The sequence below is a fragment of the Vibrio sp. C8 genome, from assembly GCF_054051265.1.
In genome coordinates this window covers 1-57,671 of the sequence record NZ_JBPAOE010000007.1, presented here as the reverse complement: position 1 = coordinate 57,671, position 57,671 = coordinate 1, and the positions used below count along the sequence as shown (strand labels likewise).

The window sequence follows — 57,671 nt, the reverse complement described above, 5'->3', positions numbered from 1 at the left end:
TATATGATGTATGGATGTCGCAAAAAGCGAAAATGCATCTTACCCAAATGGAAATAACCAAACGTCTTGGTGTAAGCCAAGTGGAGTTTTCAAATCTTTTACGTGGCAGCGAGCCCTTATCTATGTCATTCGTGACAAAGTTCTGTAAACACTTACACGTTGAACCGGAAAACGTATTACCAACGTTGAGACAGAAGAGTGGAAGAGGGGAGTCTGTCGTTTATTTGCAGAACCGAGTCAGTGTGGATGGCGAGATTCAGAAAGTGCACGTGGAAGGCAATCAAGTCATTATTGAATATGTGCACGTCGCGAAGTAAGGAAGAGATTTTCCAAGATCTAAGGTGTAGATTCGTAAAAAAGCCAGTCGAAAAGACTGGCAAGGAGATCTATTTTTCCCTATTTAGAGGGTGTTGTCATATCGTTGTTTTAATAAACTTTTGATCAGGAGATGAAGTCTTTACGCATCGGCGTAAAGTTATCTAGCAAGACGCCTTTTTCTAAACAAACACAACCGTGCCTTACGTTTGGTTCTTTGTAGAGTGCATCTCCTGCTTTTACGATTTTCTTTTCATCACCGATAGTGAATTCGAATTCGCCGGAAAGGACATAAGTTAGCTGTTCGTGCGGATGGTTGTGTAGAGTACCGATCGCACCTTTTTCAAAATAAACTTCTACGCTCATGATGTTCTCGCTGTATGCAAGGATTTTGCGAGATATACCATTGCCCAGATCTTCCAATTTCACGTCTTTGTTGTATACGAACATAGCTTGTCCTTTCTTATATAACTTCTGATGGAATTGCTGCTTTCTTTTCGTCTCTAACCAAGCGATACATGGTCAGCAAGTTAACGCAAATCAAGGTCGCTTCAAGCATGGTTCCACCAATGGAACCGATGATTATATTGTTGATTAACCAGCAGACTCCTCCCACTAAGAAGGCAATGCGCATCGCTATCCCTCTAAGCATAAACACGGCGAATGTCCCGATAACGGTCCCAACAATCGGCCACATGTCCCACCAGTGGTTTGAGATACCTAACCCTAAACTTAGTCCCAAAACTATAAATACAGCGGCAACATATCTTGAGGAAGTATAAATCGATGTCCCGGTTCTTACAGCGGATAGGGCTGCACTTAACGCCGAAGTCATTGAACCGAGCAACAAGTAATGCAACAGATGGTTCATATTAAAAATCAGCATAATGATTTTCAATTTACGGTCATCTTTTTGATAAAACGTTGATATACCCAAAGCAAAACTGACTAACCCTAAAGCCTGAGCCAAAGAAAAATCCATCAAACTCTCACACTCGAAAAGTAATAGACAACAGAGCAAATCATAAAAATTACTCAGAACCCTTTTCAAATGGACTGCGCTTGATGCTTATTAAATGCAATTTTAACAAGTGCTTAGAAACGCTAAGTAAACTACTATTCATCAGTATCTGAGTGTTTTATCGTTGGTACGATATACAAAAAACGCATCAATTACAATTAATATTAAAACACCTTTTCAATAATGTGTGAGTGATTAACTTTTTTAAATCAGCGCTTAGATACAAAGCTACCTATCTTCTTGGATAACATACTATGTTCTGAAATACAGCCTTATCTGTAACCGCTTGATAGCCATGGGGTTGATCTGCCATGAAACGAATGCTCTCTCCTTGACCAATAAGGTGCCATTGCCCCTCAAAGTAGAGATTTAGTTCACCACTTAGAACGTGTACATGCTCTATTACCCCTACATCATGGGCCTCCGACATCTGTTGATGCTGATCGGTTAAGGTTATTTCGAACATTTCAAATCCAGCGTCTTCCTTAAAGGGGAACAACGTATTTACTTTCATTTTTGGATCGTCAGGAAAGGTCAGTTCACTGCTTCGTAGCTCTGGTTCATCAGCAAAGAAAGCTGAAAATGAGGTTTCTAATCCACTGGCAATTTTCCAAAGTGTTGAAATGGTTGGGCTTGATTCGCCTCTTTCGATCTGCCCAAGCATGGCTTTTGAAACTCCAGTTAGCTTTGATGCTGCATCTAAACTCAACCCTTTGTTTGTTCTTAGCGCACGTAAGTAGTTGGCTATTTGAGTTTTGAAAATGGTGTCATCCACAAATAAAATCCTTGTTGTGCGTTATAGCGCACAGTGATATTCTCAGCTACGTACGTTATAACGCACGGCTAAAAGAATTTCTAGGAAAAGGGTATGAAATGCAAAAAGGAATGTTTAATTTAAGTCACGTTTCGGCAGGCTTTACCGCAGTATTAGTGGGTTACACCAGTTCAGTGGTGATAATTATTCAAGCTGCAACAGCCGCAGGCGCAACTTCTTCTCAAATAGAAAGTTGGTTGCTGGCTCTTGGACTTGCAATGGGCCTCACTTCGATTGCCTTTTCCTGGTATTTCAAGAAGCCAGTTTTAACGGCTTGGTCAACGCCGGGAGCGGCTATGCTGGTAGCTGCAGTCGGGCAATATGATATGTCAGTGGTGTTAGGCGCATTTGTCATTTCTGGCTTATTGATTGTATTAACAGGGCTGATATCACCACTAAGTAAAGCTCTGGCTAATATCCCTCCTCAGTTGGCGACTGCGATGTTGGGAGCTATATTGCTTTCGTTTTGTGTGAAAACCTTTAGCCCAGTGATGACCGACCCTATTATCTTCTTCTGTATGTTTGCCGCATTTTTAGCAGGAAAGCGATTTCTGCCTCAGTACACTATGGCGATATTGCTGCTTGTTGGTATTGTTTATTCAGTGATTAGTGGTGCATTCGACAATCAAAGTATTGATCTGACGTTTGCAAAACCGGAGTGGATCACTCCGAGTTTTAGTATCGCTGCGATGATCAACCTGAGTTTTCCGCTTTATATCATTACAATGCTTTCTCAGAACTTACCCGGTATTGCCATGATGAGATCGCACTCTTACGAAGTTCCAGTCAAACCGTTGCTTCTTGGGAGTGGGATAGCCAATATTCTGTTTGCACCTATAGGCGGCTTTAGCGTGAATTTAGCAGCGATATCCGCGGCGATTTGTATGAACAAAGAAGTCGATGAAGATCCTGCACAGAGATATCGTGCTGTGATTTGGGCAGGCATTTTTTATTTGATAGCCGGTGTGTGGGCGACCACTGTGGTGGCAACTTTCCTAGCTCTGCCTAAGGAAGTGACGCAGATTCTTGCAGGTCTCGCTTTGTTAGGTACCTTGCTGATGTGTTTTCAGACGGCTTTTAAAGATGAAAATATTCGTGAATCTGCGCTATATACATTTTTAATTACCTTGTCTGGAGTGACATTCGTTGGGATTGGTTCTGTGGTGTGGGGCTTAGTTGTGGGGCTGTTACATCTACACTTTATAGCCAAGAAAGTGTAGATGATTGCTGCAAAGGTTTTTGTTTTCGAAAGCTTCCAGTGATTTAGGTCTTACAGAACTTCTCCTCAAAATGATCTATCGAGTTTTGCAGTAATGGGTGTGTGATTGTTCCAGATTACTACATTCTTAATATTGCTATTAATTGAATTAATACTAGAAATTTCTAGACGGTACATTATTGAGTTAGCTAGGATTACTACACGAAAAGAATGTGTGTCTGGTTACATATTTAATAGATCTGACTTAACTGATTGAACCAGCATATAGGTGGAGAACCGTAGTGAGTGTGAAGTTAAATCCCAAGTCTATATTTTTGACGTTTCTATTTATAATCGTCCTTCTTATTATTGCTAATTTGGCAGGTGTATATGCTCGGTTCTATCTGCATCTTCCTCATATTAAGAGCTTTATTCGTCTTGTTGATGTGGATACAGAAATGAACATTCCAACCTTGTATTCTTCATTTGCGATGTTTGTTGCAAGTGGTTTACTTGCGTTGGTTGGCTATATGCATCGGGTGAGAAAGGAATCTAGTTTTCCTTGGTTTGGCTTAGCGTTTATCTTTATCTTTTTATCAATAGATGAGTCATCAGAGTTTCATGAAATGCTAGTTGGCCCAGTGAGAGAGACTTTGCATACGTCGGGCGTGTTCTATTTCGCTTGGGTGATCCCATATGGCATTTTGGCGATTGTATTAGGTATCGCTTATTTTAGATTTCTACTGAATCTACCAAGAAACATATTAGGTTTATATGTGCTCTCTGGTGTTGTTTTCTTATCGGGGGCGTTAGGGCTTGAACTGGTGGGTGGTGTGATCGCACAGAAATCGGGAACAGATTCATTCATCTATGCCATGAGTTACACCTGTGAAGAAACGCTGGAAATGTTGGGTATTGCTCTTCTCATCTATACAACGAGCCGCTATATCGTTCAGGTGTTTCCGGGCACCAAACTGGAATTTGTAGAGTCAAAATAATCTAGTATTCATTCGCCTTAAGGCCTCTGGTTTTGGGAGAAATCAGAGGCCTTTTTAAACTCTGCTTCCATTCTCTATTTTTAACTCTATTAACTTCATCCAGAGCCCTACAATTAGTGCTAACTATTCTATTATTAAAGGGTCTTTAGTCATGAGTAGGTACCTAACTATGAACAAACTAAGTGTCGGATTACTAGTGTGTGCGAGCGTATTGTCTGTTAACAGTTTGGCGAGTGAAGAGACAGATACTCGACCAATGCGAATGATGCCATCATTTGAAAGCGTAGACACCGATGGTGACGGTGTGATCAGTATGTCTGAACTGGATACATATCGTTCAAGCATGCCCATGCAAATGAATCAAGGGAACAATTCAACTGCGAATGCAAAACAAATGAATAAGAGAGACTCAGTCAGTGCATTTGCTTCATTCGATAAAAACAAAGATGGCGTAATTACCCAAGAAGAATTTGCGGCCCATAGTCGTTATTCAAACCCTGGTAACGGGACGGGCGAAATGAAGATGTATAAAGAGGAAAAAACTAACCGCAATAAGTCCAAAAATGAAAACGGTGGTGGTAACAACAACAGCAACGGAAAAGGCAATAAAACGAATTAGGTAGTAAACAGTTCCCCTGAACTTGATGGTGCAGGGGAATTAAATATTAGATGAAAAATTATGCGAGGGCTTTTTCAACCGCCATAGATAGAATGTCGTGATCTGGAGTCATATCTGGGGCAAAATGACCAATAACTTTGCCATCCTTGCTTACAAGAAACTTTTCAAAGTTCCATAAAATATCGCCTTCTTTTGCTTCGATACCATACCCTTTTAGTTTTTCTACAAAACCGCTTTCAGGTGCGGTTGTGCGTTCAGGTTGAGCAGAAAATAGGTGTTGGTATAGAGGGTGGCGACCTTCTCCGTTAACTTCGATTTTACTAAACAGAGGAAACGTCACGCCAAAACGCATGCTACAAAATGACTGGATGTCTCCTTCTTGCCCTGGTTCTTGTGCACCAAATTGGTTACACGGGAAACCAAGAATTTCCAATCCATTTTCTTTTTCAGCTTGGTAAAGCTTTTCTAAACCTTCGTACTGAGGTGTTAGACCACATTCAGAAGCCGTGTTAACGATCAGCAGTGCTTTACCTTTAAAGTCAGCTAGTTTCTGTTGTTTACCTTCAATTGTCACCAAATCAATATCATAAATTGAGCTCATTATCCTGTCCTTGTCTTCCGGTTGAAGTACTTTTAGTTTCTTATTTTCTCAATGAAGTTTTAGCGGCAACAGCCGAGACTTCAAGTCTGATTAACTTTTACCACATCAAAGTAACGCACAATTATATTGCGAGCAATGATAAATTGGTTGGCAGGTTAAAGATGAATCGATTTCTATTGTATTTAAGTAGTGCTAAGTGAGAGACAATTGGGAACATTCTCACTGATAAACTAAGAGCCATTTAAATTACTATTTGTTTTAGCTGAATGAAATAAATCTAAATTATCTATTTCAACGCATCCTCAAGTGTTTGCATTTTATCTTTTTTTCGCTGTATCAAACTTTATCTACTTTTTCCCAAGGTATTGGATCTATAAACCAAAGTTTATCGTATACAAGTAGAGGGAGCTGGCAAGTAACACAGGTGTAAATAGTTACCCATTAGTTTTTCATCTACCTAAAAACATAATCGATTCTGTTGGGCCCTATAGATGTATTTGCTGTAGCTTTGACTTTATAAGTTTCAAAGGAGGTTTGATGAGGGAAAAGCTTTTCTGCGAGAAAAATTTGCCAGTTTATTTGTCAGATCAACTTAACTTTGCATATCTAACAATAATGCTTTGCGTTAGTCACAGAATACTATCCGTTTACCCGATATAGTAAATTTTATAGAACTAACACACAGCTCTAATATTCGCTCTTTAAGTAGGCCCTTTAATAACAACTCAAATCACCAATTTTACTTAAATAGTAACCTCAGGAGGTCTCTATGTCCCAAAATTATGATAGACATATCAGTAACTTGACTAAAGACACATATGCTTTGATATTGGCAGGAGGCCGTGGGAGCCGTCTTTTTGAACTCACCGACTCTCGAGCAAAACCTGCTGTTTATTTTGGTGGTAAATTTCGTATCATCGATTTTCCATTATCAAACTGTTTTAACTCTGGCATTCACCGTGTAGGTATTGCAACACAGTATAAGTCACACTCGTTGATCCGTCATATTAGCCGAGGGTGGGGAAGCTTTAGGGCTCAACAATTTGTTGAAATATTACCAGCTTCACAACGAACCGGTGATGATTGGTATGCTGGTACAGCTGATGCGGTATATCAAAATATTGATATCATTCGTTCTCACAATCCTAAGTACATTCTAATTTTGTCTGGTGACCATGTGTATCGCATGGATTACGGTACTCTGCTAGCAGAGCATGTGGCGAATAACGCCGATATGACTGTCTGTTGTCTTGAAGTCGATACTGAAGAAGCAGCGGGTAGCTTTGGTGTTTTGACTGTAGATTCCAAAAGTAAAATAGTCGCCTTTGATGAGAAACCAGCCCAGCCAAATGAAATACCTAATAAACCGGGTAAGTGTTTGGCTTCAATGGGAAATTATCTTTTCAATGTCGATTTTCTTTTCAATCAATTATTAAAAGATGTGGATACTGAAGGATCAACCCATGATTTTGGGCACGACATCATTCCTTCAATCATTAATGAGAGTAATGTTTATGCCTATTCATTCAAAGACCCAGACAGTGTGAACCAGCCATATTGGCGTGATGTGGGTACATTGGACTCATTTTGGGAAGCCAATATGGAGCTCGTTACTCCTAAGCCACAACTTGATCTTTATGATAAAGCTTGGCCAATATGGACATATCAAGAACAGCTTCCACCTGCTAAATTTATTTTTGATAACGATGAACGCCGTGGCATGGCAGTAGATTCAACGGTGTCTGGAGGGTGTATTATTTCTGGCTCTACCATTCGAAAATCATTGTTATATTCAAGTGTTCACGCCCACTCATACAGCCTTATAGAAGAGTCAGTATTGTTGCATGGCAGCCATGTTGGTGAACGTGCAAAACTGAAACGAGTTATTCTAGATAGTTATTGCAGTGTCCCTGCGGGATTAAGTATTGGTTATGATAGAGAACAGGATGAAGCCAACGGTTTCCGCGTTACTGAAAAAGGAGTGACTTTGGTAACCAGAACTATGCTGGAAAACCTTGCTAAATAAACGTACCGAATACATCGTTCTGGGGAAACCTAGTCAAAATCATCGCTTGCCGATAAACACAGCAAGCGAGTTTGATTCGTCGGGGCATGTCGTTCTCCAGTATCAGATCGCGTTATCGCAGATTAACTGACTTGAAAAGAGTACGAGCATTGCTTATGGGAATATCCATAATAGAATTCGGTACAAAGAAAAGGCGAGCTTTAAAGCTCGCCTTTATTGATGCTTATGCACAGATTCAATCGCTACTCGTAGCTTTCAATGCTAGGGCAAGAACAGATTAGATTACGGTCGCCATAAACGTTGTCTACTCGGTTAACTGTTGGCCAGTACTTTGAGTCCTTCATTTGCTTACTTGGGAAGCAAGCAGTTTCACGTGAATATGGGTGTTCCCATTGTGAGCTTGATAGATCAACTTGAGTATGAGGAGCGTTAACTAATGGGTTGTTTTCCAGTGGCCAAACACCTTCATGAACTTGGTTGATTTCTTCACGAATCGCGATCATTGCATCACAGAAACGGTCCAGTTCAGCTAAATCTTCAGATTCAGTTGGCTCCACCATTAACGTGCCAGCGACAGGGAAGGACATGGTAGGTGCATGGAATCCGTAGTCCATTAAACGCTTAGCAATGTCTTCTTCGCTGATACCTGTTTCTTCTTTTAACGGACGAATGTCGATAATACATTCATGTGCTACACGGCCATTTTTACCACGATACAACACAGGGTAGTGTGGGCGTAGGCGTTCCATCACATAGTTAGCGTTTAGAATGGCTACTTTGGTTGCATCAGTTAGGCCTTCTGTTCCCATCATTGCAATATATGCCCATGAAATAGGAAGAATAGAAGCACTACCGATATCGGCTGCTGAAACCGCATAATCATTGCCTTCAACACCATCTTCGATGTGACCTGGAAGGAATGGTGCTAAGTGAGACTTAACGCCAATTGGCCCCATACCCGGACCGCCACCACCGTGTGGAATACAGAACGTTTTGTGTAGGTTCAGGTGAGAAACATCTGAGCCAATGAAGCCTGGAGAAGTTAGGCCAACCTGAGCGTTCATGTTTGCACCGTCTAGGTAAACCTGACCGCCTGCTGCATGTACCATGTCACAAACTTCACGTACTTGCTCTTCGTAAACACCGTGTGTAGAAGGGTAAGTGATCATAATGCTCGATAGATTGTCTTTGTGTTTTTCAATCTTATCGGCTAGGTCGCCTAAATCGATGTTTCCGTTCTCATCACATTTAACCACAACCACTTTCAATGAAACCATTGATGCAGTTGCTGGGTTAGTACCATGAGCCGAGCTTGGGATTAAACATACGTTGCGATGACCTTCGCCACGGCTTTGGTGGTAACGTTGAATTGCAAGTAGGCCAGCATATTCGCCTGAAGCACCCGAGTTTGGTTGAAGAGAAAATGCATCGTAGCCTGTAATCTCACATAGCTTCTCTTTCAGATCATTCGCTAGAGCCGTATAACCAGCAGCTTGTGCTTTTGGTGCAAACGGGTGTAGTGCACCAAACTCAGGCCATGTAACTGGGATCATTTCTGCAGCCGCGTTCAGTTTCATGGTACAGCTGCCAAGTGGAATCATACCGTGAGTCAGAGAGAAGTCTTTGTTTTCAAGCTTCTTCAGGTAACGCATCATCTGTGTTTCACTACGGTGTGTGTTGAACACTGGGTGAGTCAGATACTTAGAAGCACGGCGGCAGTTCTCGGGAATAGCGGCGTATTCATTACTTGCAATTGTGTTTGAAAGTGCAGAGATATCTTCTTTAACGTCGAAGATAGCAAACAAAGCTTCAATATCTGCAAGTGTTGTAGTTTCATCGAAGCTAATACCAAGCTGATTTGGAAGCTTGCGTAAGTTGATATCCGCTTGTTGCGCTTTTAGATAGACAGCTTCAGTGTTGCTACCAGTATTGATAGTAATCGTGTCGAAGAAGCTATTGTGTGCAAGCTCGTAGCCTGACTTAGTTAAACCAGCGGCAAGGATTGCAGTTAAATGATGAGTACGACGAGCAATCTTCAATAAACCTTCTGCGCCATGGTATACCGCGTAGAAAGAGGCCATGTTTGCAAGTAGAGCTTGAGCCGTACAGATGTTCGAAGTCGCTTTCTCACGACGAATATGTTGTTCGCGAGTCTGCATTGCCATACGAAGCGCTTGGTTGCCTTTGCTATCAATGGATACGCCGATAACACGGCCTGGCATTGTACGCTTGTAAGCTTCGCGAGTGGCCATAAACGCAGCGTGCGGACCGCCGTAACCCATAGGTACGCCAAAGCGTTGAGCAGAACCGATCACTACGTCCGCGCCCATTTCACCTGCTGGTTTTAGTAGGGTGCTTGCCAAAAGATCTGTCGCAACCGTTACTAACGTTTTGTTTGCGTGTGCTTTTTCGATGATATCGGTTAAATCACGAACTTCACCAGTAGTGCTAGGGTATTGAACAAGCGCACCGAAAACATCTTGTTTAGCAAGGCAATCGATTGCGCCGATAATAACTTCAAAACCAAAGAACTCTGCACGAGTCTTCACCACTTCGATAGTTTGTGGATGAACATCGTCCGCCACAAAGAAGCTGTTACTCTTGCTCTTACCTGCGCGTTGGCACAGAGTCATTGCTTCGGCAGCCGCTGTTGCTTCATCAAGTAGCGATGCGTTGGCAATGTCCATACCGGTCAGGTCCATAACCATTTGTTGGTAGTTCAACAAAGACTCTAAACGACCTTGAGAGATCTCTGGTTGGTATGGTGTGTATGCGGTGTACCAGCCTGGGTTTTCAAGCACGTTACGTAAGATTACGTTTGGCGTGAAAGTGTTGTAGTAACCCTGACCAATGAATGTTCTTTTGACTTGGTTTTGCTCTGCGAAAACACGCATAGCAGCAAGCATGTCAGCTTCACTTTTAGCTGGAGCAAGATTAAGAGGCGATTCTAGGCGAATGCTTGCTGGAACAGTATCTGCGATAAGTGCGTTTAAGCTCTCAGCTTTGATGGTGGCAAGCATTTTTGCTTGATCGTTATGATTAGGACCATTGTGTCGAGCAACAAATTCATTTTGCGTGCTTAGGCTATGAAGTAGTTCAGTCATTTTCCCTTTACCTTCTAAACCACGAGACAACTCGCTTGCGTGGCTTTGAAAAAAAAGCTGCCACGAGTGGACAGCTTTCCTGTTTTATAAATTAGTCTTCTTCGATTGAGCTCAGATACTCTTCGGCATCTTTAAGGTCGTCTAGCTCTGCAGGATCGGACATTTTTACTTTCACAATCCAGCCGCCTTCATAAGGTTCTTCGTTGATAAGCTCAGGGCTATCTTGTAGCTCTTCATTAACTTCAACTACCACACCAGATACTGGTGCATAGATATCAGAAGCCGCTTTTACAGATTCAACAAGTGAAAAGCTGTCTCCAGCTTCAATTTCTGTATCTGTTTCTGGTAGTTCAACGAAAACCACATCACCCAGCATCTCTTGAGCGTGCTCAGAAATACCGATAGTTACAGTGCCATCACCGTTGTCACGAACCCATTCATGGCTTTCTGTAAACTTCAGTGTATTGTCCATTGCTAATTCTCCAAAAAAGTATCCAAACTGTACTACCGATTGAATGGGGTCTTGAGTATTAACGTTCCATTCAATCTTCAAGTATTATCAAATGTTTTGTTGTCGACAGACTTTTTAAATAGACCTTATCAACAACGATTTCAAATTCTAAACGGCTTAACCCTATCATTACTTTTGATGTGTGAAATCCACATCAAAAGTAATGATAGGCATCTCTGGTGCAAAAAGAGATGATTTATTTGTTAGCGCTTCGCTTCAAAGGTTTTGAGTGGTTCTGCTCATTGCTTGTAATTAGTTGTTGAGCATTACACTGTGAACGCGGTCGATATAGATAAGCATTTTATTAAGTAAAAATGTTAAATTTAGCCGGTTCAGCGATACCATCATTATTGGTATAGCTAACAAGCCAGTAACATACTCTTTGGTGTGACAACAATCAATGAAAAATTTCCTATAGGAAACGTGAGTAGCGTTTTTGTTAGCCAAAGCACGCTTTATTTCCCGATGCGCTCTTTAATGAATCAATAGCTTTGTGCCACAATGATTTTCAAATACAGGAATGCTATTCATTAGAGGGAAAGCATGTCAGAAGACATTTATGATGAGTACCCATCAATGATACTTGCCAAAGAAGCAAGTGAACAAAATATCGAACCATTGAAACTTGGGCAGAGAATAAAAGATATTCGAGCAAAGTTAGGGATCACGTTAGAAGAAGCTAGTAACCGAACGGGTTTGGCTCGCTCGACACTAAGCAAGATAGAGAACGAACAGATTTCGCCAACCTTTCAAGCAATGCAAAAGTTAGCTCATGGTTTGCAAATTGATATGCCACAACTATTTGAACCACCTAAGAAAATTTTAGCAACAGGCCGTAGGGATATTACAAGAAACAATGTGGGTAAACCCCATCCTACACAAACCTATGAGCATGAGCTGTTAGCTACTCAGTTATCAAATAAGAAAATGATGCCGTTTAAAAGTCGCGTTCGAGCTCGTGCTTTTGAAGAGTATAGTGACTGGGTTCGCCATGACGGCGAGGAGTTTCTTCTTATTCTCGAAGGTGTGGTTATGTTTTATAGCGAGTTTTATGAACCTGTTCGCTTGGAAGAGGGCGACAGCGTTTATTATGACGCCACGATGGGACACATGCTGGTTTCATTAAGTGAAGATGACGCACATATTCTCTGGGTAACAGCAAAATAGACTCAAAAACAAAAAGTTTCCTATAGTGAAGGCAAACGTTTGCATTTTGTTTTGAATTGAAGAAAAATACGCCGCATTGATGTTTAGAGACTCAATGCGGCGTTTTTGTCGCCTACAGAGAATGTGATTGAGTTGTTAACTTAGATCTTGGTCACTGTTTGAATCTTGTTAATCAGAGAAAACAGGCGCATTCTTGTTTACTATTGGAAACATGGTTTCCGCTTTATGGAACTTTTGCTTTTTGAGATGGCTGACTCTACGTATAAGAGCTTGGCAAAATGGAGAATAAAATGACTCAAGAACATGCGACTCAGGAACTTCTAGTTACTCCTTTACATGCTTTGCACATTGAAGTTGGTGCAAAGATGGTTCCTTTCGCAGGCTATGATATGCCTGTTCAGTATTCACTAGGCGTAAAAAAAGAGCACTTGCATACCCGCGAGGCTGCGGGACTGTTTGATGTTTCGCATATGGGTCAGCTTCGTCTGCATGGTGAAGGTGCAGCTCAAGCACTAGAAACTTTAGTTCCAGTGGACATCTTGGACTTGCCTCAAGGTAAGCAGCGTTACGCATTTTTCACTAATGAAAAAGGTGGCATTTTAGACGACCTAATGGTTGCTAATTTAGGCGACCATTTGTTTGTCGTTGTTAATGCCGCTTGTAAAGGGCAGGATATCGATCATCTGCATGCGCATTTACCTTCAGGGGTTGAACTTGAAGTGATCGAAGACAGAGCGCTATTAGCACTGCAAGGTCCGAAAGCTGTTGAAGTTCTATCGCGTTTGCAGCCTGCGGTAGCTGACATGCTTTTTATGGATATCCAGCAAGTCAGCATCGATGGTATTGAGTGTATCGTTAGCCGCAGTGGTTACACTGGAGAAGATGGCTATGAAATTTCAGTTCCAGCTGACCAAGCTCAAAAACTGGCTCGTAAGCTAACTTCATTTGAGGAAGTGGAATGGATTGGTCTAGGTGCACGTGACTCTTTACGTTTAGAGTGTGGCTTATGTCTATACGGTCATGATTTAGATACAACAACTACGCCAGTAGAAGCAAGTTTGCTATGGGCGATTCAGCCAGTACGTCGCACAGGCGGTGCTCGTGAGGGTGGCTTCCCAGGGGCTGAGATTATTCTCAACCAGATCGCGACTAAAGATGTGGCTCGCAAACGCGTTGGGTTGGTTGGTCAGACGAAAGCGCCAGTTCGTGAAGGTACAGAGTTGTTTGACGCAGATGGTCAACATATTGGTGCTGTTACAAGTGGTACTGCGGGTCCAACAGCGGAAAAACCAGTTTCTATGGCTTATGTTCGTACTGACTTCTCAGCAGTTGGTACGGAATTATTTGCAGAAGTTCGTGGCAAAATGCTCCCGATGTTGGTAGAAAAAATGCCGTTTGTACCGCAAAGATACTACCGCGGTTAAGTTAATCTAAGTAAATAGGTTAGTCCTAAGAGCCGTAAGTCTAGTCTTACGGCTCTTTTTTATTTACATTAGCCGTCTAAAATTATCTGTAACAGATGTAAGTAACGGATTACTCCTATGAAGAAAAAAAAGGCTGCATTACTTTCAACTCTAATTGGTGTGTGTGGCAATGTATCAGCCGCGGAAGATTATACCGCGTACATAGTAAATGGCTCTTATGCCAATATTACGAACTTTTCTTCCTACGTTGCTTTGTTTGTCGATTTGATTGAATACAACAATACTTACTATGCTGGAAGTTATTGTGGTGGAACAATTTTAGATGCCAATCACATTCTAACGGCTGCTCACTGTGTTTATAGCTCGGATCCAGATAACAACCTGTATTCGCTGTTTAGTGTAGTTGTACCGGAGTTGCAGAAGGAAAGTTATTACCCCTACAGCATCAATGAAAAAAAACGCGTTTCAAAGATCTATTATAGAGATGACTACAATAGCACCACGTTAAATAATGATCTGGCAATACTGCAACTGGAATCTGCATTAACTACTATTAACTCTAGTCATTATGCGAATAGACCTTCGACAGGTACTACTTACCGTAACGCTTCAGAGACTTTTTATGCGGTCGGGCATGGTAATACCAAAACTGGTGTTGATGATAATGATGATTTACAAATGGCCTCATTAACGTATGTGGATAATAGTTCTTGTAACTACAGCAATATGACAGACACCAAACTATGTATGGAGGGAGCGGTTAATCCATCAAATGGCTTAGAGGCCAGCACTTGCCAAGGGGATTCTGGAGGCCCTTTGTATTGGTACTCCGGTGGCAGTTATATTCAAGTGGGATTAACCAGTTTTGGCCCTTCTACATTTTGTGGCGATGCCAGCTCAAAGTTTGGGGCTACTTCAGTTTTTACAGAAGTTTATGACTACCGAACATGGATAGACAGCGTACTAGCCGGCACCTAGACAGCAAAATATATCGCGACCGATGCCAAAAGGCAGTCATACGTCGACCGTATTGGACAAGAATCTTCTAGCTCGGGAGATTCTGGCGGAGGGGCATTTGGTTTTATGTCGCTATTGTTTATGACTCTTTTGGCGTTCGTAAGGCGTAACGCTCAATAAAATATTCAACTACCTTTCAACTATTCCTCCAAGTCGTTGTCATACACCTGCACGACGACTTTTTTTTCACATCGTGTAATGCACAATTCATCCGCTTTCTAATTACTGGGATCTAGTTCTATAGTTTATTAGCTTAAACTTGTTTACATAACGTTTACATGCAAAATGTTATTTAAACTACTGATATAGTTATCTGTATATATGATTAATTATAATGAGAATTTCTTGAATAAATTTAAATCAATATTAGGGCCTATTTATCCCTTAGCAGCAGCTTCCGTTGCGATGATTGTCTTGTTTACTCTTTCACGCATAGGATTGTCCTTATGGCATTTCGACCGTGTATCGGATGTTAATGGGTGGGGAGATATCCTACTGAGTGGATTGCGTGTTGATTTCGCGTCTGTCTCTTATCTTTTTATTCTTCCAGCGTTATTAGCTTCATTTCTATCTGGTGATCACTTTATTGGTCGTGTGTGGAACTGGATTCTTAGGATTTGGATAACGGCGGGTTTGTGGTTAGTCGTTTACATGGAAGCTGCTACCCCGCCTTTTATCATCGAGTATGACTTACGACCGAATCGATTGTTTGTTGAATACCTGATTTATCCAAAAGAAGTGTTTGGCATGCTTTGGTCCGGCTACAAGCTTGAGCTATTTTTTGGGCTCGCTGTAAGTGTCATAACGCTTATTGTTGGTTGGAAATGGTCAGCATCTCTCGTTAAATCATTAACATACCCACGTTGGTACTGGCGTCCATTTATTGCTGTTGCTGTGGTTGCTATATGCTTGATGGGGGCTCGTTCTTCACTTGGACACCGTCCATTAAACCCTGCGATGGTAGCATTTGCTGCTGACCCTTTAGTGAATGACTTGACGTTAAACTCCTCTTATTCCGTAATATTTGCAGCTAAACAAATGGGATCAGAAGCGAGTGCATTCGAGTTTTATCCAAAAATGGATAAGCAACTGATTGTGGAACAGATCAAAGGCTCAATGAATATTGATCCGGGAGCCTTCACTGATAATCAAAAGCCGACTCTCGCTAATCATGTAGCGTCTTATAACGGCCCAAGAAAGAACGTTGTGATTCTTTTATTGGAGAGCCATGGGGCACGTTACGTTAAAAGTTTGGGGGGTATTGATGCCTCTCCAAATCTGGACAAACTGATCCAAGAAGGTTGGGCATTTACAAGAATGTATGCCACAGGTACTCGCTCAGTTCGCGGTATCGAAGCAGTAACAACAGGCTTTTCCCCGACACCAGCCAGAGCTGTGGTTAAACTGGGTAAGAGCCAGACGAACTTCTTTACCATTGCTAATTTGTTGAAAGCAAATCAATACCACACTCAATTTATCTATGGTGGAGAAAGTCATTTCGACAACATGAAGAGCTTCTTCCTAGGAAATGGCTTTGTTGATATGCAAGATTTTCCAACGTTTTCTTCTCCAAGATTTGTTGGCTCTTGGGGGGCGTCTGACCAAGATCTCTTTGCTAAGGCCGATGAACAATTTACACAGCTAGCACAAACAGAACAGCCATTTTTCAGTTTAGTTTTTACCTCTTCAAACCACAGTCCATTTGAATATCCAAATGGCGTGATTGAGCCTTACAATGAACCTAAACAAACTGTAGAAAATGCAGTTAAGTATGCGGATTATGCTTTAGGTGAATTTGTCGAAAAGGCGAAAAAATCTAAGTATTGGAACAACACTGTTTTCGCCGTGATTGCAGATCATGATGCTCGCGCGACAGGCACACTTCCAGTACCGATTGGACACTTTAAAATTCCCGCTGTGATCTTTGGAGGTGGTATTGAACCTCAAGTAGATGATCGTTTGGTGAGTCAAATTGATTTGGTACCGACATTGTTATCGTTAGCTGGTATCAGCAGCCAAAACCCGATGATAGGGCATGATTTGACACATGAAGTTCCCGTAGAAAAGCAACGTGCGATGATGCAACGAGATAAGAATTTTGCTTGGATGACAGCAGATAATGAGGTTGTGGTAATTCAACCAGAGAAGGGGATCTCAACTTATACCTATAATCCTAGTGAGGACTCTTTAACAGCTGCATCGCTCAGTGAAGCGACTGTTATTAAAGCTCACGCTAACGCCATGTGGGGTAATTTGGCGTTTGACAACAATTACTATACGGCTCAAAAAAGCTACGCTGTGAGTCAGTAAGAAGAATTTCCTCAAGCAGTGGTGTTTGACGCTGCTTGAGGAATAACATCACTTCGAAGCAGGGTATAACGACTAGCGCTAGCAACAGACAGCGGTTTAGAAAACCAATAACCTTGAAAATAAGATGCGCCCATGTCTTTGTATTTTTGGAACATGGCTTGGTCTTCAATCCCTTCAAACACAATATCAATCCCTTTTGAAAGGCATAACTGAGTAATAAACTGTAAGTACTGCTCGTAAGCATCATTGGTCATCGACTTCGTTGTCATCACTCTATCTATCTTAATTTGCTTTAACGGCAAACCTAAGAAGCTGTGAATTGAGCTGAAACCGGATCCAAAGTCATCAAGAGACAACGAAAATCCCATACTGCTTAGAATATAAATCTGGTTTAGTGCATTCTTGTTACCGTCGAGCATGACGGTCTCTGTTAGTTCGAGAACGATGTTTTTTGGTTCGACGTTAGAATTTACAGCGAGTGTATAAAGGTTTGAGGGGAAGTTAGTGTCTAGGAGTTGCAACACAGAGACGTTTACGTTGACGCGTATGTTGGCTTTGTTTAGTTGGTTATAGCGGCTGATGAAATTACAGGCTTTAGAAAAAACCAAATACCCCAGCTCATTAATCAGTCCCTTTTTTTCAGCAATAGGAATAAATTCATCGGGATATATTTCACCGTATCCTTTAGAACGCCACCTTACTAAGGCTTCAAAACTGGCAACCTTCCCATCACTTGCATTGATTATGGGTTGGAACTTAACGCTCAAAGAACGAGAATGGATCGCTTCTTTAAGTTCTTTCTCAATAAAAAAGAAACGATCGACATTGTGCTGAGTTCTACCGTTATAGATCTCTATACGAGAGCAGTTATTTTCGCCAGCGAACTGACAAGTTCTTGAAGCTATACTCAGGCATTCCGTCGCGGTTAAGTTCGTGTCTATGTAAGGATAAACACCGATACTAATTTTATCCCCATATAACTTGCCATATTCAAGAGTAGACTCTGCATAATGCTTAAGGATATTTTGGCAAAGTCGCTGAAGTTCTCCAGTGGTGTAGTCACCGTAAAGCAATACTGCAAAGTCGTCAGAACGTACCCTATAGTGCTCGCAATCACTATCAGGAAGTACACGTAACGCACCCGTCAAGTGTTCGATAATCTGTTGAAAAACATCTGTGCCATATTGATTGAGGTAAGACTTGATGTCGTCAATTTGAATATAGATAAGCGTAGCGTTAACTTGCGGTTTTTTAACGAGAGCTTCAATGTCGTGAATCAGTTTGGTTCTGTTTGAAAGACCTGTGGCATTATCAAAAAAGGCCGCTTGGTGGAGATAGGATTCCATCAACTTTTGATCGGATATATCACGATGACTTCCAACCATAAAAGTATGCCCGCATATGGTTTTTGTCGTTGCGACACCTTCAACCCATATGTACTGTCCGTTGGCTTTTCTTAAACGATACTGGGTAACGATATTCCCACCTTCGTCAATATGTTGACCGATCCGGCTATCAAGCAAAGTAGAATCTAAAGGGTGAACAATGTTAAACCAGTCTGATAGTTCGATGGTCTTCGATTCAAATCCGAACTGATGATAAAACTCAGGGTTATAAAATGTCATTAAACCCTGCTCATCCATATAGAAAACACCGTGTTTGAACACGTCAAAAATGTGTACTAAGCGCTTCAAATATGTGTCATCCAGAGCATTCTCTATAACAGATAACTTGTCTTGTTTAAACGACATAACCGCATACCAACTCTAACAACTGCTAACCATAATGCGAAATATGGATGAAAGAAATATGAATCTAAAACATCTGTTGTTTCTAGAGCTTTAGAGTATTAAACCTAAACAATGTTTCAATTTAAATCTAAATGAATAACGATTCAATTATTGATAATAGTAATTGTTGTTAATCGTGCTATAGCGCAAGCTTTAATAACAAAAACGTTCCTTTTTAATAGCGCATCTTGTTGATGTTTAAAATAATGGACCTATTAAAATGCGGCTAAACGCCGCATTTTTGTTTTCTAAGATACGAGCTTAACGCTCCCAATATGCTTCTTCCAAACTGTCTTCACGCTCTGGCAACGATCGAGACAAACGAGGGGAGTGCTGAGTCAACACTTCATAACTGACACGGTTCGCGTATTTACATACCTGAGAGAGAGACGAATAAGTCAGATATGGCTGATCGTGCTTAACGGAATTTGGCACATTAATCAGATGGAAGGCGTTGGCCGCCATATCATGCAATAGCGCAGATAAAGCACCGTCACCTGCTCCGTTGGTATTCTTTATTTCTAGTGGACCTCCCAGGTAAGGTCCGATATGTGAATAGATTTTTACTGGGTTTGTACAATCATTTTTGCGCATTGCACGGCTGAATTCGTACTTATTAAACTCTGGAATGTTGCCCGGAAGTAGTGGTAGTTCTGTTTCACGCTTACTGGATTCGTCAGTATAACCAGCCATAAACAAGCCGATTGGTCCTGCGGTACAGAGAACTAAATCAACCCATTGGAGAGCAGTGTCTGATGCAAGAAGCGGATCTTTATGTCCCGTCAATGCTTCACCTTCTTCTTCATTCATCGCAACGACAGTGACGTTTTCCTTTAGAAATTCTTGCCACCATTTCTCATTACCTTCAATGACGTACTTGGTGCCCAGAGTTAGCACTACAGGAATGTTGTTTGCTTTGGCTAATTCAATTGCTCGTTGAACCGCTTGAGGCATAGGGTCTTCAGGCTTTCCACGCATAAGATAGGACGAAACAACCAATGCAGATGCTTTTTCGAATACTTGCTCAGGAATGCTATCCGGACGCAATTTATTCATATGGCCTTCGTTTATCGCAAAGGTACGTTCGCCATCTTCTGTGATTAACGTATAGCAACGACCTATAGGACCATCAACGGTTTGAAGATGGTTCAGGTTCATACGCGAAGAAGTTCGACATAAGTAACGATAGGCAAATGAACCGACTTCGATGTTTTTAGACATAACACCAAGAAGCACAGATTTGCTATCCGCCAGCACAGAATAGTTATGTAGCGTATTACCAATAGTGTCACCCGGATGTTGATGGGTAATCAGATTCAGCTCAACCAACTCTTTGTATAAGGCATCTGCTTTCGTCTCTTCAAGGACAAGAGAATGCCCCTTGCTTAAATTGTATTTGGTTAAGAAGTCGTTATCTACTCGAGTTTCTATATCAACAATTGTCTGTCCAACGCCGATGATTATTGGACGATGTAGCTTTGGCGCCTGCTGAATGTGGTTGAGTAATGGATCTCGAGCATGTGTCGGAAAGTAGTGCTTAGATTTACGCTGTCCGGGAAACTTCATCTTGAGTATTAGGGGAAAGAAATATTTCGTGCATAATATCACAAATATATTTTTATATTTTCATTTTATTACACGGAAAATGGCTTTTGTGAACACCACTTTCCGTGCGTCTGACTCATTGTTGAGTAGTGGTTTGATTGTCTGGAAAAGCGTTATAGGCTTTTGTGCCCCAAAGCGGAACAGTTGACAGACTGTGTTTAAAACTACCATCTGTTTCCTTCGTCGTATAAGACAAATAAAGAAGTGTTTGATTCTCGGGGTCAAAAATACGTCTGACTTTCATCGTTTTAAAGAAAATACTCTTTGACTGCTTAAACACCACCTCACCAGATTTACTCTTATCGATTGATTCAAGCATGTTTGGTGTGATATCGCCTGTTTGTCGACACGAGATTGAGCTGTCGCTCGGGTCGGAAAGGCTCAAGTTCGCTTCAATAGAGGCTATATGGCAAGTTACCCCTTGTATTTTGTCATCATGAAGTGACGCAATCTTAATGTCCTTCATGGTAAATACGCCTAGGGACACATCACCAACTTCGTTATCTGAACATCCGATTAGTAGGGTAGACAGTCCTACCATCAAAAGTAATTTTTTCATTGCTTGTCCTATGGTGCCGCATACAAAACTGAGCTAATCATAACCCAAGTTGCAAACAGATGCAGAAGCAAATATCTAACTGTAAATAAAGAAAGATGTGCAGATGAGATATCAAGACTTGTGAGATTAAGTGTACCTAAGTATCCTTCGCTTATTCATTACTGCTAAATGTGGTTTTAGCGTAAGTACTTCAATAGAAGAAAATTTCATGACAGATTCCTATCCAAACGTCGTTAAAGTGAAAAATCAGTGGCTTTTTGATCAAGTTGAGGTGGAGTTTCCGACGCCTGAAAGTCTAAAAGGCAGAGCCATTTATCAGTCTCTTTGTGAAGAGAATACTGTGACTCCGTTGATTCAATGTGCCCAAGAAACAGGCATCAATTTAGATGAGATATATCTGGTTGACTTTCATCGTTTGACCGTGATGTTTTCATTGCTTCAAGCATCGCGTGGACGTGATGAACAAGAGCAAAATTATCTGTTGGAGTTTTTCACCCAAATTATCTTCTCAGAGCCTTGCTATCTTTATGTAGGATTTAAGCAAGCTGAACCCGTAGCTGCTGCTTTAATTACACAATCTGAAAACGAACTTTTGGTTTCTGATATTGTTGTAAAAGACCTTTCCTATAGTTCTGCTGAGCAATTCGCTCTGGCAGCAACGCAAAAGTGGTTAAAAAGTAACGAATTTTCAGGCTCTTTCTATATTGAACGCTAATATATAGCGGCAAATGGAGTCAGAAATTTCCGGTTTGTTTTAAACAGTGACGGTGCTACAAAATATCGACATTGCTGAGTAAGCAGATTTCAAATTGTTAACTGAATCATTTTTCCTATTTTGTTTGTAATTAAACTGCATAGAAAGGAGAAATATTATGGTTGGCAAAAAAACGAACTGCGTTATTTTCGATTGTGAAGGTACATTGGTCGACAGTGAACGCTTGTGTTGTGAAGCCCTTGTGCAAGTCTTTAATGAAATTGGGGCAGAGCTATCTATCGAAGATATTATTGATAACTTTGAAGGTGGCAAAATTGCCGACATTATGCATTCCACTTTACAACTTGCAGAGAAAACTGCAGATATTGATGTGTTAGAACAGCGATATCGTGAAGTGTTGGAACCTCTGTTCTTGAAGAAACTCACGCCAATGCGCGGTGCAATTGAATTATTAGATTGGCTTAGAGAAACAGAGACTGAATTTTGCGTTACATCGAACGCGCCCAAAGACCGTATTGAATCGATTCTAAAATCGGCAGGTTTATACAACTATTTTCAAGGAAAAATATTTTCTGCATTCGAAGCAAATAGTTGGAAACCAGAACCGGATTTAATCCGCTATTGCGCCATGAATATGGGCTTTATGTTAGATGAATGCGTTTATGTTGATGATACCCATAAGGGCGTGAAAGCAGGTCTTAACGCTGGAGTCACCACCTTTCAAATCACGCCTCTGACTTGGCAAAATAGAGTCTCTCACCCCAAAGTTACAGTGCTAGAGAGTTTAGAACAGCTAACTCTGTATTTAGTTTAAGTCGTGATATTCGATTTCAATTAATGAAGTGTATTCTCCGGCACATGGATGTACGGGGTTAACACTAAGTTGGCAGCCAAAATCGTTGGTTCAATGTTACTCAACTCTTCCGTGTGAAAACCACACTTGCCACATAGAAATTTTTCACCGCTCTCAGAGAGCAAATATTCATCGCTTTGACAAAGCGGACAACACTCGATCATTTTCATCACACATTCTCTTCAAATTGTTTTTATTATTTAGTTTTAGCTATTGCTGCTTTTATGCTCAGAATAAACGGAATGTCGGTCGGTGATTGTTATAATTACATTATTCTTTCATTTTTTGAGATTCATTTCATAAATCCATGAATTGAGCTTGTTGAATTCTAAACCTCAATTAACGAACTCAGTGATTTTGATAGAAACTTAAAAGATGCATAAGAGAAAAACAATAAGTGGGGTCGAAGAAATGGATGATAAATTCTGTATCGTTTTAACCACAACAAACAGCCAAGACGTAACACAGCAATTGATTCGATACCTACTATCAAATCAACTGGCGGCTTGTGTTCAAACATTACCTATCAATAGCCACTACATTTGGGAAGGTGAAGTTTGTAACGACGAAGAGATCCTTCTAGTGATAAAAACCCAATCCAAATTGTTTGAGCAAATCACGGAAGCGATTGAACAATTTCATAACTATGAAGTTCCACAAATTGTTCAGGTGCCTATTACTGATGGCTTCAACCCTTACTTGCAATGGATCGAAGCCAATACCAATTAGGCGGTTAATCGAATGGGGTTAATTCGAATCTGCACTGCGAGTAACAACAATGAGGCTAATGCGCCTAGGGTATCGCACAGCATGTCTTTTTGGGCATCCCAGATATCACCTTGAGAACCTAAGAATGCGATACCTTCGTCTCCGCCAGCCAAATCCGCATACCACCATTCAACAATTTCGTAGCCTGCGGCGATACTCATAATGCAAAACAGAGCGTAGCTGCTTGCAAACAATGGCTTAGCCAGTTTGTTTCGTATAAGCAGTTCGGCGATTGGGTATGCATACAAGCCTATGGAAAAGTGTGCGACACGGTCGAAGTTATTGCGCTCTGAACCAATGAGGGTGTTGAACCAATCAAAAGGCACTTCTGAGAAGGTATATTTCGCGCCAATCGTATGAAGAGTCAGCCAGATGAAAAAGAGAGTATAAGAAGTTGTACTCAATTTCTGTCTCATTGAAACCAGCCACACAATCAAAAGAATCAGTAGTGCAGGTATAATTTCGGCAAGCCATACTGCTCGCGATGTTGGCGATATGGCGGAAAAGATAAACACGGCTGCATATGCCAGACTCAATAATGTCAGGCTTCTTGGTACTGTCATAGTTGAAATATCCTTTACTCAATTTTCTAAAGCATGTTTACACTATTTGAAACAGTGTTCAATTAAGTTATGTTAAAAATTGAGTTGATTGAACTTAGAAGTTATTTGGAATTTCTCGTATTCTCGGGATGAAAAGTTGAATAAAGGTCAAAGCCTTAATAGTTTCGTCCTATTCTTACTCGACAAAAAGTCGCTCATGGCTTTGAATAAAAGAAGGGAAAATTGAGAGAAACTATATGACTGAAGCACAGCAAGTGTCCGCAACGTTTCGCAACTATGTTGAGAATCCTTTATTGTGGCCAATTTTGGAAGTGTTGAAACGGCAGCCATCCGGTTGGAAAGTTCATACGCTTGCCGCGCATTTGGGTGAGTTGGAACTGATGCCGACACTGGATGAAGCTCCAGAAAAAGATTTGTTCAAACGTAATTTTCTTATCATGAATGCGCTCTACCAACTGCAAGAGACTCTCTATCCGAAGCAATGGCTCCAAGTAGAGGCGATGGATATTATTTTGATGCCGATGTTTCGTAATGCCTCCCACGTAATTGATGTTGAAGATCCTTTGCGCGAATATTATTCACAGTGGGAGCACTATGAAGCGAGCGAAGGGGAAGTTAAACGCCTTCTCAATGAGTTTTGGACTCGCTATCGTAAGTTTGTTGGTGGTAGTAGCAAAGACTTAAATCGACAACAAGCCTTACGCTTATTCGAACTCCACGATGATGCTACACACTTTGAAATCCGCAAAACATGGCGAAAGCTCGCTTTAAGATGGCATCCGGACAGAGATAATGGCAATGCAGAAAAATTTAGGATTTTATGTGAGGCATGGAATATTCTTCGCCAAGAGGCATAGAAATCTTTGACCAGAAAAAACAGCGCAAATTTGCGCTGTTTTTTTGTCTCGATAACTCTTAATTCTTGAACTTAGCTTTGCGCATACGGTTCAGTGCTGCCATCGCATCCAGTATGCGAGGTTTCGCCAAATCGCCATGGTTTGGCATGTTCTCGTGCCAATTGTCGTTAAGAAAGGTTTCGAAATTTTTAGCTGGGTTTTTCGACCAACCTGGTATCTGTGCGAGCTGGAACCAAAGCCAACCGATAGCATTTATTTCAGAAGGTGACTCTATCTGCTCAAGAGCGCTTAAATCAGTAAACTCTTTGCCAAAGCGAAGTGAATCCGTGCCTTTTGCAGATACTCGGAACTTGCCTTCCGCTAGTATGGTTTGTAATGCCATACAGTTTAAGGAACGAGGCGCAATGTTTTCCAAAGGTGTTTCACATTCGTTTTTACGCTCAGTAGGATGGAGCGCAATTACTTGCTGTGCTTTTTCAGTCACGTCAATCGGCTGGAAATCATGCATTTGAATCACAGTGTCAGCCACATCAAGGTAATCTCCAGAACCACCCATGACAACTAAGCTGGATATCCCCATTTCATCTCGCAGTTGACCAATGCGATCGACTAACGGAGTGATAGGTTCATCACCTTTGCTTACCAAAGCTTGCATGCGTTCGTCACGTATCATGAAGTTAGTTGCCGAGGTGTCTTCATCAATCAGCAAGGTGCTAGCGCCAGCTTCTATTGATTCCTGAAGCCAAGCCGCTTGTGAGGTAGAACCAGAGGCATCTTGAGTACTAAAGTCACGAGTATCTCGGCCTAGAGGCAAGTGATTGATGTAGTTAGAAAGATTGAGATTGTGCACGCAGCGACCATCTTCAGCGCGAATTTTTATGGCGTTGACATCAGCGACAATACTTTCACGGCCATCACCTGGAATATGGTTGTAGATTGAACGCTCAATTGCCGTAAGCAGGGTCGATTTACCGTGGAAACCGCCGCCGACAATCAAAGTGATACCTTTTGGGATGCCCATTCCGCGTACTTCACCTTTATTCGGTGCCAGCAAAATGGTTTCCAATTCTTTTGGTGACTGGAATGCAACAGCATCTTTCATCGGTAAATCGCAGTTACCAGCAATACGTGGCAGCACACTTCCGTTTGCAACAAAAGCAACCAAGTTTTTCTCATCAAGTTGAGAACGCAATGATTCTTGGTCTTCGATGGTTTCACAGTGATGAGTCAGCGCCTCAATATCCAATTCACGAGCATTAGTTGCTTTACGAATGAATTTAGGCATATGAAATGTAAGCGTGTTGAGTGCTTTCTTCGCGAGAATGTCACGCCCTTCAGCAGGCAGAGACATACGGAAACGCAACTCAATGCCGTGTTCAGTAAATAATACGGCGGTGCTATCCATTACGGTTTGGCCGGTGATATGGATAGTTACGGAGTTTTCTTGCTTGGCGAATTCTGCGAATGAGCGAGCGATAAAGTCTCGGGCAGCCATTTGATAAGCCGCAGACTTATCTTTCAACCATGCTAAGCCAGTGAGTGACCATGCTCTTGTCGCACGCAAGCGCGAAGCTGACGCGAACGGATCTGACTGAACATAATCGATGTACAGATTGTAGTCGCCGAAATCATATTCGCCTTTGATTTGCTGATATGCGCGATAATTCTGTTTTTCGAGTTTTTTCAGTTTTGCTGTTAATACATCCATCACGACTGCTCTTGGAATAAAGAAAAGGGGGCGATTATAGGTAGCCCTATCAAGGGAGTAAAGCCATGTGTTGCTTAATCCTTGTGGGATAAACAAAAACTGTACTCTATTTAGGAGTACAGTTTTAGTGGCAGTAGGGTATTTGTCAACAAAGAGGCGGGTTCAGACAAGATAATCTGATTCCCACCAGCGGTTGAATTGATTAATCTTCTTGCGTTAAGAATGGCTTTAAGTCGACATCCTTTGAGTAGTCGATGTTTTCAAAACCAAACCCATTGAGATTGAGAAACTCTTGCTTGAATCCTTGGTAATCGCCCAGTTGTTTAAAGTTATCGGCATTCATTTCGTCAAGAATCGCCAATACTTTTTTCTGAGTGTCTTGGTTAAGTTCCAGATCATCCATTCGGATCAAACGTTCGTTATCAACTGGCGTGGTGACATTCTCTCCCAGATACAGTTTTTCACTGAATAAACGTTGCATCTGTTCAATACAGCCTTCATGGGTGCCTTTCTCTTTCATTACTCGGTAAAGCGCTAAGATGTATGGACTTAAACCTGGAATAAACACACTCGCTTTTGTGACTAACGCCTTACAAACCGAAGCATAAGCGCCACCATTGTAATTCGCTAACTTCAAATTAAGAGAGTGACTGGTTTGGTGCAAATCAACTTTTGCATAACCTAAGGTACCATCAAGATAGATAGGGTGAGTGATTTCAGGACCAATGTATGAGAAAGCAACGGTTTTACAGCCGTCAGCGATGGAGTCTGAGTTGATCAAAGTATCAATCCAGTTCTCCCAGTCTTCTCCGCCCATGACCTTAATGGTGCTAGCAATCTCTTCATCTGTTGCTGGCTCTAGTGTGCTATTTACCCAACTGTCGTTTTCCAAAATGATGGTAGAGCCTGATACTGCATCACCAATAGGTTTGATGGCGGAACGCCAGAACTCATCACTGTCGCCTTTTCGGCGCATACCACTGGCGATGCTGTAGATAACTAGGTCGACTTCACCTTCGAAGTAGGTTTCGATCGCTTCGATAACTTGTTCTCTAATTTCTTTTGAGAACACATCACCGTCAATATTAACGGCTATATTACCATTTTGTTCTGCGTACTTTTTAAAGAAATGGTTGTTGTAGAATCCAGCACTACCCACACCTTTTTCAGATGGCCCGCGTTCCATAGAAACGCCAATAGTGTCAGCATTCGCACCACCGAATGTTAACGCGATACGAGCGGCAAGCCCAAATCCGGATGATGAACCTAAAATTAAGACACGTTTAGGACCATGCTTAATTGGGTTTGCTGATTTAACGTATTGAATTTGCTTTAGAATGGCTTGTTCGCAACCGAAAGGATGTGCGGTACGAGCAACCACACCCTGAATTACGGGGTCTATGAGCATTATTGGTACCTTCTGGTTCTGTGGGACAGTAACAATAGCGTAAAGTTAGGTAAAGTTTATTGAGCTGAGGCAACAGACCTACAGTTAGTTGGTCATAATGTAGGAAAACATCCTAAAGCAGAGGCTCTAGTTGTTCTGCCATGAAATCGGCTATCCATGGTTGAGCATCCGATTTTGGGTGCAGCCCGTCTTGCATCATCCATTCAGGTTTGATGATGACTTGCTCTAGAAAAAATGGCACCAGCGGTACGGATTTTTCGCTGGCGATGTTGGGATAAAGTTGCGAGAACGCATCGCTGTAGCGCTTGCCATAATTAGGCGGGATGCGGATTTGCATCAAGATTACTTGGCTGTTTTGTGCGTGAATAGTGTCAATCATGGTTTTCAGATTGTTTTCAACAAGCTGAGGGGGAAAGCCACGTAGCCCATCGTTGGCGCCGAGTTCAATCAAAACGGTGTCCGGTTGGTGCTGTTTGAGTAATGACGGTAAACGCGATAATCCATTGCCTGTCGTATCGCCTGATATACTTCCGTTAATTACTGTTACAGATTTCCCTTTGTTTTTTAAAGCATCACCAAGCAAATTAGGCCAAGCTTGTTCTATAGACATGTTATAGCCGGCGCTCAAACTATCACCCAACACTAAGAGTGTGTTACTACTAGCGTTGGTCGAGAAAAATACAACAAGAAGCAAGGAAAGTAGTCTAGTCATGCAATCATCCGTTATTTCAGCTCAGTCTTTATCTAAAGTAGTCTCCACCAATCAGGAGCAATTAACAATCCTCAAAGAGGTGAATCTTGATATTCGCCAGGGCGAAAGTGTGGCCATCGTCGGTACTTCTGGTGCAGGTAAATCGACATTGATGACACTGCTTGCAGGATTGGACACGCCGACCAGCGGAGAAGTTCATCTGTTGGGGAAATCACTGACAGAGCTTGATGATGAAGCTAGAGCCGCGATTCGCAGTCAATCGGTAGGGTTCGTATTCCAAAGCTTTTTGCTCATTCCAAGCTTATCCGCATTAGAAAATGTCACTCTGCCGTGTTTGTTAAAGGGTGAAGCCGAAGATAAACAGCGTGCAGAAGCGTTATTAAAATCTGTCGGGTTAGAGCATCGTATTCATCACTCGCCGAGTCAGCTCTCGGGTGGGGAGCAGCAGCGGGTTGCTCTGGCGCGGGCGTTTATGATCAGCCCTCAAGTGTTATTTGCTGATGAACCAACAGGCAACTTAGATCAGGAAACTGCTGCGAAGGTTATCGATTTACTTTTTGAGTTGAACTCGCAACATGGAACAACATTGGTTCTTGTCACTCATGATCCTGTTCTTGCTGCAAGATGCCAAAGACGCTTTCATATGACGGCAGGCATGTTGGAGGAGCGAGTATGAATGTTGCCCCATCTTTAAATAAACGTCTGTTTCGATGGAGCTTTAGCGAGATTAGACATGGTCAATTGTGGCCGATTTCCGTAGCTCTAACTCTCATCATTGCTTGTGTGTTTGCGTTAACTGCATTGGCTGACCGTATGGAGCAGGTGGTTGTTAAGCAGGGCAAAGACGCATTGACGGCAGACAGTGTATTTGTTTCGGCAAATCTTTTGCCTTCAACGTTGTTGCAACTCACCAAGGAAAAAAACTTAACCACTTCCAACATGACTCGTTTTTCCACCATGGCGTTCAGTGACAATGGTATGAAGTTAGTCACGGTTAAAGCCGTAGACAGCCAATATCCATTGCGTGGCGAAATGGAACTGTCGGATGGAAACATCATCAAGCATCAGATCCAGCCAAATGAGTTATGGCTAGACGAACGAATTTTTAACGAACTGAATGTTAATGTGGGTGACAGCGTCACGATTGGCGATGCTGACTTTGTCGTATCAGGTAGAGTCGTTCAAGAACCCGGTTTAAGCTTCAACCCATTTCAGCAAATGCCGTCTGTTTTTATTCACTTATCAGATGTTGAGCGCACCGGTGCTATCCAAATCGGTAGCAGGGTTCAATACCAGCTTTTCATCAATGCTGAAGAGCCAATCATTGAACAACTGAAAAATGCAGTAACTTTGTCCCCGAGTGAGCGATGGAGAGACCAAGACAGCGGTAGCAGAACCAACGAAGTGTTTGAAAGAACTCAGCAATATCTGTCTTTGACTGTGGCTATCGTGATCATCATGGCTGCGACCACATTGGTTTTGACCTGTCAGCATTATGTTTCTACTCGCCAGCGCACGATTGCAATGCTTAAAAGCTTGGGTGCCAGTAAACAATGGGTAGGGCGTTGGTTATCCATTCAGGTGGCGTTACTGCTCGGTTTTGCCGCCGTGAGTGGTATTGTCATAGGAATGGGACTGGAATATCTGTTGCGAGTTCCTTTGGTCGATCTGCTGCCTACGCCGCTTCCAAGTTATGGTTATAAACCTGCGTTGGTAGCGCTAACTTCAAGTGTGTTAATTGCTGTACCGGCTTTGGGAATCCCGCTAGGCCATCTACTGAATGTGAATGCTGCCAGTGTTATGCAGAGCACACAAAAGCAGAGCCGTATGCGTTGGAATATCGCTCTAGCGCTTGTGCCTTTACTGCCCATGCTTGCTTTCTATTGGCAAAACAAATTAGTCTGGATCGTACTCGCAGGAATAACTGTGCTTTTTTTGATTCTTGCTTTAATCAGTGTTGTGGTGACACGTTCTTTGGCAAAGTTACCACTTAATACTGCAATGAAGCTGGCTCTTAGCCGGATCAATCGTTCCTCTGTCGCTACGGGCATTCAATTTGGAGCATTGTCGCTCTCATTAATGCTATTGGCTGTAATGTGGTTGGTTCGAACAGACCTCTTGTCTGATTGGCAGAAAACATTACCAGCCAATGCGGCGAATGCGTTTGCTTTCAATATTGCCACTTATGAAAAAGACACGTACTTGGAAACCATAGACAAAGCTGGAATTGAACGTTCGGCTGCCTATCCAATCATTCGTGGACGATTAACTGAAATCAACGGTGTTGAAGCGAAAACTTATGCACAAGGGGAAGGGCGTAGTGATGCTTTAAGACGTGAACTTAACTTCACCTGGGGTGATAGCCTACCAACCTATAACGATCTGATTGCTGGAGAGTGGACGCAAAGCAAAGGGGTGTCAGTTGAGCAAGATGTTGCAGAAGATCTCGGTCTGAAAATAGGTGACAAACTGACTTTCTCTATTAACAGCCAACCTATCGAAGCTACGGTAAATACTATTCGTCATGTTGAATGGCGTGCTATGAAGCCTAACTTCTACTTCATTTTTACACCGGATTTATTACAGGACATTCCTAGCTCTTGGTTGGTTAGCTTTCGAATAGAACAACAACATGATGGGCTACTCACAGAACTGTCACGTAATCACCCGACAGTGAGTTTGATGGATATCCGAGCTATGGGAGCGAAAATCCAAGATCTGCTTACACAAATTGTTTGGTCGATAACAGTACTTGCTTTGATGGGCGTAGTGGCTGGTATACTCTTGATTTTTACGTTATTACGATTAAGTCTGAGCCAACGTCAGCAAGAGATAAGGCTGTATAGAACTTTAGGCGCGAGCCGCCGTCGTGTGACTCAGACGATTTGGTCAGAGTTTGGGCTTATGGCTTTGGTTGCTGGTATCGTTGCCGCTTTAAGTGCAGACGTGGTAGTAGCAAGTGTTATGAAGTTCGGTTTTGACTTGTCACCTTCGCTACATCTGAGCATGTGGCTGGTGCTGCCAATTGTCACTTTTTGCACATTAGCTGCGGTTGTGAACAGTTTAATTAAGCGTTTGTTAGTTCCTATAAATAAAGCATTTAATTAGTGATTCCTTGAGTAAGTGCGAGAGTTATCCACAAAAACAGTGGATAAATGTTGGGATAACTAAGAGCATTGATGCAGTGTATTTCGGCGTTAACCCCGTAGAACCTTTGGCTGCAGACAGAGCGTTATGCACAAGGTTAAAAAAACGTCGATCACAGAATATTGAGTCAAGATATTTATTTCAATTTTTTGTATTGCAACTTTCAGCTTGTCGATCTATAGCCACGTAAAAAATGTGATTTTAATAACACTTTATTAGCTTTAGAATAGAGCTAGTTTGAATGACTATCGGTAGCGACATGTCACAGAATATAGCAAACTTTCAGTCACCCAACGTTGCCATTATTGGCGGAGGCGTTGCTGGTGCAACGGCTGCGGTTCATTTAGGTGAACTAGGCGTGAATGTACTATTACTGGAAAAAGGTCCGAGCTTAGTGAACGGACCACCAATTTGTCACCTCCATGCTGGGGGTAACTTATACAGAGAAATTTCAGAGCAACAATGTATTGAATTGTTGCGTCAGTCGGTTGAAACGATTCGTCTGTATCCACATACCTTGAATAAGCGCCCAACAGTGATTGCTATTCCGGATACCGATTCAGGAGAGCCACAAGATATCATTCCTCGTTTGGATACCATTCAGGTATGTTATCAACAGTTGGTCGATGAAGACCCTCGTAATCAGATTATGGGGGATCCTAAGCAGTATTATTCAATTTACCACCGTGAGCAGTTAGAGATCTTAGCTAACCAAACTCAACCGAAAGAACCGCTAAGCAGCGAAGATTGGTTGATTCCGTTTGCCAAATACACAGACCTGAATTCGATTAAATACCCTGTAGTGGTTGTCCAAGAGTATGGCTGGAGTGTATTTCGACTCGCCGCGAGTGCAGAGCTGGCGTTAAGCGCAATGGCTAACTGTCAGGTAAAGACTCACGCAACTTTAGTGAGTGCGGAATACAACGGGCATTGCTGGCAGCTTACTTATGTGGATATTGATGGTCAACATTACCAAGTAGAAGCCGACTATCTGATTAATGCTTGTGGTTATGAGACGGGTAAAGTCGATGACATGACGCGTTATCAACGTAAGCGTATGGTGGAATTTAAAGCGGCCTATGTTACCCATTGGCCTCAGTGCCACCATGAATGGCCTGAAGTTGTATTTCACGGTGAGCGAGGTACTCCAAGAGGCATGGCGCAGTTAACGCCTTATGCTGATGGTGTGTTTCAGTTACATGGTATGACGGAAGATATCACGTTGTTTAAAGATGGTTTGGTAACCTCTGAGGACAATTCTTCTCAGCCAGTTCTACCTAAATATCTGGAGCGGAAAATACTCGAAGGTTGGCAGAGTGATGCTCTTAATGAAAGAACACATAAAGCTATCCAACATATCAGTCAGTTTATGCCTGAATTTGAGAGTGCGCAGGTCGGTGGTAAACCGTTGTACGGTGCCCAGCAAATTCCTGGATATGATGCGACACTACGAGCTGCAGATGTGACGTTTGAAGACAACAACTATGCTCGAATGGAAGTGGTGAAAGGGTCATCTGCGTTAGAGGCGGTGAGAAAGATAGTCTCTAATTGGCAACTCGTGAAAGTACCATCGGACAAGTCAATTGAAGAACAACACCCGATCAGCATCTCTTTGACGCCCAACGATATTGAATCGAGAGCGAAGCGATTAGCGCAAGAGCGAGGATACCCTCAAGCTTTAGCCAAGTTTGTTGGTATGAAATAACCTGATATGTATTAGCCCCAGAGTTTAACGACTGTGGGGCTGATTTTAGAAATCTAGCCTAGGCATCAAGTTGAGCTCTAATTTTAGCTATAAGCTCAATAGCGGCCTCATTATCACCATGAACACAAATCGTGTCGGCTTCAATTGGGATTATCGCCCCGTCAGATGTACTGACTTTGCCATATTCTGCAATCTGTTTGATTTGACTCAAGATAGCGTCTTCGCTTGTTAAAACAGCATTAGGCAAAGAGCGAGGTGTCAACAGCCCGTTTGATAAGTAGGTTCTATCGGCAAAAGCTTCAAACAGCAGTGGTACGTCGTAACTGTCTGCAATATCTAAATAACGTTGATTGTTTCCTGAAGCCAATATCATTAAAGGGATATTGAAACATGAAACAGCATCAGTAACTGCCCGAAATACATCTTCATTTTTCATCATGTCATTGTACAAGGCGCCATGGGGCTTAACATATGTGACTTCAGTATTCTTGCTTTCACATAGCGCTTTTAGTGCGCCAATTTGATAGATAAGAATCTCGCAAATTTCTTCTTCTGAAAACGACATTGAACGTCGTCCAAATCCTTGTAAATCCGGGTAGCCGGGATGCGCACCAATCTGAACATCATGTTGAATCGCGTAATCAATGGTGCGGCTCATGACATGTGGATCGGAAGCATGAAAGCCGCATGCAATATTGGCCATATCGACCCATGGCATAACCGCTTCGTCATTGCCCATGCGCCAATGACCGAAACTTTCGCCCATGTCGCAGTTAAGAGTGATAGTCCGTCTTTTCACGTGAATCATCGTTCCTTAGTATTTAAGCTACTATAAAATACAGAATTAATTATAAATAAACAGCGATAAAGCTCATCGTTTATTGCATGTATTACACGATGATAGCTTGCTTAGCTGATAACTGGCTTAGCCAATAAATTAATCCCTACTGAACGTCCTACACATGGAAGAGATCGTAAATGAAAAAAGCGACGTGTGTTTATACAACGTTAGTTTTTATTTCAGCAGCAGGATACGCTGACGACAATGTTCTTGAGCATCTTATGAGTCTCTCAATTGAAGAGCTCTCAATGTTGAATGTTCAAATGGAAACAGCCACTAAATCGTCACGGCGATTAGCGGATATCCCGTCTTCAGTTTATGTGTTGAGTAATGAACGTATCATTCGAAGTGGTGCGCGTACTATCCCCGATGCTCTAGCACTGGTTCCGGGTTTACATGTTTCCAAGTTCTCAGATACCGAATGGATCGTTTCCGCACGAGGCTTTCACGATGGGCTTTTCAACAAGCAGCTTGTCATGATTGACGGGCGCAGTGTTTACAGTCCTCTCTATGGAGGAGTTTATTGGGCAGACATCGATTATGTACTGGAAGATATAGACAGAATCGAAGTGCTTCGCGGACCGAGTGCAGCGTTGTGGGGCGGTAACGCGGTGAATGGCGTTGTTAATATCATCACAAAGTCGGCAAAAGAGACTCAAGGAACTTATGTAGCTGCTGAATGGGCAGAAGGTGGTGACTATGATGCAAGTGTGAGACATGGGCTGCATTTGAACGACGATGTTAGCGCAAGAGCGTTTTACAAGAGACGTCAGCTTCGCAATGACCGAAAGAAATCCTACCCTGACTGGACTCTAGAGACGGCGGGTATTGTCACTCAATCAGATGATGATAGCGATGCTTGGGCTTTTCGTCTTGGAGGTGAACGTCTAACTTATAGCCATGATTGGTATCAGCTACATTACTTAAACGGCTATTTAGATTCTGTTGATCTTGCTGAACAACATGTTGATAGCTACTCCTTTTATACGCAGCTCAGTTACGATAAACAGCATTCTGACAAACTGGTCGGAAACTATCAGGTTTGGTTTGAACGTAACTCGAATGAAATGGCAGATGATGCTGGACTGTCCAATACCTTTGATTTGGATTTTAACTATAACTATCAGATAAATGACGAACATCTACTCACTTATGGTGGCGGTTATCGTCTCGTCGAAGTCGAGTTTTTTCACCCATATGAAAGCATAGATTTTAATAATTTGCCGAACTATCAACGCTATGCTTTTGAGCAAAGAGATGTGGATAGTATTGCAAATTTATACTTACAGTCTGAAAAAACATGGAATAGTAAATGGAAGACAGTAGCTGGCGTTAAATTGGAATACTTTGAGCTTTCGGAACAGTTTGAAGTATCACCTCAATTGCGAGCCCTGCTAACAATAGATGCTAATCAAACGGCATGGATAGGCTATGGGCGTGCTTCTGTTGCTCCTTCATATTTGACTTCTAACACTTATCTCATCTCAAATTACTATGACGCCAATCAAGATAGATACTTTGCGGAAGTGATGTTCGCAGAAAACAATATGAAACCCGAGAACGTGAGTACATATGAAGCAGGTTATCGTTATGATTCAGCCACTGGCTTTGAATTTGATGCAATAGCTTTCCTAAGCCAACATAAATATGTGCGAGGACGAGACAATATTGCTATATCTGGCGTCCCTGATCAGGTGGTTGGCTTAGTAGTAACTGATGACTATTCTCTTGATACTCATGGCGTGGAGTTAAGTGCAGGGTATTTAGCTTTAGAGAATTTGCGTTTCTACCTGAGTTACAGTTACTTGCATGCTAAGGGTGACTGGAATGGTGGGACTTATTCCAGTGGCAGTTTTGAGAACTGGTATGACATTGATGCTCAGCACAATACAAGTTTACAGACACTCTGGGATATTTCTCCTCAATGGAAGTTAGATTTTATCGTTCGTGGTCACTCGATTAAGTACGATGATTATTACCCGCAAATCCCAAATTATATTGCTTTTGATGCTCGCTTAGCGTGGCGGGCACATTCGAAGGCTCCGAGGTTAGAACTTATTTTGCAAAATATTGGGGAGAAAGATGGATATAGAACCGATTGGATTAGCACCATCAATGAAGAAACTGGAGTGCTAAAGGCTTCTTATGAGTTTTAATTTACGCCGCGCTTTTGTATTGATATCCATGTTCATTTCAAGCGTATCTTATGCTGCTTATGACCCAACAGATATTAAAGCGGTTTATATTTTCCGTATTTCAAATTTCATCCACTGGAACAGTGAAAGTGAGATGACAAACATAGAGTTCTGCATTGTTGGTAACGATAAAATCGTATCGACGCTGAAGAAAATTACGCTCGATAAAACTGTTCGTCATCTCCCTCTTTCTGTTACTCCTTTTTATAGGGAACAGTGTGACATTCTCTTTGTGGACGCTCAGAGCGAGTTAAATCTTGATGTTGTTAAACCACATACGGTTGTCATTAGTGACAGTCAATCAATTAGCGCGCGAGGTGGAACAATAGAACTAGCGACGCTAGAGGGTAAAGTTAAACCGAAAGTCTATATGACCAATATTGGTGCGTACTCAATCTCTTCCAGCTTGTTACGCATAGCTATCATTGAAGATGGGGAGAAAATATGAACTCGCTATCTTTAAGATTCAAACTCATCCTTCCGATTTTCTTTCTGATGTCGTCCATTTTCTGTATTGCACAGTGGTTTAGTTTTCAAAAAGACATTGAGCAGAAAGAGGAAAGTCTAATCGAACGCGTTCATGTGCTATCGAAAGGCGTATCCTATAACTTACAAGCGGCCATTTTGTTTGATGATCAACTTATTGCTCAAGATATTCTGTCCGCTTTTGCGGTCGACGAAGATGTTGTGCGGGTTAAACTGTTTGATCAAGAAAACCAGTTGTTTGCCTTGTATGAGAAAGCGGGCAGTGATGCACCGATTCCCAACGAGACTCTACGCAAGAAAGTACTGCAGAATGAGTATGCTATCTCTGACCAATATATTTACCTTACCGTTCCAATTGAAATAGAAGGACAGACTGTTGCTTCTTTAAGCGTAACGGTTTCGGCAAAGTCTTTACGTGAAATATATGAGACAGCACTTAATGATGCATTGTTCTTTTTTACTGTATTGACGCTTTCTGGTATCGCACTTTATCAGTTAGTTCAAAAGCTAATCGTTAAGCCTGTGTACTCGCTGAATCATGCGATGAAGGCATACATTGATAACCGAGAGCGAAACGTAGATATCGATTGCAAATCCAAAGATGAAATTGGTGATTTGGTGAGTGCATTTAATACCATGCTAGACACTATTGAGGCTCACGAAGAACAAGACAGGTATACGCTCGCTAAGTTGGAGCAAGAGAAGTCGTTTGCCAATGAGGTGGTCGATACTGTCCAACATGGTTTAATTGTGGTGAACAGTAATGGCGAAATTATCATGTCAAACGGCGAAGCTAGTCGGGTTTTTCACCATTCATCTTTGGGTCTAATAGGGCAAAATCTTAGTGATATTTTACAAGTAGATAACGATTCCATCATCGATTCAGCGTTAAATGAACATAAGCAGCTAGATGAAGAACTCATAGTCAGGCAAAACGGCAATAATACTCAGCAGTTACTGAGAGTCAGCAGCCGTCCGCTATCCAGACCGGATCAAACTTTGTTCGCGATTGAAGATGTGACGGAAATTGAAGTTGCTCTTCGTCGTCAAAGATTAGCGGCTGGCGTGTTTGAAAACAGCCAAGACGGAATAATTCTGCTCAACCACCAAGGTGTGATTACAGTGATTAACCCTAAGGTGACCGAATTGCTTGGCTACAGCAACGAAGATGTAGTCAACAAACCGATTGATGAAGTCTTGGCCTGGAATCAATTCAGCTCTTTGCTGCCAAGTATCGAACAGTCGTTGGCGGATTTTGGACAATGGCAAGGAGAGGTATGGGAAAGGCATACGGATGGTCATCTTGTGCCGCTGTTTGCCAAAGTTAATCGCATTGCTAAATCTGATCTGTCTAAAGGACAGGATATGGTCATCATTATTTCAGATCTTTCCAATGTGAAAGAGATGGAGCGTTTGGAATACCTCGCCCATCATGACTCACTAACAGGTTTGGCTAATCGCTCTAAGTTGTATCGAGTACTAAATGACATCATTGCCGAGAACCAAGTGTCGTTTCGTCCATTCTCTTTGCTTTACCTAGACTTAGATGGGTTTAAGCAGATTAATGATACCTATGGCCACGCGGCTGGAGATGAAGTGCTAAAACAGGTGTCTGAGCGATTGCTTTCTCAGGTTCGCAGTCAGGACCTTGTCGCCCGATTGTCTGGTGATGAATTTGTCATTGTGATTAATCCAAGTGAGCGACAAAGTGTCGAGCTAATGTCACAACGACTGATTAAGCTGATTGAGCAAGATATTCAATACAAACAACACAGTGTTAATGTTGGGGCAAGCATTGGCGTATACTTCATTGACAGCAGAGAAGATAGTTTAGACGCGATGATCAAAGTGGCTGATAACGCGATGTACAAGGCAAAGAATTTAGGTAAAGGCCAATTTGTGCTTGCTGAAAAATCAACTCAAGAATTGATGTAAATACAGTACAGTTGGCAACAAATTTTATAAATGGTTAGGTAAGCAGCGTGAGGCTGCTCTTATGGAGAGAATAATGAACGTATTAGTGACTGGTGGCATGGGGTATATCGGTAGCCATACATGCATCCAGATGATTCACGCAGGTATGACACCAGTGATCTTGGATAACTTATACAATAGTAAATCAACAGTGCTTGATCGCATCGAGAAAGTAGCTGGGGTCAAACCTAAGTTTGTTGAAGGTGATATTCGTAACAAAGCCTTGATGGTGGAATTACTCACAGAGCACAAAATTGACGCTGTAATTCATTTTGCGGGTTTAAAAGCAGTGGGAGAATCGGTTCAGAAACCACTGGAATACTATGATAACAACGTTAATGGGACTCTAGTTTTGGTTTCAGCGATGCGAGAAGCCGGTGTTAAGTCATTGGTTTTTAGTTCTTCCGCCACGGTTTATGGAGATCCAGCATCTGTACCTATCACAGAAGATTTCCCAACCAGTGCAACGAATCCATATGGCCGCAGTAAACTCATGGTGGAAGAGTGTCTGACTGACTTTCAGAAGGCAAACCCTGATTGGAGCATTACGCTACTGCGTTATTTTAATCCTGTGGGCTCGCATCCGTCAGGCGAACTGGGTGAAGATCCACAAGGGATCCCTAACAACCTAATGCCATTTGTCTCTCAGGTTGCAGTAGGGCGTAGAGAGTTTCTTTCTGTGTTTGGGAGCGACTATCCAACTAAAGATGGTACGGGTGTCCGTGATTACATTCACGTGATGGATTTGGCCGATGGTCATATTGCAGCACTTCAGAAAGTAGGTAATAGAGAGGGCTTACATATCTACAACTTAGGCACAGGCATAGGCTATAGCGTGTTGGATATGGTGAAAGCGTTTGAGTTGGCTTCAAACAAACAAGTGCCATACAAGCTGGTGGATAGACGACCAGGTGACATAGCGGAATGCTGGGCTGATCCTGCGAAAGCAGAGCAAGAGTTGGGCTGGAAAGCTTTGCGTACACTTGAAGAGATGACTCAAGATACGTGGCGCTGGCAGTCGAATAATCCGCAAGGTTATCCTTCAGCCTAATGGTGTATACAAATAAAAAGCGGCCTTCGGGCCGCTTTTTATTTGTATAGAGAACTGCCCCCAATTTAGGCTGGGGCAGTTCCAAAACAATATCTTTTTGTATTAATTGGTGCGGTAGCGGCTCAAGGTCTCTACTAAGTTACGAGTGGCTTGAGCAATGTTACGAATACCAATAGAAGACTGCTCTGCTACGCCACGAATGGTATTTGATTGATTGCGAATATCACTCAGTTCAGAAGCGATGTCATTTGCAACTGAGCTTTGCTCATCTGCTGATGTTGAAATCTGAATACTCAGGTCGTTAATCAGGTTTGCAGATTCAGCAATGAGGTTTACATCGTTACCGATCTCTGTCACTAACAGACTGCTGGTTTGCGCTTGGCTGACGGTTTGATCGGTAATTTTTGCAATGTTCTGCGTTTCACTTTGCAACTTACCTATCATGGTTTGAATTTCTACCGTTGCAGCTTGAGTGCGGCTTGCCAATGTCCGAACCTCATCAGCGACGACAGCAAAACCTCGTCCCTGTTCTCCAGCACGTGCCGCTTCGATTGCCGCATTAAGAGCAAGAAGGTTGGTTTGTTCAGAAATCGCATTGATAGTGGTGATGACATCGTTAATCTTGATGGCATTTTCATTCAGCGTCGTTACAGAAGAAGACGTTTGGGCAATGTAGCCTGTTAACTGTTCAATTTCACTGATAGCCTGCTGAACTCTATTGTGACTATTACTAACTTGTTCAGAATCGTTTTCAGTTTGCTGCGTCGCTTTTAGAGCAATGTTTGAAACTTCGTGCGCTGACGCCGTCATCTCTTCCATTGCCGTCGCTACAGAATCTAAAGAAGAGTACTGTCTCTGGATTTGTGTTTCGCTTTCGCGCATCTCTTCAGCAAAAGAAGCCGATGTTTCGCTTAAGGTTGTAGAGTTGTCTTTTACTGCGACAACCAGATCCGTCAAGGTATCCATTGCGTTATCTAATGCACAGCCGATAGTACCAAACTCATCACGGCCAGCGTGGAATCCTAAACGCGAAGTTAAGTCGCCTTCAGCAATTTTTTGCGTCGTAGTGTAAAGAACCCAAAGAGCCCCACCGATAAATGTCGCAACCCAATAGATAAAAATAGCGAACGGAATCACCCATAAAAATGAAAGTAAGAACGTAGTGAAGGCTTCCGAGCGGGCATTTTGCTCACGTTTAGCAAAATCATCGGTAAGCGCATAAATTTTGCCATCGGATGCTTTTGCAGTCGCTGTTACAACACCGTTGTTATATCGAGTGTCGCTCAGTGATGAGCGAACTTCCAAACCAGCAACTGTGTTGATATTTGATTGAGAGACAATACCTTGCAGTTTGTATTCAACAGCGTGTTTTGATTGCTGTTCAATGTTATTCAAAGTATCGAAATAGCGAGCGCCCGAGATGCTAGCGATCGCTAATAGAAACAGTGTGAAGACAACCCACATTTTATCGTTGATAGACATTTTGATAAACACACGGTCTATCGTTCGGAACTCAACTTCTTTCATGGTTACTCCGAGAGGCAAATTTAAGAGATTCTGGTGTAGCTAGTATCCTACTATTTATGTGCTATACGTCGTATTTAAATTTGCAATAAATGTAATATAAATTTTAGAAATGAGATTTAGATCGGCTCTTATTCCGTAATTAAAAAAGGGGCAAATACATCTGTATTTGCCCCTGTGCGATTTTATTGATTATTTAACCCAGTGATGGGAGCACGCCTGCTGTAATCAGTAGTTGTGAACCGATGATCATTATTCCGACCACGCCCGTGGCTACTAGAGCGATGTTACCGCCGCCAACTTGGTAATGGTTTTCTGTTGCCGTTTGGCGAACACGAACCACCATGACTAATGGCAGGAAGATAGCTAGAACCGCAAGAGCAATAGCTGCGTATCCTAGAGCCATGATAAAACCTTGAGGGTAGTACAAAGCAAAGATCAGAGGAGGCGTGAAAGTTACAAGCGATGCCGCAATTCGATTCATGCCGCCGTTTTTCTTACGAATCGTGTCACCCATGAATTCAAACAGACCTAAACTTACACCCAAAAACGAAGTAAGCAGTGCGAGATCGGCAAAGATACCAATGATATTGCCCAGATTTGATTGATGAACTGTTTGAGAAAGCGTTGAGATTAAAGCACTCAAACCAGCATTGCCAATAAGGTCAGGTTGACTAACTACACCAAGAGTGACCACTTGCCAGAAGATGTAGATGACCAAGGGAATTGCTGAGCCAACAATGATCGCTTTACGTAATGAAGGTGTATGTCCATCTAAGTAGTTCACGATTGCTGGAATGCTGCCGTGAAAACCAAATGATGTAAAAATCACAGGGATAGAAGCAACAATCAATCCTTGGCCAACAGGCATACTGAGTAAGTATGATTGTGTTACGTTAGGTGCAAGGAACGTCAGCACCACAACCATTGCAATGATTTTTCCTGCAAACAAAAGGCGGTTAACTTTATCAACTGTAGCTGTACCGATAGTAACAACAGCAGCAACGACTAAAGTGAAAACCAGAGTGCCGATTTGACCATCGATTTCAGCACCAGTAAAACTTGCGATGCGATGAGTAAACTGAGCGCCACCACCAGCGATATAGGCTGCACATAAAGCGTAAAACAAGAATAACATGGCAAAAGTCGCCACCCATTTCCCTTTATCGCCTAAAATTTGTTTCGCTAGGGTATGTAATGTCGCATCCTTATCAGCATATTGATGGATCTCCACCATGAGTAATGCTGTAAATGACATCAATGCCCAAAGACCAAGCATGATAAAAAGAGAGGTTGAAAACCCAATTCCTGCGGATGCAAGTGGCAGAGCAAGCATACCTGCACCAATTGTGGTGCCCGCAATAATCAAAGTACTGCCTAAAAGCTTTGATTTCATCATTTTGTAAACTTATTTTTACTGTAGTTGTGTTGCTTAAGATTATGTTCGAATTTTAACCGGTTAAACTGGTTGTATTCGCTGGTTTTTCGATATTTTGTAGAACTTATCTGTAAACGTCAATCAATTTGTACAGATTAAACTCCATTAGTGTAAGTTATTATTTACACTGTCTTTGGTTGTGAATGTCATGGAGTATGTGTTTGGTTTTAAATTCAACCACTAAATATGAATACACTTATAATCAAACGAACAATCAAAGAAAGAGTCCAAGTTTTTAATATGAACTATCTTGCTCATTTACATATAGCAGAAGCATCTGACAGCAATTTACTCGGAAATCTGTTGGGGGATTTTGTCAAAGGTAATCCGAGTGAACAGTATTCAGCAGAAATTGTGCAAGGAATCCGACTTCATAGATGGGTCGATGCCTATACAGATAGCCATGAGGTTATGAATATCGCTAAAGCATTGTTCCCATCAACGACTCGTCGTTTCTCACCCATCGCATTAGATATGTTTTGGGATCATTGTTTAGCTAAACATTGGCAGCGGTTTCACTCACACTCTTTACGACAGTTTGTACTGGACGCGGAGAAGACCGTTAAAAGTTACCATTTTTCGTCCTTGCCCGAGCGATATATGCTGGTGAGCGACAAAATGTGGCAAGGGCGCTGGTTAGAGTCATACGCTGATTTTGAAAATATTCATTTTGCTTTGCAACGTATGTCATTGCGAAGAGAAAGAATGAAACCTCTTTCGGAATGTTATGCCAGCCTTGAAGGTTCCTATCATGAGCTAGAATCGCTTTTCTTTTCACTCTATCCACAAGTATTAGAGAAAGCCAAAAGCATTCGCTTTTGATACAATCCGCCGCCCATCCTAGCAGCAATGTTTTTATGTGTTTCTCAAGACACCCTTGGTGCTTGCTAGGTAATGAAAATTATAAAGCTAATTAATTGGTATCCGATGTCTGAACAAACTCCTACCTTTCAAGAATTAGGTATTCAACCTGCCTTAGTGACAACACTAGCCAGTATTGGTATAGAAATTCCTACGGCTATTCAAGCGCAGGCAATTCCTCAGGTATTAGAAGGGCGTGATGTGTTGGCTGGTGCTCAAACGGGAACGGGTAAAACTGCTGCGTTCGGTTTGCCTCTCATACAGCGTTTTATTAATAATCCTTCTGATCCTGAAAGAAAAGGTAAAGACATTCGTTCATTGGTGTTGGTACCAACCCGTGAGTTAGCGCAACAAGTTTTTGATAATTTGACCGCTTATGCCAAAGGTCAAAACATCAAAATTGTGACTGCCTATGGCGGCACAAGTATGAAAGTACAGGTTGATAATCTCCGTGGCGGTGCAGATATTCTTATCGCTACGCCGGGTCGTCTGTTGGATCATGCCCATGTTAAAACGCTGTATCTGGGTACGGTTGAAGTTTTGGTTCTGGATGAAGCCGATCGTATGTTGGATATGGGGTTCATGCCAGATATTCAAAGAGTGCTTCGTAAGCTGAATCGTGCTCGTCAAACGCTGTTCTTTTCCGCAACATTTGATAAAAAGATCAAAGAACTCGCTTACCGAATGATGTTGGAACCTGTTGAAGTACAGGTATCGCCAAGTAATTCAACAGCGGCGACGGTTAAGCAGATGGTTTATCCAGTGAACAAAAAGCGCAAGAGAGAGTTGCTTGCTTATATAATTGGTTCAAGAAACTGGCAACAAGTCCTAGTGTTCACAAAAACAAGGCAGGGCAGTGATGCGCTTGCTGCAGAGTTAAAGCTTGACGGCATAAAAGCAGCATCTATCAACGGTGATAAGAGCCAAGGAGCAAGACAGAAAGCGCTTGATGACTTTAAAGCAGGTAAAATACGTGCACTGATTGCGACAGACGTTGCTGCCCGAGGCTTAGATATTGAACAGCTAGAGCAAGTGGTGAACTACGACATGCCTTTTAAAGCTGAAGATTACGTACACCGAATTGGTCGTACTGGTCGAGCAGGTAAAGAAGGCTTAGCAGTATCGTTGATGAGTCAAGACGAAGAGCCGTTATTGCACGCGATTGAACGTTTATTAGATGAAAGGTTGCCGCAAGAGTGGTTGCAGGGATTTGAGCCGAGTATTGAACCAATTTTTGATGATAGCCAACCTGCAAAGCGCAACAGTCGCTCGGCGGAGAAACGTAAAATGAAAGCGAAGTTGAAAATACATGCCAGCAGAGGCAAGAAAAAGTAGACAGTTAGGAAGCTAAATCAACTCCGAGTATAACCATAAGGGCTGCATAACTCAGCCCTTATACTATTGATTCGCGCTAATGCGTTTTTCGCACTCTTCTTCCCAGTCATAACGGACTTCATACACCAGTTCTTTTACGCTGTTTGGACGCATAACATCTTGCTCGGTGATGCTGAATTTGTGAATCATGATGTCGTTGAATAATGACCAATGTTTCAACAGGCAAACGTCTAAATCGCGCGTTTCATCTGCCCATGTTTCTTTCATAAATGGAGTTAAGCTTGCTGCACCGTGGCTAAACATGATCATTTGCCACTTTATCTCCCATACTTTAATCGGCGCGTTTGGGTACTCTTTGTTGTACAGATCGGCTAAGCCTTCAATAATTTCTTCTAGTTCGCCAGCGGTATCAATAAAGTAATCAAACAAGGTTCCTTCTTGACGTACTGCGTCAGCTATAAATTGGATCGGTTGTTTAATGATTAGGCTGTGAGCCAGCAGATGCATTGTAAAGCGATAGAGTTTTACGTTTACAGGTGTGTCATCAGGTATTTCAGACAACACTTTACGTAAGTAAAATTCCATATAACTGTGCATACCATCACTAATGTAACGCCATATTTTTTCTTTGCTGCCAAAGTGGTGACGTATCAGGCTGTGTGATATACCCGCTTTCTCACTGATATTACGTAAAGAAACACGAGCATAGCCTAGTTCGCAAAATAAATTGGTGGCTTCCCGGAGAATATGCAGTCGAGTTTTATGGGCATCACCTGCGCTTCGACGCCCTTGTTTTTTATCAGTCATATTATGGTCTGTAGACCTTGTAAGGTTAAACTTTGTTCGATTAAAGCCTTTTAACCGAACCTTCGGGTAGCATTACTGAGTCGTTTCTTTTGCGTTATTACTTAGATGTTAAGAGTGTTTCAGAGCGTCATCGTGGCCATGTATAAATCACTCAAAAATAGCTGTAATAACCATCGTAAAACGGTAACAGGCCCTATTCAAAGATTGCTGTATATGGGCGACTTTTTACCAGAATACTGGGAAGTTTTCACGGAAAAGAGAGTTATCAATAATCCAATTGTGCGCTGATACGCAACATAAGAGGATTATTGATAAGAAAAGCCTAAAGTAAAGAACTTAGTTTGTTGAGCAGCAGATCAATGTCTTCACGGCTAACATCTTGGTGAGTAACAAATCGAATTGGATTGCTCGGAGATACAACAATATTGTCCTGCTTGAGTTGCTTAGCAATGGTATTGATATCGATATTTTCATCAACTTTTGCAAACACAATGTTCGTCTGAACCCACTCTGGGTTTAATGAGAATCCCGGTAGTTGAGCAAGACCATAGGCTAAGTGTTTTGCATTGTCATGATCGACTTTAAGCTGAGCTACTTGTTCAGTGAGAGCAAGTTTACCAGCCGCTGCTAAAATACCCGCTTGACGCATACCACCGCCGAGCATTTTTCGAATACGTCTTGCTTTAGCAATGTATTCTTTGCTGCCTAAAAGCAAAGATCCGACAGGTGCACATAAACCTTTAGAAAGGCAAACGGTCATAGAATCAAAATACTGGGCAATGTTCTTTACGTCAGTATCTAATGCCACTGCTGCGTTATAAACGCGCGCTCCGTCTAAATGCAGTTTTAGATTATGCTGATCAACAAACTCTCTCGCTTGCTTTAAATACTCCATTGGCAAGACTTTACCGTTAATGGTGTTTTCTAAGCTCAATAGGCGAGTGCGGGCGAAATGAAAATCGTCGGGCTTAATTGCTGCTTTTAGCTTGGCAAAATCAATCGTGCCATCAGGATTGTTTTCGATTGGTTGAGGTTGGATTGAGCCTAATACCGCAGCGCCACCGGCTTCAAATTTATAGTTATGCGCTTGTTGACCACATAGATACTCATCGCCACGATCGCAATGAGACATTAAACCCAGCAAGTTTGCTTGCGTTCCTGACGTGGTAAACAGTGCAGCTTCAAAGCCGTGTCTTTCTGCTGCCCATGTTTCAAGTTCGTTAACAGTAGGGTCATCACCATAAACATCATCGCCGACTTCGGCACGAGCCATTGCATCGCGCATGGCTTGAGTAGGTTTAGTAACAGTATCAGAACGAAAATCCATCTTATTTCCTTATAACCAACTTAACTTATTGTAAATATCCACATAGCTTCGCTTTGCTCAGGCAAGCGATAGTTTTGGAGTCTGTAATCTCGCCACTTATGATCTTTTGCTCTATTTCTGCCACAGAGAAAGTAATGACATCAATCACTTCATCATCATCGCAGCTATACCTTGACGTTTTGACAAGGTTTTTTGCGATAAATAGATGCTGAATTTCGTCGCAGAAACCCGCTAAAGGAGTGAATTGACCTAAACTAATAAAGGAATCGCTACTGTAGCCGGTTTCTTCTTCGAGTTCTCGTTGAGCGCAAACAAGAGGCGATTCTTGGTTCTCAATTGTTCCCGCAGGTAGCTCAAGTAGCCACTTTTTTAACGAAGGTCGGAACTGATTGATCATGACAATCTGGTTGTCTTCTGTGACCGGAAGAATAACTGCGGCACCGGGGTGCACAATGGTTGTGTGTTTGACGTTATTGCCGTTGGGAAGAGCGACATTCTCTTCAACAAGAGAAATGCGTTTCCACGTGTGTATGGTAATGCTCATACAAATAGTTCTTATCGGTGGAGGAGAGCCACTTTGGCGTAGTACGCCTACCATATCGTATTTGATTGCAGAATCTCAATCGGAAATAAATTTAACGTTGAAAATTCATAAGGTCGTTATGAGGTGTGCGTCGCATAAGTGCAAACTATGATTGCATCATTTTGCACATAAGGCAGATCTGATATAACAGTCCGTCCAAATTCGGATTATAGTTGTAACTAAATGATAACAAATGTATAAACTTTTATATAAGAACGAATTTAGGTATTGCTTAGGAGCGCAAGCATGATCAGTCCAACTCAAGCCTCTCATGGACAAAAAGCGTTATTGTCAGAACGCATTAATAAGCTCTCCAAAGCTCTTTCTGATGGGGTTTACGAAAGAGAAAGTACCATTAAACTTTGCTTGCTGGCTGCACTCGCTGGTGAAAGTGTCTTCCTTTTAGGTCCTCCTGGTATTGCAAAAAGTCTTATTGCGAAACGACTCATTCAAGCTTTTGATAACAGCAGTTATTTTGAGTATTTGATGACCCGTTTCTCCACGCCTGAAGAAGTTTTCGGCCCACTCAGTATCCAAGAACTGAAAGATAATGGTCGATATGTTCGCTTAACCAAGGGTTACCTTCCTACCGCGCAGGTTGTCTTTCTTGACGAAATTTGGAAAGCAGGCCCAGCCATTCTCAATACGCTTCTTACGGTCGTTAACGAAAAAACATTTAAAAATGGCAGTGATATTGAACGTGTACCAATGCGTTTGTTGATCTCTGCATCCAACGAATTGCCTGATGAAGACAGCGGTCTTGAAGCTTTGTATGACCGGATGCTAGTGCGAGTGTTCGTCAACCGAATTCAGAACAAACAGAATTTCAAATCCATGCTCACAGTTGGTACGCCACAAGAAGCGCGTATTCCTGAAGGTTTGGCGATCACAGACCAAGAATATCATCTGTGGCAGCAACAGTTAGACAGTCTCACTCTTAGCGATGATGTATTTGAAAAACTCTATCAACTTAAGAACATGTTGGAATCAGCGGTAGAAGACAGCAAGTTGTCTACCCATGACATGTATGTCTCTGACCGACGTTGGAAGAAGGCGGTTAAGTTGCTGAAGGCGAGTGCCTTCTTCAATGGTCGTGATGCGATTAATCCTTTGGATATTTTGTTACTGCAAGATTGTTTATGGAACAGCCCTGAATCACGTGAAGTGGTTCATGGTGTGGTAAAAGAGTTCGCACTGCGTTATGCGTTTGATCAAATGGAAGTTGAGCATCAAATTTCGCTTTGCCGTGAAGAATTAGCAGCGGTTCAGGACGAGCTGGAATCGGAATTTGGCATGATGTTGTCGCTTGAGACAGCTACTGGCTTGATTAAGAAAAAAGTCACCAATCAATACGATATTAAGGGTGCCAAGAGCTATAAAGTCGGTGCGGCTTATGATCTCGTTAAGCTGGTTCTATTGCAAAGCAACATGTCGGTGTCTGAGTCAGAAAAAGGGGACAGCCGTTGGGTGTATGTTCCAAAGAGTGATTTAGAAAGAGTCATTAAAGATGGTGAAGGTGATGTCTATGGTTACGTCAACCAAAACACCAACATGTGCCGAATCAAATTCGATGTAGATGCAGCAAACAATCTGGTGATTAAAGATATCGCCAACCGCTCTGTCATGGTGTCATTAGTGACAAAAGAGGGATTGGACGAAGGACTGTACCAAGACTGGTTGGCAAAAACAGAGCAAGCGATGGCGCAGCTAAAACACGCTGAACATCATTTACGTAAAGTACGCTCAACATTCCATGGAGCTCTACCACATAACTTTATCGATCCAACATTACCAACAGCGATGGAAGCAACATTACAAATGCTTCAACAGCAGTTGGAAGCGACACAAATTGAATGTGAGAAAAGTGCACAGCGTTATCGAAACCTCACTCAGTTTTTTGAATAGGAGGCATCATGCTTGGCGCTGATGGATTAAACCTCGCTCTTATGATTGCAGACAGCGGCATTATTGATACCGCTGTTAACGATCTTCTTGCTCGCTCACAAGTGATGATGATGGCGGAAGATCGTGGTGTTCGCTCAACGGTAAAAAATCACTTATTGAAATGGCGTGGTAGCGTCAAGAAACGCATCACACGTGTTTGCGAAACAGAGCGTTTTCAGCAAGAGCTTGGTTACTATCAAGAGGTGATTCATTGGGACGAAGAGACATTCTTTGACCGCATTGATGATGTAATCAAAAAGCTTGAATGGCACTCCGCTTTCTATTTACAAGCACGACGTTTGATGGAGAAAAACAAAGGTATTCACAATCCTATGTTTCCTCATTTCTTCTGTGACCAATGGTATAAATCACTTAGCGATGCGATTAAGCAAGCTCAGGTGATGGAGCTGGAAGCGAACAAAGAAAAGCTTCTGACGGATCTATATCAACGCATGGAAACCATGCGTAATATGGACAAGATTACTGAATCGGGCGATGAGAGTAGTGTTGGCAAACTGTGGGATATGGCATCTGCCAAGTTAAGCCGCAGTGATCTTATGGTAATGAAGCGTCATGCCGAGTTTTTGAAAAAGCATCAAGCGTTGCAAGAGATAGCTGAAAAGCTAGGTCGGATGGCAAGTGATGTTGACGATCCTGATCTAAATCGCGCGCCTACCGAAGAGCCACAAATGGTAGAGGAAAAGTCCGATGAAGCAACCGACGATATCGTCGGAATTCATGAGAGCGACGATCTCAATAAGATGCTGCCAAATGAAACGCTTTTTCTTGCTTACCCAGAGCTTGAAGTGGTTTTCTATAAACACTTAGTTGATAAGCGTTTGATGAACTACCGAATGCAGGGCAAGTCACGCACACTTCGAAAAGTTCGGGCGCATAAGCCAGACAACAAAAAAGCGGATATCGAAAAAGGGCCTTTCATCGTTTGTGTAGATGCTTCTGGTTCGATGCATGGTTTTCCTGAGCAGTGTGCCAAAGCGATGGCTTACGCACTGATGCAAATTGCTTTAGCCGAAGATCGTGATTGTTATGTTATGCTGTTTTCCACAGAGCACATCACTTATGAATTGACCAAGCAAGATGGATTGCGAGAAGTGAGTGACTTTTTGAGTTACTCCTTCCACGGTGGTACAGACTTAGAGCCTGTGCTGAAAAAGTCAGTGGAATTAATGGCTGACGGCACATACAAGAATGCCGACTTAGTGGTGATCTCAGACTTTATTGCACCTAAGCAGAATGAAGAAATTCTCGCTCAGGTTAATGGATTAAAGGCCGCGAAAAATCGCTTTCATGCCATCAGTTTGTCACGCTATGGTAACCCTGAATTAATGAGTATGTTTGACCATTGCTGGCGTTATCATCCGAATATCTTTGGACGTATAGCAAAGCAGTGGTAACCGATATTCAGCAGTAATGCCACTTAGCTGCAACAACTAACGCTAGTAAAATCCGAAAAAGATAAGGGAGGTTGTCACCTCCCTTTGTTGTATCTAAGACGATTTATTCAGTACTTTTAATCGATGTTCGCCAGTAACTCGTAAGAGCGTAGCTTAGCTTCATGATCAAAAATCATTGCATTGACCATAATCTCATCAGCTTGGGTTCTGGCGACTAAGTCCATTACTCGGCTTTTCACTGTATCAGCACTTCCATGAATGGATTCGCGCAGTTGAGTTTGAATATGATGTTTCTCATGGGGTAGCCAAAGCGGTTCCATATTTTTCACCGGAGGCGCAAGTTTGGTTCGCCCACCTCTGATCATGGAAAGAAACTTCTGCTTTTCAGTAGTACCCAAATACTGGGCCTCCGCATCTGTCTCCGCCACTATGATGTTTACACCGATCATGACATAAGGCTTATCAAGTTGATCTGAAGGTCGGAAGTTATCACGATAAATTTCGATGGCTCGCAATATAGCGTCAGGGGCGAAATGCGCGGCGAACGCAAAGGGTAGTCCTTTTATTCCCGCTAGACGAGCACTGTAGGTACTAGAGCCCAACAACCAAATTGGCACTTTAGAATTGTTGCCTGGATAAGCTTTTACTGGCTGGTGGTCAGAAATTGGTCCCATAAAAAACTGCAACTCTTCCAGCAGTTCATCGAAATCGGGATCCATTCGATCTGGTTCTCTTCGTAGAGCATGCATGGTTGAGTGGTCTGTTCCCGGAGCACGGCCTAAACCTAAATCAATACGATTCGGGTAGAGCGCTTCCAAAGTACCAAATTGCTCAGCAATAACCAATGGAGCATGGTTAGGTAGCATGATCCCGCCAGAACCTAGACGAATAGATTTGGTATGTGCGCCAACATGGCTAAGCAAAACAGAAGTCGCTGCGCTCGCTATATCGGGCATGTTATGGTGTTCCGCCATCCAGAATCTCTCGTAGCCTAATTTTTCGGCATGTTGTGCAAGTGAAACGGTATGTTGAAACGTTGTGTGGAAATCTGCGCCTTCAGAAACAGGCGCCAAATCTAAAATTGAGAGCTTAGGTAGAGACATCACGTACTTATTCTTGCTGTAAAATCATGCTCACACTATGCACCTTTCCGAGTCCAATAAAAACCATGACTTTTCGAAGGAAATATTCTAAAAAAGCCACCTTGATGAAGGTGGCTATAGAGCAATTGAATTGGCATGTTTAAAGTTTGAAACGGCTGATGACTTCAACCAGACGTTTATTTATGTTGTTAATATCGCTCATACCTTGTAACGTCTTTTTGCCTGTCATATCAAGTTCACTCACGATTTCATTGAGTTCGCTCATGCTTTTACTTACGCCGTGAGTCACGCTGCTTTGTTCTTCTGCTGCGGTAGCGATTTGCATGCTCAAGTCATTAATTTCATTAATGTAGTTGCTCATGACATCTAGGCTGGAAGAGACATGCTCCGATGTTTCGGCAGTATCCTGACAGCGTTGTTTTGTGTCAGTCATTGAGCTTACGACCACTTCGTTGCCTTGAAGTAATTTAGAAATCGCGTTTTCTATTTCTGCGGTGCTGTCTTTCGTTCTGCTGGCAAGTTTACGCACTTCATCAGCAACGACAGCAAAGCCTCGTCCTTGTTCTCCTGCACGCGCTGCTTCTATAGCGGCGTTTAGTGCCAGTAGGTTAGTTTGTTCAGCAATGTCACTGATAACATTGAGGACGGAGTGAATGTTATGAGTCTCATCACTCATGTTTTGTACATGCACAGAAGAGGCTTCAACACCTTCAATCAATGCCGATACAGTAGCTTGAGAACGACCCACAATATTTCGTGCTTCGATACTGCTGTCTTGTGCTTGCTGAGTTAGATTCGACGTGTTTGAAGCATCAGAAGCGGTTGAGCTGGCGGTAGAATTCATTTGCTCAAGTGCCGTCACGATTTGTTCTGTTTCTACCACATGGTTATGAAGCATGGCGGAATTATGCTCAGAAAGCGTCTTCATCTGTTCCACATTTTCTTGTAATGCCTGAGAAGAGCTTTGAATTTCTAGCATTATGTTTTGTACATGGCTGATGAAATGGTTCACGCCCTCAGCAATCTGACCAAGATCGTCTTTAGAATGAACATCAAGACGTTGAGTTAAGTCACCTTCACCGCTGGCAAGATTTAATATGGTTTTTTTCAAACTTAATATAGGTCGGTAAAGAGCCTGGATAACAATAAACGCGATCACAACGCTCAATATTGTCGCAGTGACAGAAATAATGATGGCGGATTGCTTTGATGCCGTGAGTTCTTCATACGCCATGTCTTTATTCTGTTCGATAACATAGAACCAACTCTTGTTGGCAATATTGATTTTTCGAGAAAACAGGATTTTTTCTTGCCCATTATTCATATACGTCAATATTGAATGTTCCACTTTACCAATTTGTTGAGCGACATCTTTATAAGCGTCTACTTGGGAAGCGATGTCGCCTGCTTTCATTGTTGCACTTTTAGAGGCTGCTATGACCGTGCCATCGTGGTTGAGTATCATGGCACTTGAGCCTTTCAGCGCTGTAGAGTTATCAACCAGTTCATTAAGGAAACCGAGCTGCATATCGACACCTATCATGCCGTCTTTCGCCTTTTGGACGATACTAATCCAGTAGATGTTAGGATTCGATTCATCAGGGTAGGGGTCGGTAATGGCTGGAGAGATAGCTTGGCGACCATCTTTATAATAACTCCGTGTGCGAACATCTCCGTTGAGCTTGTGGTTTGGCCAAGCTTCAGATTCTTGGTTCCAATATGCATCACCATTCGATTCAAAGCCGATAAATGAGCTTCCTGTTGCCAAAGCGGTTGCAAAAAGTTCCGCTAAGGCTACGTAATCATCAGCACTACTACCGGGGAAGGACGCCTCTTTGTACAATCGACCTATGCCCTCGACACCATTGATTTTTTCGTCCAAGAATGTTTTTACAAGTTGCGCTTTGCCCGCGGTGTATTGTTCTCCCGAATCATTGATCATATTGGTGATCATTGAAGACTGTTTGATATAGGCAATGTAACTGGTGATGGAGACTGACGCACCCACAAGCAACATCACTGAAATTAATAACAGCTGTTTTAATCCAAATGTTTTTTTCATCATTCCATCTACCCTTGCGCAGTTCCGTTGCCCATCAGATAAGTACCTGCAAAGCGACGAAAAATCCCACTCTTTTAAACTGATGTTGCCGATATCGTAAAGACATTAAATGTTTATTATTGAGAATAGCATCAATTAAAAAGTAGGCGATTTTTAGTCATTTTTCCTACTTAACAGCGTATAAGTTTGATCAGCAACGGTTCGAGTTGTCTATGATCTATTCGCTATGGCGGCTTCTTAGCCATTTGGTTGAAAAATATAGAATTTGTTGTTGACCAACGAAATGAATCCGTTAAAGTACGCCTCGTTCACACAGCAATGTGGTGAACAGATGGTGTCACCATCGCAGTATGCGTTGCCCTGGTGGTGAAATTGGTAGACACAAGGGATTTAAAATCCCTCGACTTTCGAGTCGTGCCGGTTCAAGTCCGGCCCGGGGCACCATCAACTTCCCAATAAGGCGCGTTAGCAGAGTGGTTATGCACCGGATTGCAAATCCGTGTACATCGGTTCGATTCCGGTACGCGCCTCCATTTTCCTTCCCAGCTTATGCTGGTTTTATTCGAAATTGATAGAATGGACATCCAGTCCCTTTGATATCGATTCACTCTTCTGTTGTTCTGCGACTTTAAACTATTATTCAACTCCTCACGGCTTAATTTCCAACTACACTTACAAGTACATCCAAAGCTGGAATAAACTATGTATCATCGGGTGATAGTAGGGCTCATTTGGGGACTACTAAGCTTTTTTGCATTGGCGACGGCTGAACCGATAGATGAAAAGAAGGTGTCTTCTTCAACCGTTCCAGTCATCTCTATCAGTGGAGCAATAGGCCCTGCTGTTGGGGATTATGTGATCAAAGAAATCCAGCGAGCCAATTTCAGCAAACTCTCACCTGCAATCATTATCTCTATTGACACCCCAGGTGGACTTGTCTCAAGCCTTAGAAGCATCAATCAGCATATTTTAGCGTCAAAGATCCCGATATTATGTTTGGTTTATCCTCCTGGAGCCCGTGCTGCCAGCGCTGGTACTTACATTCTTTATGCTTGTCATATTGCGGCAATGTCTACTGCGACGACTCTAGGGGCCGCGACACCGGTACAAATTGGGGGAGCCACTCCAGGAGAAGATAAGAAAGATCAATCCAATGAGCCAACGAATATGGAAAAGAAAATTCTCAATGATTCGGTTGCTTACATTCGCTCGTTGGCTCAGTTACGTGGACGCAATGTAGAGTGGGCAGAGAAAGCGGTACTCAATGCTGAAACGCTTTCAGCCACGGAAGCGTTAGCACTCAACGTCATTAATGTGATGGCGGAGTCTCCTGAGGATTTACTGCTCAAACTGAATGGTGTTGAAGTAAAAGTTGATGATCAAAATGTGGTATTGGACCTTTCTGGAGCAATATTGGAGTCTCGAGAGCCTGATTTACGTAATAAATTTCTATCTACAATTACTGACCCCAACGTGGCCTATATTCTGATGATGATTGGTATATATGGCTTGATACTAGAGTTCTTTAGTCCAAGTTTTGGGGTGGCTGGCGTTACTGGTGCAATCTGTTTATTTGTTGCTTTGTATGCCTTCCAGTTGTTGCCAGTTAGCTACGCTGGTCTTGGGCTGATGCTACTTGGGATGGCGTTACTAATCGCTGAATCATTGATCCCAAGTTTTGGCATTCTTGGGGCTGGGGGAATTGCCGCGTTTGTTCTTGGCTCAGTATTCTTAATTGATAGTGATTTACCTGAGCTAAGGGTGTCGGCATCTCTGATTTATGCGATAGCTTTGTCTTCCGCGGCTTTGATTATTTTCGTGCTTAAAATGCTCATGAAACTGCGACACAAGAAGGTTGTGAGTGGTGAGGAAGCGTTAGTTGGTCATAACGCTATTGTATCGCAGGACTTTGCACGCCACGGATACGTTAACATTGAGGGTGAGCGTTGGAAGGCTATATGTGACCATCCACTCAATAAGGGCGAAATCGTCAGTATTGAATCGGTAGATGGACTGACGTTAAAAGTGAAAAAAGTGTCAAGGAGTGAAGATAATGCCTGATATTCCAGTAAACACTGAACTACTGACTCCAGTATTACTTGCGGTGTTGGTGATAGTCATCGCGGTGCGTCTATTCCGTATTCTGCGCGAATATGAACGTGGCGTGGTTTTTTTTCTTGGTCGATTTCAAAAGGTGAAAGGTCCGGGTTTGATCATTGTTATTCCGGTGATCCAACAAATGGTACGTGTCGATTTGCGGACGGTAGTTATGGATGTACCCAGCCAAGATGTTATTAGCCGCGATAATGTGTCAGTAAAGGTCAATGCTGTTATCTATTTTCGCGTGGTCGATTCTCAAAAAGCGATCATCAATGTAGAAAATTATCTACAGGCCACATCGCAACTTGCCCAAACGACATTGCGTTCTGTGTTAGGTCAACATGAATTGGACGAGATGCTGGCGAATCGAGAAATGCTAAATGCCGATATACAAGAGATCCTTGATTCTCGAACGGATGGCTGGGGGATCAAAGTTTCCAATGTTGAAATTAAACATGTGGATCTGAATGAGTCAATGGTGAGAGCCATAGCGCGTCAAGCTGAAGCGGAAAGGACTCGTCGGGCAAAAGTTATTCATGCTTCTGGTGAGATGGAAGCATCAGAAAAGCTGGTTGAAGCTGCGAATCGTTTAGCTGAAGAGCCTAATGCGATATTATTGCGTTACTTGCAAACATTGACGGAAATCGCCGCCGAAAAAAGTTCGACTATTTTGTTCCCTATGCCAACTTCTATGATGGAGGGCCTCTTCAAGCCACCATCAAAAGGTAGTGAAGACAAAGACAAATAACTCGTTGTACATTTTGAACTAGGGCTTTTTACCAACTTCATCAATCACTGTGCGGTATTTGAGTGATTACTTTTAATTTACGGTTTTATCTTTAAGATTTCGGTGGAGCGATTTTTAGGCATAAATTTTAGCAACTGAACATCAATTATACTGTGTGGTTCGCTTTCTAAGCATTCAATTCATAAAGATAAAGTTTTTTGTTGACCGGATAAAATAATCCGCTACAGTACGCCTCGTTCACACAGCAATGTGGTGAGCAGATGGTGTCGCCATCGCATTATGCGTTGCCCTGGTGGTGAAATTGGTAGACACAAGGGATTTAAAATCCCTCGACTTTCGAGTCGTGCCGGTTCAAGTCCGGC

At 42.3% G+C, this 57,671-nt stretch carries 48 protein-coding genes and 2 tRNA genes (1 of these 50 running past the window's edge); 29 read left to right on the top strand and 21 right to left on the bottom strand.

Annotated elements, in window-relative coordinates; translation table 11 throughout:
- Positions 1-317, top strand: the 3' portion of a protein-coding gene (locus ACRQQK_RS04375; RefSeq protein WP_457510214.1) for an XRE family transcriptional regulator. It extends 31 nt beyond the left edge of the window; only the last 317 of its 348 coding nucleotides appear in the window; the start codon falls outside the window, past its left edge; it ends in the stop codon at positions 315-317.
- Positions 318-441: 124 nt separating this feature from the next.
- Here ACRQQK_RS04375 and ACRQQK_RS04370 read toward each other — a convergent pair whose 3' ends face one another.
- The 3 genes from ACRQQK_RS04370 to ACRQQK_RS04360 all read right to left on the bottom strand — a co-directional run bounded on the left by ACRQQK_RS04370 (position 442) and on the right by ACRQQK_RS04360 (position 2,111).
- The gene (locus ACRQQK_RS04370; RefSeq protein ID WP_457510213.1) at positions 442-765 is read right to left on the bottom strand and encodes a cupin domain-containing protein; all 324 of its coding nucleotides are present in this window, start codon (positions 763-765) and stop codon (positions 442-444) included.
- 13 nt (positions 766-778) lie between these two features.
- Complete coding sequence (locus tag ACRQQK_RS04365) at positions 779-1,297, bottom strand: YgjV family protein (protein WP_457510212.1); 519 nt, start codon at positions 1,295-1,297, stop codon at positions 779-781.
- A 271-nt stretch (positions 1,298-1,568) separates the two neighbouring features.
- On the bottom strand, positions 1,569-2,111 hold the full coding sequence (locus tag ACRQQK_RS04360) for a helix-turn-helix domain-containing protein (RefSeq protein WP_392478876.1): 543 nt from the start codon (positions 2,109-2,111) through the stop codon (positions 1,569-1,571).
- Positions 2,112-2,209: 98 nt separating this feature from the next.
- On the opposite strand from ACRQQK_RS04360, the gene ACRQQK_RS04355 reads away from it, so the two are divergent.
- From ACRQQK_RS04355 to ACRQQK_RS04345, 3 genes are all read left to right on the top strand, one after another.
- Positions 2,210-3,370 (top strand): benzoate/H(+) symporter BenE family transporter, encoded by a 1,161-nt coding sequence (locus tag ACRQQK_RS04355; RefSeq protein ID WP_457510211.1) that lies wholly within the window; start codon positions 2,210-2,212, stop codon positions 3,368-3,370.
- A 280-nt stretch (positions 3,371-3,650) separates the two neighbouring features.
- A complete protein-coding gene (locus tag ACRQQK_RS04350) occupies positions 3,651-4,346 on the top strand; it encodes a hypothetical protein (protein ID WP_457510210.1) in 696 nt (231 codons plus the stop codon).
- Between the two features lie 169 nt (positions 4,347-4,515).
- The gene (locus ACRQQK_RS04345) at positions 4,516-4,965 is read left to right on the top strand and encodes an EF-hand domain-containing protein (RefSeq protein WP_171138627.1); all 450 of its coding nucleotides are present in this window, start codon (positions 4,516-4,518) and stop codon (positions 4,963-4,965) included.
- Between the two features lie 58 nt (positions 4,966-5,023).
- Here ACRQQK_RS04345 and ACRQQK_RS04340 read toward each other — a convergent pair whose 3' ends face one another.
- A complete protein-coding gene (locus ACRQQK_RS04340; protein WP_457510209.1) occupies positions 5,024-5,566 on the bottom strand; it encodes a glutathione peroxidase in 543 nt (180 codons plus the stop codon).
- 769 nt (positions 5,567-6,335) lie between these two features.
- Here ACRQQK_RS04340 and glgC point away from each other — a divergent pair.
- Positions 6,336-7,592 (top strand): glucose-1-phosphate adenylyltransferase, encoded by a 1,257-nt coding sequence (gene glgC, locus ACRQQK_RS04335; protein ID WP_457510208.1) that lies wholly within the window; start codon positions 6,336-6,338, stop codon positions 7,590-7,592.
- Positions 7,593-7,834: 242 nt separating this feature from the next.
- Here the strand turns inward: glgC and gcvP are convergent, their stop codons facing one another.
- Both gcvP and gcvH read right to left on the bottom strand, forming a co-directional pair.
- The gene (gcvP, locus tag ACRQQK_RS04330; RefSeq protein ID WP_457510207.1) at positions 7,835-10,696 is read right to left on the bottom strand and encodes an aminomethyl-transferring glycine dehydrogenase; all 2,862 of its coding nucleotides are present in this window, start codon (positions 10,694-10,696) and stop codon (positions 7,835-7,837) included.
- 91 nt (positions 10,697-10,787) lie between these two features.
- On the bottom strand, positions 10,788-11,168 hold the full coding sequence (gene gcvH, locus ACRQQK_RS04325) for a glycine cleavage system protein GcvH (RefSeq protein ID WP_457510206.1): 381 nt from the start codon (positions 11,166-11,168) through the stop codon (positions 10,788-10,790).
- Positions 11,169-11,750: 582 nt separating this feature from the next.
- On the opposite strand from gcvH, the gene ACRQQK_RS04320 reads away from it, so the two are divergent.
- The 5 genes from ACRQQK_RS04320 to ACRQQK_RS04300 all read left to right on the top strand — a co-directional run bounded on the left by ACRQQK_RS04320 (position 11,751) and on the right by ACRQQK_RS04300 (position 17,125).
- Positions 11,751-12,374 (top strand): helix-turn-helix domain-containing protein, encoded by a 624-nt coding sequence (locus ACRQQK_RS04320; protein WP_457510205.1) that lies wholly within the window; start codon positions 11,751-11,753, stop codon positions 12,372-12,374.
- Positions 12,375-12,664: 290 nt separating this feature from the next.
- Positions 12,665-13,798 carry a glycine cleavage system aminomethyltransferase GcvT gene (gene gcvT / locus ACRQQK_RS04315; RefSeq protein ID WP_457510204.1) on the top strand — a complete coding sequence of 378 codons (1,134 nt, stop codon included), beginning with the start codon at positions 12,665-12,667 and terminating at the stop codon, positions 13,796-13,798.
- A gap of 117 nt (positions 13,799-13,915) precedes the next feature.
- Positions 13,916-14,776 carry a S1 family peptidase gene (locus ACRQQK_RS04310; RefSeq protein WP_457510203.1) on the top strand — a complete coding sequence of 287 codons (861 nt, stop codon included), beginning with the start codon at positions 13,916-13,918 and terminating at the stop codon, positions 14,774-14,776.
- A 12-nt stretch (positions 14,777-14,788) separates the two neighbouring features.
- Positions 14,789-14,935 carry a GlyGly-CTERM sorting domain-containing protein gene (locus ACRQQK_RS04305; protein ID WP_457510254.1) on the top strand — a complete coding sequence of 49 codons (147 nt, stop codon included), beginning with the start codon at positions 14,789-14,791 and terminating at the stop codon, positions 14,933-14,935.
- Between the two features lie 225 nt (positions 14,936-15,160).
- On the top strand, positions 15,161-17,125 hold the full coding sequence (locus ACRQQK_RS04300) for an LTA synthase family protein (protein ID WP_457510202.1): 1,965 nt from the start codon (positions 15,161-15,163) through the stop codon (positions 17,123-17,125).
- A gap of 11 nt (positions 17,126-17,136) precedes the next feature.
- Here ACRQQK_RS04300 and ACRQQK_RS04295 read toward each other — a convergent pair whose 3' ends face one another.
- From ACRQQK_RS04295 to ACRQQK_RS04285, 3 genes are all read right to left on the bottom strand, one after another.
- Positions 17,137-18,876 (bottom strand): EAL domain-containing protein, encoded by a 1,740-nt coding sequence (locus ACRQQK_RS04295; RefSeq protein WP_457510201.1) that lies wholly within the window; start codon positions 18,874-18,876, stop codon positions 17,137-17,139.
- Positions 18,877-19,176: 300 nt separating this feature from the next.
- Positions 19,177-20,481, bottom strand: coding sequence for an inosine/guanosine kinase (locus ACRQQK_RS04290; protein WP_457510200.1), 1,305 nt, complete (start codon positions 20,479-20,481; stop codon positions 19,177-19,179).
- Between the two features lie 115 nt (positions 20,482-20,596).
- Positions 20,597-21,079, bottom strand: a complete 483-nt coding sequence (locus tag ACRQQK_RS04285; protein WP_457510199.1) for a CreA family protein — start codon at positions 21,077-21,079, stop codon at positions 20,597-20,599.
- A gap of 208 nt (positions 21,080-21,287) precedes the next feature.
- Between ACRQQK_RS04285 and ACRQQK_RS04280 the strand changes: the two genes are divergently transcribed.
- From ACRQQK_RS04280 to cutA, 3 genes are all read left to right on the top strand, one after another.
- Positions 21,288-21,794, top strand: a complete 507-nt coding sequence (locus tag ACRQQK_RS04280) for a hypothetical protein (RefSeq protein ID WP_457510198.1) — start codon at positions 21,288-21,290, stop codon at positions 21,792-21,794.
- Between the two features lie 157 nt (positions 21,795-21,951).
- Complete coding sequence (locus ACRQQK_RS04275; protein ID WP_430524979.1) at positions 21,952-22,608, top strand: HAD family hydrolase; 657 nt, start codon at positions 21,952-21,954, stop codon at positions 22,606-22,608.
- Positions 22,609-23,058: 450 nt separating this feature from the next.
- Positions 23,059-23,376, top strand: a complete 318-nt coding sequence (gene cutA / locus ACRQQK_RS04270) for a divalent-cation tolerance protein CutA (protein ID WP_457510197.1) — start codon at positions 23,059-23,061, stop codon at positions 23,374-23,376.
- Here the strand turns inward: cutA and ACRQQK_RS04265 are convergent.
- Positions 23,373-23,978, bottom strand: coding sequence for a DUF2238 domain-containing protein (locus ACRQQK_RS04265; protein ID WP_457510196.1), 606 nt, complete (start codon positions 23,976-23,978; stop codon positions 23,373-23,375). The genes cutA and ACRQQK_RS04265 overlap by 4 nt on opposite strands.
- 236 nt (positions 23,979-24,214) lie before the next feature.
- Between ACRQQK_RS04265 and ACRQQK_RS04260 the strand changes: the two genes are divergently transcribed.
- Complete coding sequence (locus ACRQQK_RS04260; RefSeq protein WP_457510195.1) at positions 24,215-24,835, top strand: DNA-J related domain-containing protein; 621 nt, start codon at positions 24,215-24,217, stop codon at positions 24,833-24,835.
- A 58-nt stretch (positions 24,836-24,893) separates the two neighbouring features.
- Here ACRQQK_RS04260 and ACRQQK_RS04255 read toward each other — a convergent pair whose 3' ends face one another.
- From ACRQQK_RS04255 to tesA, 3 genes are all read right to left on the bottom strand, one after another.
- Positions 24,894-26,543, bottom strand: coding sequence for a P-loop domain-containing protein (locus ACRQQK_RS04255; protein ID WP_457510253.1), 1,650 nt, complete (start codon positions 26,541-26,543; stop codon positions 24,894-24,896).
- A gap of 202 nt (positions 26,544-26,745) precedes the next feature.
- Positions 26,746-27,951 carry an enoyl-ACP reductase FabV gene (gene fabV, locus ACRQQK_RS04250; protein WP_457510194.1) on the bottom strand — a complete coding sequence of 402 codons (1,206 nt, stop codon included), beginning with the start codon at positions 27,949-27,951 and terminating at the stop codon, positions 26,746-26,748.
- A gap of 112 nt (positions 27,952-28,063) precedes the next feature.
- On the bottom strand, positions 28,064-28,663 hold the full coding sequence (tesA, locus tag ACRQQK_RS04245; RefSeq protein ID WP_457510193.1) for a multifunctional acyl-CoA thioesterase I/protease I/lysophospholipase L1: 600 nt from the start codon (positions 28,661-28,663) through the stop codon (positions 28,064-28,066).
- Here tesA and ACRQQK_RS04240 point away from each other — a divergent pair.
- The 3 genes from ACRQQK_RS04240 to ACRQQK_RS04230 all read left to right on the top strand — a co-directional run bounded on the left by ACRQQK_RS04240 (position 28,662) and on the right by ACRQQK_RS04230 (position 33,515).
- Positions 28,662-29,339, top strand: coding sequence for an ABC transporter ATP-binding protein (locus ACRQQK_RS04240; protein WP_042487330.1), 678 nt, complete (start codon positions 28,662-28,664; stop codon positions 29,337-29,339). The two genes, tesA and ACRQQK_RS04240, sit on opposite strands and share 2 nt — an antisense overlap.
- Positions 29,336-31,771, top strand: a complete 2,436-nt coding sequence (locus ACRQQK_RS04235) for an ABC transporter permease (RefSeq protein ID WP_457510192.1) — start codon at positions 29,336-29,338, stop codon at positions 31,769-31,771. The genes ACRQQK_RS04240 and ACRQQK_RS04235 overlap by 4 nt, the downstream gene beginning before the upstream one ends.
- A gap of 280 nt (positions 31,772-32,051) precedes the next feature.
- Positions 32,052-33,515, top strand: coding sequence for an FAD-dependent oxidoreductase (locus ACRQQK_RS04230; RefSeq protein WP_457510191.1), 1,464 nt, complete (start codon positions 32,052-32,054; stop codon positions 33,513-33,515).
- Between the two features lie 58 nt (positions 33,516-33,573).
- Here ACRQQK_RS04230 and ACRQQK_RS04225 read toward each other — a convergent pair whose 3' ends face one another.
- Positions 33,574-34,314 (bottom strand): 5-oxoprolinase subunit PxpA, encoded by a 741-nt coding sequence (locus ACRQQK_RS04225; protein WP_457510190.1) that lies wholly within the window; start codon positions 34,312-34,314, stop codon positions 33,574-33,576.
- A 179-nt stretch (positions 34,315-34,493) separates the two neighbouring features.
- Between ACRQQK_RS04225 and ACRQQK_RS04220 the strand changes: the two genes are divergently transcribed.
- The 4 genes from ACRQQK_RS04220 (at position 34,494) to galE (ending at position 40,062) form a co-directional block, all read left to right on the top strand.
- A complete protein-coding gene (locus tag ACRQQK_RS04220) occupies positions 34,494-36,512 on the top strand; it encodes a TonB-dependent receptor plug domain-containing protein (protein WP_457510189.1) in 2,019 nt (672 codons plus the stop codon).
- Positions 36,502-36,999 carry a YfiR family protein gene (locus ACRQQK_RS04215; RefSeq protein ID WP_457510188.1) on the top strand — a complete coding sequence of 166 codons (498 nt, stop codon included), beginning with the start codon at positions 36,502-36,504 and terminating at the stop codon, positions 36,997-36,999. The genes ACRQQK_RS04220 and ACRQQK_RS04215 overlap by 11 nt, the downstream gene beginning before the upstream one ends.
- A complete protein-coding gene (locus ACRQQK_RS04210) occupies positions 36,996-38,972 on the top strand; it encodes a diguanylate cyclase (RefSeq protein ID WP_457510187.1) in 1,977 nt (658 codons plus the stop codon). Before ACRQQK_RS04215 ends, ACRQQK_RS04210 begins: the two co-directional genes overlap by 4 nt.
- A gap of 73 nt (positions 38,973-39,045) precedes the next feature.
- Complete coding sequence (gene galE / locus ACRQQK_RS04205) at positions 39,046-40,062, top strand: UDP-glucose 4-epimerase GalE (RefSeq protein WP_457510186.1); 1,017 nt, start codon at positions 39,046-39,048, stop codon at positions 40,060-40,062.
- Positions 40,063-40,164: 102 nt separating this feature from the next.
- Here galE and ACRQQK_RS04200 read toward each other — a convergent pair whose 3' ends face one another.
- Positions 40,165-41,589: a methyl-accepting chemotaxis protein gene (locus ACRQQK_RS04200; protein WP_457510185.1), complete on the bottom strand. Its 1,425-nt coding sequence runs from the start codon at positions 41,587-41,589 to the stop codon at positions 40,165-40,167.
- Between the two features lie 193 nt (positions 41,590-41,782).
- On the bottom strand, positions 41,783-42,985 hold the full coding sequence (locus ACRQQK_RS04195) for an aromatic amino acid transport family protein (protein WP_457510184.1): 1,203 nt from the start codon (positions 42,983-42,985) through the stop codon (positions 41,783-41,785).
- 279 nt (positions 42,986-43,264) lie between these two features.
- On the opposite strand from ACRQQK_RS04195, the gene ACRQQK_RS04190 reads away from it, so the two are divergent.
- On the top strand, positions 43,265-43,846 hold the full coding sequence (locus ACRQQK_RS04190; protein ID WP_457510183.1) for an acyl carrier protein phosphodiesterase: 582 nt from the start codon (positions 43,265-43,267) through the stop codon (positions 43,844-43,846).
- A 105-nt stretch (positions 43,847-43,951) separates the two neighbouring features.
- Positions 43,952-45,220, top strand: a complete 1,269-nt coding sequence (locus ACRQQK_RS04185) for a DEAD/DEAH box helicase (RefSeq protein ID WP_457510182.1) — start codon at positions 43,952-43,954, stop codon at positions 45,218-45,220.
- A 63-nt stretch (positions 45,221-45,283) separates the two neighbouring features.
- On the opposite strand, the gene ACRQQK_RS04180 is transcribed toward ACRQQK_RS04185, so the two are convergent.
- The 3 genes from ACRQQK_RS04180 to ACRQQK_RS04170 all read right to left on the bottom strand — a co-directional run bounded on the left by ACRQQK_RS04180 (position 45,284) and on the right by ACRQQK_RS04170 (position 47,898).
- Entirely contained in the window at positions 45,284-46,027 is a 744-nt protein-coding gene (locus ACRQQK_RS04180; RefSeq protein WP_457510181.1) for a TetR/AcrR family transcriptional regulator, read from the bottom strand.
- Between the two features lie 322 nt (positions 46,028-46,349).
- Positions 46,350-47,354 carry a low-specificity L-threonine aldolase gene (gene ltaE / locus ACRQQK_RS04175; protein ID WP_457510180.1) on the bottom strand — a complete coding sequence of 335 codons (1,005 nt, stop codon included), beginning with the start codon at positions 47,352-47,354 and terminating at the stop codon, positions 46,350-46,352.
- Between the two features lie 25 nt (positions 47,355-47,379).
- Positions 47,380-47,898 (bottom strand): NUDIX hydrolase, encoded by a 519-nt coding sequence (locus tag ACRQQK_RS04170; protein ID WP_457510179.1) that lies wholly within the window; start codon positions 47,896-47,898, stop codon positions 47,380-47,382.
- Positions 47,899-48,183: 285 nt separating this feature from the next.
- On the opposite strand from ACRQQK_RS04170, the gene ACRQQK_RS04165 reads away from it, so the two are divergent.
- Complete coding sequence (locus ACRQQK_RS04165) at positions 48,184-49,842, top strand: ATPase RavA domain-containing protein (RefSeq protein WP_457510178.1); 1,659 nt, start codon at positions 48,184-48,186, stop codon at positions 49,840-49,842.
- A gap of 8 nt (positions 49,843-49,850) precedes the next feature.
- Positions 49,851-51,296: an ATPase RavA stimulator ViaA gene (gene viaA / locus ACRQQK_RS04160; protein WP_457510177.1), complete on the top strand. Its 1,446-nt coding sequence runs from the start codon at positions 49,851-49,853 to the stop codon at positions 51,294-51,296.
- 116 nt (positions 51,297-51,412) lie between these two features.
- Here the strand turns inward: viaA and ACRQQK_RS04155 are convergent, their stop codons facing one another.
- Both ACRQQK_RS04155 and ACRQQK_RS04150 read right to left on the bottom strand, forming a co-directional pair.
- On the bottom strand, positions 51,413-52,399 hold the full coding sequence (locus ACRQQK_RS04155; protein WP_457510176.1) for an LLM class flavin-dependent oxidoreductase: 987 nt from the start codon (positions 52,397-52,399) through the stop codon (positions 51,413-51,415).
- 139 nt (positions 52,400-52,538) lie between these two features.
- Positions 52,539-54,464 (bottom strand): methyl-accepting chemotaxis protein, encoded by a 1,926-nt coding sequence (locus ACRQQK_RS04150; RefSeq protein WP_457510175.1) that lies wholly within the window; start codon positions 54,462-54,464, stop codon positions 52,539-52,541.
- Between the two features lie 354 nt (positions 54,465-54,818).
- Between ACRQQK_RS04150 and ACRQQK_RS04145 the strand changes: the two genes are divergently transcribed.
- From ACRQQK_RS04145 to ACRQQK_RS04130, 4 genes are all read left to right on the top strand, one after another.
- A tRNA-Leu gene (locus ACRQQK_RS04145) sits at positions 54,819-54,905 on the top strand.
- Between the two features lie 15 nt (positions 54,906-54,920).
- A tRNA-Cys gene (locus ACRQQK_RS04140) sits at positions 54,921-54,994 on the top strand.
- 169 nt (positions 54,995-55,163) lie between these two features.
- On the top strand, positions 55,164-56,522 hold the full coding sequence (locus tag ACRQQK_RS04135) for an NfeD family protein (RefSeq protein ID WP_457510174.1): 1,359 nt from the start codon (positions 55,164-55,166) through the stop codon (positions 56,520-56,522).
- Complete coding sequence (locus tag ACRQQK_RS04130) at positions 56,515-57,309, top strand: slipin family protein (protein ID WP_457510173.1); 795 nt, start codon at positions 56,515-56,517, stop codon at positions 57,307-57,309. The genes ACRQQK_RS04135 and ACRQQK_RS04130 overlap by 8 nt, the downstream gene beginning before the upstream one ends.
- Positions 57,310-57,671 lie beyond the last annotated feature (362 nt).

Excerpts from the sequence above, each read along its gene's own strand:
- ACRQQK_RS04370 (WP_457510213.1), bottom strand. The coding sequence starts at position 765 with ATGTTCGTATACAACAAAGACGTGAAATTGGAAGATCTGGGCAATGGT.
- ACRQQK_RS04365 (WP_457510212.1), bottom strand. The coding sequence starts at position 1,297 with ATGGATTTTTCTTTGGCTCAGGCTTTAGGGTTAGTCAGTTTTGCTTTG.
- ACRQQK_RS04355 (WP_457510211.1), top strand. The coding sequence starts at position 2,210 with ATGCAAAAAGGAATGTTTAATTTAAGTCACGTTTCGGCAGGCTTTACC.
- ACRQQK_RS04345 (WP_171138627.1), top strand. The coding sequence starts at position 4,516 with ATGAACAAACTAAGTGTCGGATTACTAGTGTGTGCGAGCGTATTGTCT.
- ACRQQK_RS04340 (WP_457510209.1), bottom strand. The coding sequence starts at position 5,566 with ATGAGCTCAATTTATGATATTGATTTGGTGACAATTGAAGGTAAACAA.
- glgC (WP_457510208.1), top strand. The coding sequence starts at position 6,336 with ATGTCCCAAAATTATGATAGACATATCAGTAACTTGACTAAAGACACA.
- gcvP (WP_457510207.1), bottom strand. The coding sequence starts at position 10,696 with ATGACTGAACTACTTCATAGCCTAAGCACGCAAAATGAATTTGTTGCT.
- gcvH (WP_457510206.1), bottom strand. The coding sequence starts at position 11,168 with ATGGACAATACACTGAAGTTTACAGAAAGCCATGAATGGGTTCGTGAC.
- ACRQQK_RS04320 (WP_457510205.1), top strand. The coding sequence starts at position 11,751 with ATGTCAGAAGACATTTATGATGAGTACCCATCAATGATACTTGCCAAA.
- gcvT (WP_457510204.1), top strand. The coding sequence starts at position 12,665 with ATGACTCAAGAACATGCGACTCAGGAACTTCTAGTTACTCCTTTACAT.
- ACRQQK_RS04310 (WP_457510203.1), top strand. The coding sequence starts at position 13,916 with ATGAAGAAAAAAAAGGCTGCATTACTTTCAACTCTAATTGGTGTGTGT.
- ACRQQK_RS04295 (WP_457510201.1), bottom strand. The coding sequence starts at position 18,876 with ATGTCGTTTAAACAAGACAAGTTATCTGTTATAGAGAATGCTCTGGAT.
- ACRQQK_RS04290 (WP_457510200.1), bottom strand. The coding sequence starts at position 20,481 with ATGAAGTTTCCCGGACAGCGTAAATCTAAGCACTACTTTCCGACACAT.
- ACRQQK_RS04285 (WP_457510199.1), bottom strand. The coding sequence starts at position 21,079 with ATGAAAAAATTACTTTTGATGGTAGGACTGTCTACCCTACTAATCGGA.
- ACRQQK_RS04280 (WP_457510198.1), top strand. The coding sequence starts at position 21,288 with ATGACAGATTCCTATCCAAACGTCGTTAAAGTGAAAAATCAGTGGCTT.
- ACRQQK_RS04275 (WP_430524979.1), top strand. The coding sequence starts at position 21,952 with ATGGTTGGCAAAAAAACGAACTGCGTTATTTTCGATTGTGAAGGTACA.
- cutA (WP_457510197.1), top strand. The coding sequence starts at position 23,059 with ATGGATGATAAATTCTGTATCGTTTTAACCACAACAAACAGCCAAGAC.
- ACRQQK_RS04265 (WP_457510196.1), bottom strand. The coding sequence starts at position 23,978 with ATGACAGTACCAAGAAGCCTGACATTATTGAGTCTGGCATATGCAGCC.
- ACRQQK_RS04260 (WP_457510195.1), top strand. The coding sequence starts at position 24,215 with ATGACTGAAGCACAGCAAGTGTCCGCAACGTTTCGCAACTATGTTGAG.
- ACRQQK_RS04255 (WP_457510253.1), bottom strand. The coding sequence starts at position 26,543 with ATGGATGTATTAACAGCAAAACTGAAAAAACTCGAAAAACAGAATTAT.
- fabV (WP_457510194.1), bottom strand. The coding sequence starts at position 27,951 with ATGCTCATAGACCCCGTAATTCAGGGTGTGGTTGCTCGTACCGCACAT.
- ACRQQK_RS04240 (WP_042487330.1), top strand. The coding sequence starts at position 28,662 with ATGCAATCATCCGTTATTTCAGCTCAGTCTTTATCTAAAGTAGTCTCC.
- tesA (WP_457510193.1), bottom strand. The coding sequence starts at position 28,663 with ATGACTAGACTACTTTCCTTGCTTCTTGTTGTATTTTTCTCGACCAAC.
- ACRQQK_RS04235 (WP_457510192.1), top strand. The coding sequence starts at position 29,336 with ATGAATGTTGCCCCATCTTTAAATAAACGTCTGTTTCGATGGAGCTTT.
- ACRQQK_RS04230 (WP_457510191.1), top strand. The coding sequence starts at position 32,052 with ATGACTATCGGTAGCGACATGTCACAGAATATAGCAAACTTTCAGTCA.
- ACRQQK_RS04220 (WP_457510189.1), top strand. The coding sequence starts at position 34,494 with ATGAAAAAAGCGACGTGTGTTTATACAACGTTAGTTTTTATTTCAGCA.
- ACRQQK_RS04215 (WP_457510188.1), top strand. The coding sequence starts at position 36,502 with ATGAGTTTTAATTTACGCCGCGCTTTTGTATTGATATCCATGTTCATT.
- ACRQQK_RS04210 (WP_457510187.1), top strand. The coding sequence starts at position 36,996 with ATGAACTCGCTATCTTTAAGATTCAAACTCATCCTTCCGATTTTCTTT.
- galE (WP_457510186.1), top strand. The coding sequence starts at position 39,046 with ATGAACGTATTAGTGACTGGTGGCATGGGGTATATCGGTAGCCATACA.
- ACRQQK_RS04200 (WP_457510185.1), bottom strand. The coding sequence starts at position 41,589 with ATGAAAGAAGTTGAGTTCCGAACGATAGACCGTGTGTTTATCAAAATG.
- ACRQQK_RS04195 (WP_457510184.1), bottom strand. The coding sequence starts at position 42,985 with ATGATGAAATCAAAGCTTTTAGGCAGTACTTTGATTATTGCGGGCACC.
- ACRQQK_RS04190 (WP_457510183.1), top strand. The coding sequence starts at position 43,265 with ATGAACTATCTTGCTCATTTACATATAGCAGAAGCATCTGACAGCAAT.
- ACRQQK_RS04185 (WP_457510182.1), top strand. The coding sequence starts at position 43,952 with ATGTCTGAACAAACTCCTACCTTTCAAGAATTAGGTATTCAACCTGCC.
- ACRQQK_RS04180 (WP_457510181.1), bottom strand. The coding sequence starts at position 46,027 with ATGACTGATAAAAAACAAGGGCGTCGAAGCGCAGGTGATGCCCATAAA.
- ltaE (WP_457510180.1), bottom strand. The coding sequence starts at position 47,354 with ATGGATTTTCGTTCTGATACTGTTACTAAACCTACTCAAGCCATGCGC.
- ACRQQK_RS04170 (WP_457510179.1), bottom strand. The coding sequence starts at position 47,898 with ATGAGCATTACCATACACACGTGGAAACGCATTTCTCTTGTTGAAGAG.
- ACRQQK_RS04165 (WP_457510178.1), top strand. The coding sequence starts at position 48,184 with ATGATCAGTCCAACTCAAGCCTCTCATGGACAAAAAGCGTTATTGTCA.
- viaA (WP_457510177.1), top strand. The coding sequence starts at position 49,851 with ATGCTTGGCGCTGATGGATTAAACCTCGCTCTTATGATTGCAGACAGC.
- ACRQQK_RS04155 (WP_457510176.1), bottom strand. The coding sequence starts at position 52,399 with ATGTCTCTACCTAAGCTCTCAATTTTAGATTTGGCGCCTGTTTCTGAA.
- ACRQQK_RS04150 (WP_457510175.1), bottom strand. The coding sequence starts at position 54,464 with ATGATGAAAAAAACATTTGGATTAAAACAGCTGTTATTAATTTCAGTG.
- ACRQQK_RS04135 (WP_457510174.1), top strand. The coding sequence starts at position 55,164 with ATGTATCATCGGGTGATAGTAGGGCTCATTTGGGGACTACTAAGCTTT.
- ACRQQK_RS04130 (WP_457510173.1), top strand. The coding sequence starts at position 56,515 with ATGCCTGATATTCCAGTAAACACTGAACTACTGACTCCAGTATTACTT.